Genomic DNA, 57,186 nt, shown 5'->3' with positions numbered 1-57,186 from the left:
TCTCATGCTGGTTTTCATCATCAAGCGCCTCGGGAATGCGATCCTGGTGATGCTTGCCGTCGCGCTGCTGGCCTTCCTGATCTTCCGGCTCGCCGGCGATCCGGTCGAATTGATGGTCGGCGAACAGACGTCCCAGCAAGATCGCGCGGCGCTGCGGGAGCGGCTGGGCCTCAACGACAGCCTGCCGACACAATACATCCGCTTCGTCGTCAATGCGGCCGAGGGCAATTTCGGCGTTTCCTATCGCAATGGCCAGAAGGTCTTGCCGCTGATCGCCGAGCGCTTCCCCGCCACGCTGGAGCTTGTCTTCGTCGCAACGCTGATTTCCCTGGTGCTCGGCATTCCGCTTGGTGTGCTGACGGCCATCAAGCGCGGCAAGTGGTACACGGAGGGACTGCAGTTTCTGTCCATCATCGGCGTATCCCTGCCGAGCTTCGTCGTCGGCATCTTGCTCATCCTCGCCTTCTCGGTCACCATGGGCTGGCTGCCCGCCTTCGGGCGTGGCGACGTGGTGCAGATCGGCTGGTGGTCCACAGGCTTCCTCACGCAGACGGGCCGTGCGGCGCTGATCCTGCCGTCGATCGCGCTTTCGCTCTATCAGATCACGCTGGTCATGCGTCTTGTACGCGCCGAAATGCTCGAAGTGCTGCGTTCCGACTATGTGAAGTTCGCCCGCGCCCGCGGCATTCCGCGCTGGCGCATCTATTTTCGTCATGCCCTGCGCAACTGTCTGATGCCCGTCGTCACCATGACGGCGATGAATGTCGGATCGCTGATCGCCTTTGCGCTGATTACCGAAACGGTGTTCCAGTGGCCGGGCATGGGTATGCTCTTCATCCAGGCCGTCACCTTCCTCGATATCCCGGTGATGGCGGCCTATCTCTGCATCATCTCCTTCATCTTTGTCGTTCTCAACACGTTGGTGGACATCGCCTATGCGGTGATCGATCCCCGCCTGCGCACCGCACGCTGATCGAAACCAGGAGCCGGTCGATGACCATGGAACTGTCGGAAATTTCGAAACAGGAAAAGCCCAAGCGTCCGCCGCTCTTCAAGCGGCTCCGCAACAGCGACCTCTGGTGGTCCTTCACGCACAGCAAGGCGGCAATCATCGGCGCGACGGTGCTCGCGATCCTGATTCTGACCGCGGTCCTCGCCTCCCTGATTGCGCCACAAAACCCCTATGACGGCGCGCAGCTCGACATGTGGAAGGCCGAACTGCCGCCGATCTGGCATGATGGAGGCGAGATGCCCTATCTGCTCGGCACCGATACCCAAGGTCGGGACATGCTGTCGGCCATTCTTTACGGCACACGCATTTCCATCGTCATCGGCCTTGCCTCGGTCGTGCTGTCGCTGGTGATCGGCATGGTCGCCGGCCTCGTCGCCGGCTTCTTCGGCGGCTTCATCGACAATATGCTGATGCGTATCGGCGATGTCATGCTCTCCATCCCGACCATTCTCGTCGCCATTCTGGTATCGACCGTCGTGCGGCAGATGCTGCCGGAGAGCCTGCGCGAGATCGGCGCGTCGGCCGTGCTCGTCTTCGCGATCGCGCTCTCGAGCTGGGTGCAGTATGCCCGCACGGTCCGCGCGCAGGCGATCGTCGAAAGCGGCAAGGACTATGTGCAGGCGGCAAGGCTGATCGGGGTGCCGGCGCGGCGCATCATGGCCAAGCACATCCTGCCCAATACGCTGACGCCGATCATGGTCGCGGCGACGCTCAACTTCGGCATGGCGATCCTCACCGAGGCAACACTGTCCTTCCTTGGCATCGGCATGCCGCCGAGCCAACCTTCACTCGGCACGCTCATCCGCATCGGCAACCAGTTCCTGTTTTCCGGCTCGTGGTGGATCGTGCTGTTCCCCGTCATTCAGCTCTGCCTGCTCGTCGTTGCCGTCAACCTGCTCGGCGACTGGCTGCGCGACGCGCTCAATCCGAAACTGAGGTAAGTTCATGAACAATCTTCTGCTGCGTAATGTCCGGCCCATGGCGGGCGAAACTTGCGATATTCTGATCCGCGACGGAAAGATTGCCGGTTTCGGCACCTTCGAAGCCGAGCCCGGCATGGCCGTCGAGGATGGCAGCAACGCCATCGTGGCGCCCGGTCTGATCGACGCGCATACCCATCTCGACAAGACGACCTGGGGTATGCCCTGGCATGTGAACAACCGCGCCGCCGTGCTGCGCGAACGCATCGATTTCGAGCGCGAGCATCGTCTGGAAATCGGTATCGACCCGCATCGCCAGTCCATGCGCCACGCCATCGGGCTGGCGGCGCACGGCGCCAGCCATATCCGCAGCCATGTCGACATCGACCCGACACATGGCCTGCGCCTGGTGGAAGGCGTCTGGGAAACGCGCGAGAAACTTGACGGCATCATCGACATCGAGATCGTCGCCTTCCCGCAATCCGGCGTCATGGTCATGCCGGGCACGGTGGAACTGCTCGACGAAGCCTTGCGTCAGGGCTGCGAAGTGCTGGGCGGGATCGATCCCTGCGGCATCGACCGCGATCCCAAGGGTCAGCTCGATATCCTGTTCGCCCTTGCCACCAAGCACGGTGTCCCGATCGACATTCACCTGCATGAGGCCGGTGAACTCGGCGCCTTCACGATGGAGATGATGTTCGAGCGCATCCGCGCCAACGGCATGCAGGGCAAGGTCGCCATCAGCCATGCCTTCGCGCTCGGCATGAACGACTACCTGCGCGTCGGCAAGCTGATCGACGAGATCGCGAAACTCGATGTCGCGATCCTCACGACCGGCGCACCTTCGGCAGCCGTGCCTTCGATCATGCGCCTCAAGGAAGCCGGCGTCCGCGTTGGCGGCGGTTGCGACGGCATCCGCGACACCTGGGGTCCGTGGGGTCATCCCGACATGCTGGACCGCGCCCAGGTCATCGGCATGAAGAACGGCCTGCGCTCGGATCGCGATCTGGAACATGTTCTGCACATCGTCTCGCAAGGCGGCGCCGACGTCATGGAGCTGAAGAATTATGGCCTGAAGGTTGGCAACGACGCCGATTTCACGCTGCTGGCCGGTCAGACGCTCGCCCACGCCGTGGTCGATATCGCCACGCGTCCGCTGGTCGTCAAGCGCGGCCGCGTCGTGGCCCGTCAGGGACAGGCTGTGGTGGAGATGCCATAATGACGCAACATTTTGCAGATCTCTCTCTCGGCCGTCGCCCGGACGGGCGCACCCTGATCACGGCAAGCTGGGTGGTCGGCCACAAGAATGGCAGCCACACGCTGCTGCGCGACGGCCAGGTCGTGTTCGAGGATGGAGCCATTCTGTTCGTCGGGCACAATTTTCCGGGCAAGGTGGCTCGCCGCATCGATTTCGGCAATGCGCTGATCAGCCCCGGCCTGATCGATCTCGATGCCTTGTCCGACCTCGACACGACGGCACTCGGCATCGACAATCATCCAGGCTGGGCCAAGGGCCGCGTCTGGCCACGTTCCTATGTGGAAGCCGGCCCTTATGAAATGTACAGCCAGGAGGAGCTGGCGTTCCAGAAGCGCTTCGCCTTCGGCCAGCTCCTGTTGAACGGCATTACGACTGCCGCGCCGATTGCGTCGCTGTTCTATCGCGAATGGGGCGAAACCGTCGCCGAGTTCGATGCGGCAGCCGATGCGGCCGGCGACCTTGGCCTGCGCGTCTATCTCAGCCCGGCCTATCGTTCCGGCGGCATGGTTCTGGAAGCTCCGGGCAAGATGGTGCCTGTCTTCGACGAAGAGCGTGGATTTCAGGGCCTGAACGATGCGATCGCCTATATCGAGCGGCAGAACGGCAGGCATGGGGACCTGGTGCGCGGCATGCTCGCGCCCGATCGGGTCGAGACCTCGACGCTCGCCCTTCTGCAGCGCACCGATGCCGCCGCGCGCGATCTCGACTGCAAGTTCCGCCTGCACATGGCGCAAGGCACGATGGAAGTCGACACCGTGCACATGCTGCATGGTTCGACGGCGCCTGTCTGGCTGGCAAGGAACAATCTGTTGAGCGAGCGGCTCATCGCGCCGCACGCCACGAACGCGACGTCAGACGATCTCCGCCTTTACGCCGAGCACGGCGTTTCCATCATCCATTGTCCCCTTGTTTCGGCGCGCAGCGGCTCGACGCTCCATTCCTTCTCCAGTTGCCGCGAACGTGGCATCAACATCGCCATGGGCACGGACACGACGCCGCCCGACATGCTGATGAACCTGCTGGTCGGGCTCATCACCTGCCGCATCAATGATCGCGCACCCGATCGGGTGCGCAGCGCCGATCTCTTCGATGCGGCAACGCTGGGCGGCGCTCGCGCGCTCGGCCGCTCCGATCTCGGGCATCTGTCGCCGGGTGCCCGCGCCGACATCGCCGTCTTCAGCCTCGACGATACGATCATGGCTCCGTCCGTCGATCCGATCACCACGCTGGTAACGGGCGGCTCCGGCAAGGTGACGCGTGCCGTCTTCGTCGATGGCCGCCTCTCGATGCTGGACCGCCAATTGGCGAATTTCGACATGGAAAAGGCGCGGGAGCAGGCACAGGCGCAGTATGACGGGCTTGTCGCCAAATATCCCGAGCGCAGCTGGAACCATCCGCCCGTTTCCGAAATCTTCCAGCCCAGCTATCCGATCGAGGCAGACAATGGTTGAGGCGCAGGAACCGGTCATCGACGTCCGAAACCTCAAGGTGGAGTTTCCGAACCGCCGCGGCACGGTCACGGCGCTTTCGGATGTCAGCCTGTCCATCCGCCCGGGCGAAATCCTCGGGGTCGTCGGCGAATCCGGCGCGGGCAAATCGATGACCGGGCTTGCCATCCAGGGTTTGCTGGAGCGTCCGGGGCGCATCGCCGGCGGCGAGATCTGGCTCGGCAAGAGGCGGATCGATACGCTGGACGACCGGTCCATGGAACATATTCGCGGCCGCGAAATCGGCGCGATCTTCCAGGATCCGCTGACGTCGCTGAACCCGCTCTTCACGGTGGGCGCGCAGCTGACGGAGACAATCCGTCAGCATCTGCCGCTCGGCAAGGCCGAGGCCCGGGCGCGCGCCATCCAGCTGCTGCGGGATGTCGGCATCCCTTCGGCGGACGAGCGGGCAAGCCACTATCCGCATCAGTTTTCCGGCGGCATGCGCCAGCGCGTCGTCATCGCGCTTGCGCTTGCGGCCTCACCCAAGCTGATTATCGCGGACGAGCCGACGACCGCGCTCGACGTCTCGATCCAGGCGCAGATCATTTCGCTGCTTCGGCGGCTCTGCAAGGAAAAACAGGCAGCCGTGATGCTGGTCACGCACGACATGGGCGTGATTGCCGAAGCCGCGGACCGCGTGGCCGTCATGTATGCGGGCCGGCTCATCGAGATCGGCCAGGTGCAGCAGGTGCTGCACGCGCCGCGCCATCCCTATACGCAGGGCCTCATGGCCTCGATCCCCTCGCTCGGCGCACGCGTCGAAAAGCTGAACCAGATCGATGGTTCGATGCCTCGACTGGACGCCATTCCCGATGGCTGCGCTTTCAATCCCCGGTGCAAATCCGCCGGGCCGCGCTGTCTGCGCGAGCGGCCGGAACTGATCATGGCCGCCGACGGCGCAAGCGCCTGCTGGCTCAACGCGGGAGGCACCGCATGACTGTATCTTCCGAAAAAACGCCCGCCCTGGCGGTCGATGGGCTGGTCAAGACCTTCGACGTCTCCGCCCCCTGGCTCAACCGCGTGGTGGAACGCAAACAGCGTCAGTTTCTTCAGGCGGTCAACGACATCAGCTTTGCGGTGCCGGCCGGCGGCTGTCTCAGCATCGTCGGGGAAAGCGGCTGCGGCAAATCCACCGTGGCGCGGCTCGTCACCGGCCTCTACAAGCCGACAAGCGGCGAAATCCGGTTTGCACTCGGGCGCAGCGGCGCACCGCTTTCCGCCCAGATGATCTTTCAGGACCCCTATGCGTCGCTCAATCCGCGCTGGCGGGTAAAGAACATCATCGCCGAGCCTCTGCGCGAGTTGAAGCTGCGTGACAGCGCCGCCAAAATCACGGAGCGCGTCGAGGAGTTGCTGCTGACGGTCGGGCTTTCAGTCTCCGACGGCGAGAAATTCCCGCATGAGTTTTCCGGCGGGCAGCGCCAGCGCATCTCCATTGCCCGGGCGCTTGCCAGCGAGCCGGAATTCCTCGTCTGCGACGAGCCCACCTCGGCGCTCGACGTCTCCGTGCAGGCGCAGGTGCTGAACCTCATGCGCCGCCTGCAGGACGAACTCGGCCTGACCTACCTCTTCATCAGCCACGACATGAGCGTGGTCCGCCACATGTCGGATCGTATCGCGGTGATGTATCTGGGCCGGATTGTCGAGGAGGGAGAGACCGAGGCGCTTTTCGCCCGACCGCGCCACCCCTATACGCAGTTGCTGCTGGCCACCATCCCGAACATCGATGCGCCGAAGCGCGATCACGAGCTGGCCGGCGGCGAAGTGCCGAGCCCGCTCAAGCCGCCTTCGGGTTGCACCTTCCATCCGCGATGCCCGCTGGCGACGATCAGATGCTCGGCGGAAGTGCCCGAGGTGCGGACTTTGTCGAACGGGACGCGCATAGCCTGCCATCTGGCGGCTACCGATTGATGTCCAAGGCGCGCGGCCGCTTCAGGCCAGTGCCGCGCGCAGGTCGTGGGAAAGGTCGCGAATCTCGGTGAGGTCGAGTTCGGATTCGACATGTTCGAGGTGATGCGCCATCAGTCGGGTTGCCTTGTCGACATCATTGGTGACAATCGCCTCGACGATCTCCGCATGCTCGTCGGGGCCGCAATTGAAGCGGTTCGTATTGCGGTAGACGGCCGTTATCAGGGAGGAACGAGCGATCAAATCGCGCATCGTCGCAAAGAGAAAATCCGAGCCGGTGGTCTCCGCCAGCAACAGATGGAAGCCGCCGGAAAGCTTGATGATATCGGTGGTAATATCGTCCGCGTTCGCGATCCGCTCCTTGGCGACATGCTCGCGAAGGCGTTTCGTATCCGCCTTGGAGATTCCCTTGCAGAGCCGCTCGACCACGCAGCGCTCAACGGTGCGCCGGACGAAGAAGACATCCCGGGCTTCCTCGACGGATGGCTTGGAGACAAAGGCGCCGCGATTGGGAATGATCATGACCAGGCCGTCGCGTTGCAATGTCGCCAAAGCCTGACGGATGCGCGCGCGGCTGACATTGAATATCGCCGCCATCTGCTCTTCCTTGAGCTGAACGCCGGGTCTGAGCCTGCGCTCGGCAATGGACAACCAGACTTTCTCGACAATCTGTTCCACGGAGACCGCCCCGTTTTGATCCGTCATGAGTTTCACTCCTCGTTAAGGCTAGAGAAGCGTGATGCGCGGGAAAAAGTCAATCACAACGATTGGATTTTGATTGCAGAATTGTCAACAATATGGAATGATATTGTCGATCACAAAATGACACATGGATAGTGCAATGGAATTCGACTTTGCCGAGCTTGAGCCCCAAAGCCGTTATCGGCTCCTGACGAACTTCGTCGGGCCTCGACCGATCGCCTTGGTGACCACGCGTTCGCCGGCCGGGCACAACAACGCTGCGCCGATGAGCTTCTTCAATGTCTTCTCGCACGATCCCCCAATTGTGATCCTGGGCATCCAGCCGCGCCTCAGCGGCGAGGAAAAGGACACTGTCGCCAATATCCGCCGGACCCAGGAATTCTCGATCAACATGGTCGATATGGCAATCGCGCAGCACATGCTGGTCTGCGGCCTGGGCTTCGACAGCGAGGTCGACGAATTGAACATGGCGGGCCTTACGGCCGCCCCCTGCCGCAAGATCGATGCAGCCTATGCCGAAGAGTCGCCATGCGTCTTCGAATGCCGGGTCGAACGCCTGATCGACTATCCGCGTCGCACGCTCGTCCTGGGCGAAGTCGTCCACATGCATGTGCGGCGCAACTGCCTCGACGCCGACGGGCATTACGTCGATCCGGAAAATTATCAGCCGATCGCCCGGCTGCATGCCGACAATTACATCGTCTCGGATCGCCAGTTTGTCCTCAAGGCACCGCCGATCGCCGACTTCCTCAAGCCGCAAGACAAGGATTGATGAAAGGTCCCGTCTCCATGCATATCCGTCTCATCAATCCGAATTCGACAGCGTCCATGACCGCGCAGGCCCTGGACAGCGCCTTGCGTGTGAAGCAGCACGAAACGCAGGTATCGGCCGTCAATCCGACGGACACGCCCGTCAGCATCGAAGGCGGCGCCGACGAGGCAGCCGCCGTGCCGGGAATGCTCGCTGAGATCCGCAGGGGAGAAGCTCTCGGCATCGACGCCTATGTCGTCGCCTGCTTCGACGATCCGGGCCTGCACGCCGCCCGCGAAGTCGCCCGCGGGCCCGTCATCGGCATCTGCCAGGCCGCCGTGCAGGTCGCCATGACCATCAGCCGCCGCTTTTCCATTATCACGACCCTGCCCCGCTCGATCCCGATCATCGAGGATCTCGTGACCGACTACGGTGCGGAGCGCCATTGCCGCAACGTGCGCGCCATCAATCTGCCGGTTCTCGGCCTGGAGGAAGATCCCGACGAAGCAGAGCGCCTGCTGGTCGAGGAAATCGAGAAAGCCAAGAAGGACGATCGCGCCGAAGCCATCATTCTCGGCTGTGCCGGCATGTCCTCCCTTTGCGACAGGCTGCAGGCGGCAACCGGCGTGCCGGTCATCGACGGTGTGACGGCCGCCATCAAGCTTGCCGAAGCGCTGGTCGGCGCAGGCTACACGACATCCAAGGTCAACGCCTACGACTATCCGCGCATCAAGGGAGCGGAATGCCAGGTCTGCGTCTGAGGCATTCCTGCGCGCCGATACGACGCACAGGAATCAGCCGTGGCCCATCCGACCAAGCTCGACAGCAAGCCGGCGAGAGCGAGGGCGGCAAATCTCTGATTTGCCAAGCGGAGCTCCGTGTCGAGTATCAGGCCTGACCTTCGCCGAAGCCGTCTGAATTTGCGCTGCAGGCGTGCCCGAGCCAATCGGCAAAGGCCCGCACCTTCTGGCGCGCTTCCGCCCGGGCTGGCCAAAGGGCATAGTAGCCGTAGCCGCTATCGATGATCCGCTCGAAGGGAGCGACCAGCTCGCCGCTTTCCAGATCCTGCCGCGAGAAGGCGAGATCGCCCATCGTTACGCCATAGCCGCTTGCCGCCGCGGTCATGGCGAAATCCTGTGTGTCGAAGACCTGATGACGGGACGCCTGGAAAGAGTAGGCGCCCTCGGCCTGCAGCCAGAGGGTCCAGTCGCTATGGCGCGGATTGGAGTGCAGCAGGACGCAGTTCTGCAGGTTCTTCAAGGCGGGCGGATCCCCGAGTCTGGACAGAAATTGCGGCGAACACATCGGCGTCAATCGTTCGCGCAGCAGCGGCAGCACATCCATGCCCGGCCAGTGTCCGTTGCCGTAGGTGATCAGCATATCGATATCGCCGACCGAGAAGGTCGGCCGCAGGAACCAGGCAGTGTCGATATTGATGTTCAGGTCTTCATGATGGCTATGGAGATCCGGCAGGCGCGGCAGAAACCATTTGCGCGCGAATGTCGGCGGCATGCGGATGGTCAGCGAGCGCACCGTCGTTCGCGTTGCCTCGAACGACGTCTTCAACGAGGCGAGCAGGCCGTCGACGATCGGGATCAGCGCCATGCCGCGCTCCGTCAGCGCCACCTTGCGCGTATGGCGCTCGAACAGGCTGCAGCCGAAATAATGTTCCAGCTGCTGCACCTGCCTGCTGATGGCGCTCTGGCTGAGATTGAGCTCGGCTGCCGCGGCCGTGAAGCTGCCCGTTTCCGCAACGACGGAAAAGGTCTGCAACGTCTGCAGCGGCGGCAACCTGTTATGATCGAACCTCGGCTCCATTGCCTATCCTGCTTCCTCACTGCTGCCGGAAGCAACAAGCATTAAAGCATGCGGATCGAATGGCAACCGATGCGCTCAGGCGATCGCCCGACGCACCGTCTCCACGGCCTCCCGCACGCGCCGCGGGGCGGTGCCGCCCTTGTGATCGCGGCTCGCGACCGAGCCTTCGACGGTCAGCACCTCGAAAACATCTTCGCCAATAGTCGGCGCGAAGGCCTGCATATCGGCGAGCGAGAGCTCGGAAAGCGTCGGCAGCGCCTTGTCGCGCGCTGTGCCGACGATCGCGGCGACGGCGTGGTGCGCGTCGCGAAACGGCAGGCCGGCGCGCACGAGATAGTCGGCAAGATCGGTCGCCGTCGAATAGCCCTGATTAGCAGCCGACAGCATCTTCTCACGCTTCACCTTTATGGTCGGCATCATCTGCGCCGTGACGCTGACGGCCGCGCGAACGGTTTCAAGCGTATCGGTCAACGGCGGCTTCGATTCCTGTTGATCCTTGTTGAAGGCCAGCGGCTGGCTTTTCATCAGGGCCGCGGAGAAAGCAAGGTTACCCATGACACGCGCCGCCTTGCCGCGCACCAGTTCCGCCAGGTCGGGATTGCGCTTCTGCGGCATGATCGACGAACCGGTGCAGAACTGATCGCCGACCTCGATGAAGTCGAACATCGGCGTGCACCAGAGGATCACCTCCTCGCTGAAGCGCGACAGGTGCCCCATGATGATCGAACCGGCGCTGCAGACGTCGACGACATAGTCGCGGTCGGAAACGGCATCGAGCGAGTTTGCAAAGGATCCCGCAAAGCCAAGCTGCGAGGCGCTGTATTCGGGATCGATGGGATAGCCGCTGCCGGCGAGCGCGGCGGCGCCGAGCGGCGAAACGTTGAGCCGCTCCCGCGCCGCGCCGACACGATCGAGATCGCGCAGGAACATTTCGACATAGGCCATGAGATGGTGGCCGAAGGTGACGGGCTGGGCCACTTGCATATGCGTGAAGCCGGGCATGATCGCATCGGCGTGCCGCTCGGCAAGATCGACGAAGGCGCCGATCAGCGTTTTCAGATCGTCGGCCAGAAGATCCAGCTGCTCGCGCGCATAGAGGCGGATGTCGGTCGCCACCTGATCGTTGCGCGATCTGGCGGTATGCAGCTTCTTGCCGGCATCGCCGATGAGCGCAATCAACCGGTTCTCGACGTTGGTGTGAACGTCCTCGAGTTCCGTCTTCCATTCGAAGGCGCCCGAACGCATCTCTTCGGCGACCTGGTCGAGACCGGTCTGGATCTGGCCGTTCTCCCCGGCGGTCAGAATGCCGGCGCGAGCCAGCATTTCGGCGTGAACCTTGGATCCGGCGACATCGTGCAGGGCAATGCGCTTGTCCTGGTCAAGGCACTCGTGAAAGCTTTCGAAGTCCCGGGAGACGGCCTCCTTGAAAAGCGGGGACCATGTGGCTTCTTTCTGGTTTCTCATCTCGGTCTTCCCTTTTGGATGGATGCCGCCCTCCTCCGGGCGCATCCTCTATTGAAGCAGCGCCAGCAGGTTGCGGGCGTCGGCCTGATTTTCGAGGCCGAGGACGAAATCACGCAAGGCATCGACCCTGGCGGCAGGCAGCACCATGCCGGCGAGCGCGGCATACTTGCCGATCAGCCGGTCATCGCTCAGCGGGTTCTGCGGGCCTCCGAGCGGATGCTCGACCACGAGCCGATGCCGTTCACCGGCAGCCGTCACGATGGTGATCGCCGGTTCGTCCTCGTCCTTCATCGCTGGATCGATGCGCACGGTGATGCGGTCCATCAACAGGCCGATCTCCGCTGCCGACCAGGCCGCCTTTTCCAGCTCGGCCAGAAAGACCTTGCCGTAGCGCAGCCGGGCAGCCAGCGCATAGGGCAGGCTCATCTGCGCCTGCGCCCGGGATTCGATGAACTTGCCGCCGCACATGCCATACTGGAAACCGCTGATATCGACCTCGATGGCGGCGATATCGGCAGGCGAAAGGCCATGGCGCTCAAGCATCAGGTCCAGCGCATCGATCCCCGCATGCGTGCCGCGGCAGGTGGCGTGCGGCTTGATGGAGCAACGGTTCAGCCGCCAGTATTGTCCGAAATCGCGAACGAGGGCTTGCGGATCGCCCTTGCCGGCGCCGAAGGTTGCGAAAAAGCTGCCCCAGCGCTCCGCCTCGAAGACACTGTCGGGACCTTCGAAATCCTGCCTTGCAAGATAGGCGGCCATGAGCCCGCCTTCGGCAGCACGGCCGGCATGAAGCTTCTTGGTCGAGCTGCCGTTATGGATGAACGCCCAGGTTCCGCCGGCAAAGGAGCAGGCCGAGCCAAGCGCGGAGGCCATGGCAGTCACATCGAGGTTCACCATGCTGCCGACGGCGGCGGCAGCGCCGAATGCCCCGCATGTGCCTGTGGAATGCCAGCCAAGGCCGTTATGCTCTTCGTAACCGCCGACGGCTTCCAGCACGCGGCGGCCGACCTCGTAGCCAAGCAGCACGCCGCGCAAAAGTTCGCGGCCACCGAATGGCCGGTCACGATCGCCAAGTGCGGCCAGCACGGCGGGCAGAACGACCGCGCCGGAATGATCGCAGCCGCCGCTATCGTCAAGCTCATAGGCATGAGCTGAAACGCCGTTGACGAAGGCTGCTGTCCTAGCGTCCGAGGAGACAGGCCGGCCCCAAATGGGCGAGCTCCCTCTTCCGGCCGCAATGCCAAGCATCTCAACGACGGCATCCGTCTCGCGAGATGCCGAACCGGCGATCGCCGCGCCGAGCGTGTCGAGAATATGAAGCTTCGCCTTGTGGATCGTCTCGGGAGGAAAGGCCTCGAAGCTCGTTGAACATACGAGGTCAGCAAGGGCGCGTGTCAGGTTATCGCTCACCGGCCTGCTCCTCGTCGACATAGGCTTCATAGACATTGATCGGGTGATCGGCGGGCGCGGCAGCCCCTTTGCCGCCGTGCCAGCGAGCAACCTCGGCGGCGGTCGTCAGCCACACGTCGTCGAAGCTGCCAATGTGAGCAAGCAAGGCCTCGACGAGCGCGATCCTGCCGGGCGTTCCGGTCCATTCCGGGCGAAGCTGAATGACGTAGCAGAGGCCGTATTTGCGGTAGGCATCGAATTCGGCGATCCAGTTTCCGAGAACCGCCTCATAGGACGGGATACGCCCCTGCCCTTTCGGAAAGGCCGGCGTGAAATTGAACTGGAAATAGGGCCGGTCCTCGAGCTCGTTATGAACCGGGATTTCAACGAGCGACGACGCATGGCTGTAGGGAACATCGTCGCCGTTCAAAGACGCGGACCAGGTGTAGCCGGCGTCGACAAGCAGACGATCGAAGTGACGGGGCCAGTTGCCCGTTGGCAGCCGGAAGCCGGAAACCTCGTTCGATGCGATCGCGTTCAGCGTCTCGCGACTGCGCTTAAGGAGATCGACGGATTCGGCTGCGGACATGGCGTCGTAACGCTCGAAAGCCCAGCCATGGCTCTCGATCTCGTGGTGGGCGGATACGACTTCGCGCAGCAGTTGTTCATGCTTCTCGGCCACGATGCCCGGCACGAACCAACTCGTGGAGATGCGGGCGTCGGCGAAGGCATTGCAAAGACGCTCGACACCGCGTGTCGCGCCATATTGCCAGACAGAAAAGCTCTTGCTGCGCCCCTTGAGATCGGGCGCCTGCGCAATCGCATCAAGGCCGTCGTCGAAAATCACCGAGACGATTGCGGCGCTTGTCTTGCCATGAGGCCAGAAGCCTTCGGAAACGGTGCTGCTCATGCCGCAATCTCCGGATGTTGCGCGATCCACCATTTTGCGATTTCGGCGCAATGCGTCGCCCAGACGCTATCGCCATGGGCGGTGATCGCCTTGAAAAGCCCTTCGAGGATGGCAAGCCGGCCAGGCCGGGCGCAGACCTTCGGATGCAGGATCGTCGTCCAGCAGAGCCCCTCCCGGTGGTAACCCTCGAATTCGGCGCACCAGTTTCTCTGAACATCGGCATAGCCCGATATCCGGTCGAGACCGATGGGGAAATCCGGTTCCTCGCTATAGGCAAGGGCGGTGTAGTCATCGATGTCCCAGCGGCCCGGAATCTCGACCAGACCCCGGCCGCGCGAGGAGGTGTGAAAATAGGGTCGATCGTCGCCGCGCATCGAACTGGAATAGATCACGCCGAAATCATGCAGCAGTTCGGCCGTCTCGTCGCTCCAGTCACCGGACGGCGTGCGGAAGCCGACCGGCGTCACACCCATGCGGCGGCGAAAGATCTCGCGGGAGCGCCCCATGATATCGAGCTGCTGTTGCCGGCTGCAGTCGATGAAGACCTCGTGATAATGGCCGTGATAGGCGATTTCGTGGGCATCTCGAAGGATGCGCTCGCACTGCGACGGCCAATGTTCGACCACCCAGGTGGGCACGAAGAACGTTGCCTTGAGGCCGTATTCACGAAGAAGATCGAGAAGCCGTGGCAGCGCGCGCCAGGGACCATAGGCGCCCTGGGTGAAATAGCGGGGATTGGACAGCAGCGAGCCGTCGAGCATCGCATCGCCCGTCGGGCCATCGACGTCAAAGGCAAGCGCCACAGCCGACTGCCGGCCTTCCGGCCACAGGCTTGGTTTTGCCGATCTGGTTGCACTCTTCGCAGTCATGGAACTCAGCATGCTTTTCGAGGTGTTCAGGGCGCAGGCATCCTCCCGTGGGCGCTAGGGCACCCCGGCTGATGGCTGCATGCGTGGGATGGGAAGCGCCGCGGTGGCGGCGGCGCTTCTTCTGGGCGTTACTTGACGCCGTTGATCACGGCCTTCGGAACGGCGTTGTGGATCAGGCCCCACTTCTTGAGGATCTCATCGTAGGTGCCGTCCTTGATCAGTCCGTCGAGAGCGCCGGCAACTGCATCGCGAAGAGCGGTATGGTCCTTCTTGAAGCCAATTCCGAACGTGTCGTTGCTGAGCAGCGGCTCGCCGACGAGCGTATAGGTGTTGGGCTCGATGCGCATCTGGTAGGCGATCGTTTCGATGCCCTGGACGACCGCGTCGTAACGGCCCTGCTTCATGCCGAGACGGGCAGCGTTCGAATCCGCCGTTCCCTCGAACTTGATGGCGGGCTTGCCCTTGCCTTCGCAATTGTCCGCGCTCCAGGCCTTGACGTTATCGCCGAAGGAGGTGCTTCGGCTTCCCGCGACCGTCTTGCCGCAGAGATCACTCGCCTGCTTGTAGGTTGCGGCATTGGCGTTGACGGTGAAAAGGATCGGGCCGCTGGTGATGTAGTCGACGAAGTCCATGGCGGCCTGGCGCTTCACGTTGTCGCTCATGCCGGAGATGATCATGTCGGCGCGGCCGGTCTGAAGGCCGCTCTGCAGCTCCTGGAAGGCGGACGTCACGAAAACGGTGGTGAGATTAAGCTTCTTGGCGATGGCATTGGCCAGATCGACGTCGAAGCCATCGATCGTGCCGGTATCCGGATTGACGAATTCCATCGGCGGATAGATCGGGTTGGTCATGATGCGGAGTTCGCCGTCCTTCAGCAGGTTCAGGCTCGAATCCGCGGAGGCGGCAGTCGCGGCGAGGGACAGAAGCGCGGCCGAAACGGCGAGACGAATGAGTTTCATGAAATTCTCCTCTGATGTTCTTTCTTCAGGTTTTTGTTGTCAAAGCACCGCAGAGATGAAGTTCTTCACTCTGGGATTCTTGGGGCTCTCCAGGATCTCGCCGGGCGTGCCGGTCTCGACGATCATGCCGGCGTCCATGAAGACGACTCGGTCGGCGACCTCGCGGCAGAAGCCGATCTCATGCGTAACGACGATCATCGTCGTGCCGGAAGCGGCAAGCTCCTTCATGACGCCGAGGACTTCGCCGACGAGTTCGGGATCGAGGGCCGAGGTCGGCTCGTCGAACAGCATGGCCTTCGGCTTCATGGCCAGCGCGCGGGCAATCGCGATGCGCTGCTGCTGGCCGCCGGAAAGCTCGCCCGGATAGGCGCCTGCCTTGTCGGCCAGGCCGACACGCTGGAGAAGAACGCGCGCCTCGGCGATGCATTCCGGCTTCGGCCGCTTCTGCACGCCGACCGGGCCTTCGATGATGTTCTGCAGAACGGTGCGATGCGGGAACAGATGGAACTTCTGGAAGACCATGCCGACCGCCTGACGCTGGCGGGCGATCTCGCGATCCGGCAGCGGAAACAGCCGGTTGCCCTCGCGGCGATAGCCGGCGATTTCGTCCTCGACCATGACGTAGCCGGCATCGATCTGTTCGAGCTGGTTGATGCAGCGCAGGAAGGTGCTCTTTCCGGAGCCGGAAGGTCCGATGATGCAGACCACCTCGCCCTTCCTGATCTCGAAATCGATGTCCTTCAGGACGTGAAAGGTGCCGAAATATTTCTGCAGGCCGTGTGCCTTGATGATCGCGTCCATCAGCCAGCCTCCCCGACCAGAGCCTGGTTGGCTGCCTGCTGGGCGCTGGCATCGCGCCTGCCCCAGCCCTTGGAGAAATGCCGCTCGATGTAGATCTGCCCGACGCTCAGAATGGTGACGACGACCATGTACCAGATGGCGGCAACGATCAGCAGTTCGATGACGCGCGAGTTGACATAGTAGATGTCCTCGACGTTTTTCAGCACTTCGGAATATTGAATGACGCTGGCAAGCGAGGTCAGCTTCACCATACCGATCGTCTCGTTGCCGATCGGCGGAACGATGACGCGCATGGCCTGCGGCAACACGACTTTCAGCGTCGCCCGCAGTTTCGTCATGCCGATCGACTGCGCGGCTTCCATCTGCCCCTTGTCGATCGACAGAAGGCCGGCGCGCACGACTTCGGCCGTATAGGCGCCCTGCTGGATGCCAAGGCCGAGAAGGGCGGCGACGAACGGCGTCATGATGTCGACCGTTCGAACGGAAAGAACACCCGGAATGCCGATCGTCGGGAAGATCAGGGCGAGATTGAACCAAAGGAGAAGCTGCAGGAGCGCCGGCGTGCCGCGGAAGAGCCAGACATAGCCGACGGAAATACTGCGCAGGACCGGATTGTCGGACATGCGCATGATGGCCGCGGCGACGCCGAGAACGATCCCGACGATCATGGCGCAGAAGGTCATGACGATCGTATTGCCGACCCCTGTCATGACGGACCGGGAGAAGAAGTTTTCTCCGACATATTCCCAGGCAATATCGCCCTTCCAGAAGGCTCTCGCCAACAGGAGAAGGAGGAGGATGCAGATCGCCGCCATGATCTTGGTGCCGATTTTTCGCTGCGGCACGATCACGAGCGCATTCACGTCGAGTGGCGCTGAATTGGTCAAGTTTCGATCCCCTGAGCTCGTTGGTGAGCTTCCGTTTTCTGGTGGGGAAAATTTACGTTGCTTTTGAATTCATCCGCAAACGAGATTTGAACATGCGATTTATGCGCTTCACGCATAAATCTTCAATGCCGACGGCAATATTTGCCGGTCACCGGGGATGGATCGGGATGCTGGTGGACTTGCGAGGGCTGGCCTTTCCCTCACTTCTCCTGCGCAAGCGCTGTCTCGACCGTGCGCAAAAGGCCTTTCAGTTCCGGCTCGCGGACGTTGGCTGCCGCCTCGTTTGGCGAGAACCATCGAAGCTGGCGCTGGCCGCGTTCCGGAAAGCGCTCGTCCAATCCGGAAACCTCGAGAAGATGGACCTGAACGACCGAGGGAACGGTCTCGCCGGTATCGAGAGACTTCAGGTAGGTGTAGTAGCCGAAGCTTTTCTTCTTGGCCTTTCCCTTGACCCCGGCCTCCTCCCAGGCCTCGCGTTCGGCGACCTGATGCGGAAGCTTCTTGTCCATCGGCCATCCTTTGGGGATCACCCACCGGCCGCTTTCGCGCGATGTGATCAACAGGATTTCGACGTCCTTCCGCCCCGGCGGGCGCCTGTAGCAGATCGCGGCGTATTGCTCGATCGAGCGGCCGGCGAAGAGCTTTTCCGCCTCGCCTGCCAGGCGGCTGAGATAGGTCTTTTTATTCATTCGCTGTCACGGCTGCCTGTGGGAGCGGGCTTGGCGTCCGGCTCTGCAAGAGTTCGCCGCGCTCTTCCAGGACAGGATAGGCGGCAGCGGCGACGAAGTGGGAATTGATCTGCTTGAGATCGCGCAGCAGGTCAAGGTGAAGCGAGCTGGTCTCGGCGGTCTCGATGCCACCCTGGCGCAAGCGCTGGAAATGAGCCTCCGTGCCCTCGCGCTCCGCCTTGCGGAAGATGACCTTTTCCTGCGCCAGCATACGGGCGGCACTCTCGTTTTGCGTCATGAACAAGGCTGCCGTCGTCTGCAGGTTCGATTGCAATCGGTCGAACAGCCTTGCCAGCTCGAGCTGGCCTTCCTTCGAGAAACTCAAGCCCCGGCGCAGGCGCTTGGCCAGGTGCGGCAGAAGGTTCTGGTCGAGCACATCGCCGGCATGCTCCATGTTCATCGAGAACAGCAATATCTCGTTCAGGCGCCGCCTGTCGGCTTCGCCGAGTTCATCGGGATCGATCGAGGTCAGATAGGTTTTTACCGCCGTATTGAGGCTGTCGAGGATATTGTCCAGCGAACGCAGGCGTGTGAGGGCTTTTCGATCGGTGTCGGAGAGCGCCAGTTTTGCGCCGGCGAGCATTTCCGACAGCACATCGACCAGTCTCAACGCCTCCCGCGCCGCGGCACCGAGAGCGACGACAGGCGTCTCCTTGGCGGCCGGATCGAGATATCTCGGCCGTGTCGGATCGGCCTCGTCGATCTTCTGCGGCAGCAATCTCGTCAGCAGATCGGCATAGGGCCGCAGGAGCGGCATGAACACCACGGCCAGAACGATATTGAAGGCGCTATGGAAATTGGCGACGGCACGGGCACTGTCGCTGTCTATCATGGCCGAAAGGCGCGTCGCCGGCTCGAGCAGGCCGATCATCGCAGCCACGCCGACAATGCGCGTCAGCATGTTGCCGATGGGCAGCCGCTTGACGGACAGATCGGCGCCCGATTGCCCTTCGATCAACGGATTGATCGCCGTTCCGAGATTGGCGCCGAGAACGAGGGCAAAGGCCTGATCGACGTTGACGAGACCCTTGCTGGCCAGAGACATGATGAGCAGCACCACGGCAACGCTGGAATGCGCCGCCCAGGTCAGGATCGCGGCCAGAAGCAGGCTGAGAACCGGGGTCGACGCGATGGCATCCAGCACATAGGCCAGCGCCGTCGATCCTTCATACTGCGTCATCAGGTCGAGCAGCTGGTGCAGCGCTAGAAGCATGAAGCCGAGCCCGATCATGACGCGCCCGAGATCGTGCACGCGCGAATTTCCGGTGCGGCGGAACATCAGGACGCCGATCAGGATGAGGGCGGGCGACGCGGCGGCGACATCGAAGGACAGAACCTGGACGATCAGGGTCGTCCCGACGTTGGCGCCCAGCATCACGGCAAGCGCCGGCACCAGATCCACCAGCCCGCCCGCGGCAAAACCCGACGCCATCAGGCCGGTGGCCGTGCTGCTCTGCAGAATGGCGGTGACGCCGATCCCGGCAAAAAACGCCTTCATGCGATTGCTGAGCGCGCGGCCGAGAAAGGAGCGAAGATCGGGGCCGAAAGCGCGCTGGATGCCGGTCTGGACCATGCGCGTGCCCCAAAGCAGAAGGGCGATGTGGCCTGCCAGAGCGACAAGGCCGAGTATAAGCGCCATAGCGGTCCTCCGTATGCTTGCGATGCCCGGAGAATGCCGGACGACAATATCACGATAAGCTAAACTTTCGTTAGCCGACTATGTTTCTCCCTCTTTGCATCTTTTTCAAGACGCATTGTCACAAAACTGTCATAAAATTTATTTTCTCATTTATAAACAGAAGGATAGAGTATAAAATCTTCTGTTATAAACTCGTGGTCATCCGCCTCTGACCGAATCACGCCAGACAAGATCGGAGTGCAGCCGCAACGATTTGCCCTGCACGACGCCATTCTCCGAAAGCCAGGTCACCGCCTCGCGCGCAATTGCCGCAACCGGCTGCGAGAATGTGGTCAACCGGTAGGAAGACCAGGAGGCCTGCTCGATGTCGTCGAAGCCGACGACGCAGAGCTGCTGCGGAATGGAAAGCGAAAACTGATGGCGGGCGGCATCCATGAAGCCGCAGGCCAGCAGATCCGTTGCGCAGAAGACCGCATCGGGCCGCTCCTTGCGGGTCAGCAGACGCTGCGCCAGGACGCGGCCGGCCTCGTATCCGGTCCAGCCGTGCCGCTCGACGACGACCTCCAGGCCATGATCCCGGGCCGCGGCGATGAAACCCTCTTCCCTTGCCATGAGGCTCGGCGTACCGGCTTCCGAGTTGGCAAAGGCGAGCCGGCTGCAGCCCGCTCTCACAAAGGCCGTTACGACGCGCGCTGCCGCCTCGCGGTCGTCGAGATTGATGTGCAGCGGGCCTGACTGATCCTCGTCGCGATTGATCAGCACGAGCCTTTGCCCGCTGCGCAGACAGAGCTGCGTGATCGATTTGTCCGGCAGGCCCGACAGGATGACGGACGCGTCAGCGCGATATCGGATCGCCTGCTGCAGCGCCGTGTTGACGCTGCCGTCCGAGCGGTCCGTATTGATCAGCATCGCCACCTTCCCGGCAAGCTGCAGCTGCAAGGTCAGTTCCCGCAACAGGGCGGAGCGGTAGGGCGTCGCGACATCGGAAACGATCAGGCAGACGATGCCGCTCTCATTGCGCATCAGCCCGCGGGCGAGATGATTGACCTGATAGCCGAGCTCTTCCGCCGCCTGCAGAACCTTTTGCCGCGTGGCCTCGGATACGCTGGCGCCGGGGGTGAATGCGCGAGACACAGCCGAGCGCGAAACACCCGCCCGCTGCGCCACTTCTTCAGCGCTGACAAAATCTCGTTGCGACACGGTGCCTCCCTATTCGCCGATGAACTTCAGCATAGTTTGCAATCGCGTGCAATACAGCAATCATGTCAGTATTGTGAAACTTTTATGACAGCGCTGGTTGACATGGCAAGCCAACCAATGCAGCATTTGCACACGCTTGCAATAAGCGCTCGGCGTGGAGGCGCCGCAAAAGCAGGAGGACATCATGCGATTGGTCAATTTGGCCGCGGCAGCCCTTGCCGCGGGAGTATCTTTTGTTGCCTGGTCGGCGCATGCCGCGGGCGATCTGAACGTAATCTGCTCGGCAGATCCGGAAGTCTGCGACCTGATGAAGGGGCTGTTCGAGAAACAGAGCGACATCAAGGTCAACATGGTCCGGCTTTCCGCCGGGGAAACCTATGCCAAGATCCGCGCCGAGGCGCGCAATCCGAAGACGGATATCTGGTGGGCCGGAACCGGCGATCCGCATCTGCAGGCGGCGGCCGAAGGCCTGACCCTCGAATACAAATCACCATTGTTCGATCAATTGCAGGACTGGGCAAAGAAGCAGGCCGAAAGCGCCAACTTCCGCACGGTCGGCGTCTACGCCGGCGCGCTCGGCTGGGGATACAACAGCGAGATCCTGAAGAAAAAGGGCCTGAAGGAGCCAAAGTGCTGGGCTGACCTGACCGACCCTTCCTACAAGGGCGAGATCCAGATCGCCAATCCGAATTCGTCCGGAACGTCCTACAATACGCTTGCGACGCTCGTGCAGATCATGGGCGAGGACAAGGCTTTCGACTATCTCTCGAAGCTCAATGCCAATATCTCGCAATATACGAAATCAGGCTCGGCGCCGGTAAAGGCGGCGGCCCGAGGAGAGGCCACCATCGGCATCGTCTTCATGCATGACGCCGTCGCCCAGACCGTCGAAGGCTTCCCCATCAAGGCGGTCGCTCCCTGCGAGGGCACCGGCTACGAGATCGGCTCCATGTCCATCATCAAGGGCGCCAGAAACCTCGAGAACGCCAAGAAATGGTACGACTGGGCGCTGAGCGCCGAGGCGCAATCGCATATGAAGGACGCCAAATCCTATCAGCTTCCCTCCAACAAATCGGCCGAGGTTCCGAAGGAGGCCCCGAAGTTCGAGGAGATCAAGCTGATCGACTACGACTTCAAGAAGTACGGCGATCCCACGATCCGCAAGGCCCTGCTTGCCCGATGGGACAAGGAAATCGGCGCCAAGGCCAACTGATCGGCCCTTGACCGTCGTGCCGGCCGGATACGCACGCATCCGGCCGGCATAGTCTCCAAATTCTGCTGAATGGGATGCGAATCCGACCATGACCAATAGCAAACGCCGGCTGGATATTGCGCTTATTCTCGGCATCGCCGCCCTGATACTACTCCCATGGTATCGCATCGAGGACGGCTTCTTCGGCTTTGGCTGGTTGAGCAGCTTTCCTCGCGACCCCTCCACAGCGCCTGGAATCCTGCAAATCTCCAGCTATGGTCGATGGTGGCTCGCGATTGCCGCCGGGCTTTTCGTGCTTGGCGGCATCGCGCGCTTCGTTTCCAGTCCGATGCGGCGCGGCGCGCTCATGGCCTTTGCCGGGGCGTTGGGTTTTGTCTTTCTGGCCCTGCAAGGGCTTGCCATCACCTCCGCGGGCTGGGCCTGGGCGATTAGCGAAACCATGTTCGGAGCCCTGGCGGACGGCCAGCCGGCCATGGGCGCCGGCGCGATCACGCTTGGCATCGTCTTTGTCCTGCTCTTTTCCTTCGGCCTTGCGGAGCGCGGCGTGATGAAGGGCGACGCCTTCGTCGTCAGTTCCATCACGATGCTGATCGTGCTGGTCGCGATCTTCGTATTCTATCCCGTCGGCAGCATGTTCGTCGGCGCCTTCCAGTCATTCGACGGCTCGTTCGATCCCAGCGGCTTCACGACGAACATCCAGGACCCATCGATCTGGAGCCTCAGCTGCATCGTCGGCGGCGACCGTTGCGGCGTTGCCTGGCGCACGCTCTGGCTCGCCATCCTGACGGCGGGAGGATCGACGCTGCTCGGTCTCTGCTTCGCGCTGGTCGCGACCCGCACCCGCTTTCCCTTCAAGAAGGGGTTGAGGCTCCTGACGATCCTGCCGATCATCACGCCCCCCTTCGTGGTCGGGCTTGCCCTCACCCTCCTATTCGGGCGGGCGGGCGTCGTCACCCAGCTGGCCTCGTCGCTCTTCGGAACGGAGCCAAGCCGCTGGCTTTACGGCCTGACCGGCATATGGATCGCGCAAGTCCTTTCCTTCACGCCGATTTCCTTTCTCGTTCTCATCGGGGTGGTCGAAGGCGTCAGCCCGTCGATGGAAGAGGCGTCGCAGACCCTGCGTGCCAATCGCTGGCGCACCTTCTGGCGGGTATCGCTGCCGTTGATGAAGCCGGGTCTCGCAAATGCCTTCCTGATCGGCTTCATCGAGAGCATGGCCGACTTCGGCAATCCGATGGTGCTCGGCGGCAGCCATGGCGTCCTGTCGACCGAGATCTTCTTCAGCGTCGTCGGGGCGCAGAACGACCCGTCTCGCGCCGCGGTCCTCGCCATGATCCTGCTCGTCTTTACGCTGAGCGCATTCCTTGCCCAGCGCCTCTGGCTGCAAGGCAAAAGCTTCGCGACGGTGACAGGCAAGGGCGATTCAGGTGCGCACGCCGCGCTGCCCCGCGGCCTCTCGATCGCGGTCCACGCGCTTGTCATTCCCTGGATGCTCTTTACCGTCGTCGTCTATGTCATGATCCTCTTCGGCGGCTTCGTGCGGACCTGGGGCCTCGACAACACGCTGACGGTCGAGCATTACGTCAAGGCTTTCTCGATCGGCCTGCGCGACGATGGCGGCCTTGCCTGGAGCGGCGTCGCCTGGAACTCCTTCTGGACGACGATGGAAATCGCGCTGATCTCCGCGCCGCTGACGGCCGCCGTCGGCCTGCTCACCGCCTACCTGATCGTGCGCCAGAAGTTCGTCGGTCGCGGCCTGTTCGAGTTCGCACTGATGATGAGCTTCGCCATCCCCGGCACGGTCATCGGCATCAGCTACATCATGGCCTTCAACCTGCCGCCGCTGGAAATGACCGGAACCGCCCTGATCCTCGTCGCCTGCTTCGTGTTTCGCAACATGCCGGTCGGCGTTCGCGGCGGCGTGGCCGCCATGAGCCAGCTCGACAAGAGCCTCGACGAGGCATCGCTGACGCTGCGGGCCAACAGCCTGCGCACCATACGGAAAGTGATCCTGCCGTTGCTCCGGCCGGCGATCAACGCAGCGCTCGTCTATTCCTTCGTGCGCGCCATCACTTCGATCAGCGCGGTCATCTTCCTCGTCAGCGCCCAGTACAACATGTCCACGGCCTATATCGTCGGCCTGGTCGAAAACGGCGAATACGGCGTCGCGATCGCTTATTCCTCCGCTCTCATCGTCGTCATGATTACCATCATCGCCGGCTTCCAGCTGCTCGTCGGCGAAAGGCGGTTGCGGCGCGTGAACCGTGTCGCCATGACGCCATCGCCGACAACCTCCGCATCCCTCGCTCAGGAGAAAACCGCATGAACCCGAAGGCTCCCGGTTCCGTCGTCTTCGAGAATGTCCGCAAGACCTTTGGCGCGTTCACCGCCATCCCCGATCTGTCGCTCACCATCGAGCCGGGGACGCTCGTGACCCTGCTCGGCCCTTCCGGCTGCGGCAAGACGACGACGCTTCGCATGCTGGCGGGGCTCGAGCATCCCTCCTCCGGCCGTATCCTGATCGGCGGCAAGGATGTCACCATGCTCCCGGCCAACGAGCGCGACGTCTCGATGGTCTTCCAGAGCTATGCTTTGTTTCCGCACATGACGGCGCTCGACAATGTCGCCTACGGGCTCGAATCCTCCGGCATGAGACGCAAGGAGGCGCGCGAGAAGGCGGAAGGCGCCCTCAGCCTCGTCGGCCTGGCCGGCATGGGCGCACGCCTTCCCGCCGAACTCTCCGGCGGCCAGCAGCAGCGTGTCGCCGTCGCCCGCGCCCTCGTCGTCGAACCCCAGGTGCTGCTTCTCGACGAACCGCTCTCCAATCTCGATGCCCGCCTGCGCCGGCGCGTCAGGACGGACATCCGCGAATTGCAGCAGCGTCTCGGCTTTACCGCCGTTTACGTCACCCATGACCAGGACGAGGCGCTTGCCGTCTCCGACCGCATCATCGTCATGAAGGAGGGCGGGATCGCCCAGCAAGGCGCACCGCGCGAGCTTTACGATGCGCCGGCCTCCGCCTTCATCGCCGATTTCATGGGCGAGGCCAACGTCATGCCCTGCGACATCGTCGAAACCGACGGCAACAGCGCAACGATTGCGATCGAGGGGCTACGCCACCAGGTGAACGGCCGCGCAGTCAGGCCGGGGCCGGCCCAGCTTGCCGTCAGACCGAACGCCATCATGCTGACACCAAGAACCGGTGACGGCCCGTTCAACGGCCAGATCGTCCATTCCGCCTATCTCGGCGATCATGTCGAATATGAGGTGCAGACCGATCGCGGCTCCCTCTTCGTCGTCGACGCGACCGTCGATGCAGCCCTCCCTCCCCGCACGGACGTCACGATCAGCTTCAAGGATCGCGGCATCGCAGTCATCGGCGGCTAAACGCCGTCAAACATCAGACGATCAAGGACCTATTGAATGACATCCGCATCTCCCGCCGATCTCGAAACACGTCTTGCGCTGGCCGAAGCGATTGGCCACGAAGCAGGAAAACTCGCTCTCGACTATTTCAAACGCCGCGAGACGCTGGTCATCGAAACCAAGCGCGACCTGCAGGATGTCGTCTCGATCGCCGACCGGGACGTCGAAAATCTCATCCGCGGCCGCATCCACGAGGCTTACCCTCATGACAGTATTCTCGGCGAAGAGTATGGGCTTGAAACGGGCACGTCCGGCTACACTTGGGTCGTCGACCCGATCGACGGGACAAGCCCCTTCGTCAACGGCATGCCCAACTGGTGCGTTTCCATCGCCGTGCTGCACGACGGCATTCCCGTGATCGGCGTCATCTCGGCGCCGTGCCACGACGAGCTCTACGTCGCCGCGCTCGGCAAGGGCGCCACCCTCAACGGCAAGAGCCTCAAGCTCGATGACACCCGCAACATCCGCAATGCCGTGACCGGGATCGGCGCCAACAATCACGTCACCCCGGCCTTCGTCGCGAAAATGGTCGAGCAGGTCCTGGAGGCCGGTGGCAACTTCATCCGCAACGGCTCGGGTGCGCTGATGCTCGCCTATGTCGCGGCCGGACGCCTCGTCGGCTACTACGAACCCTATATGCACGCCTGGGATTGCCTTGCCGGCTATTGCCTCGTGAAGGAGGCCGGCGGCTGGTACCATCCTTTCCCGACCGAAGGCGAACGCCTGACCAAGGGATCGGTGGTTCTCGGCGCAGCGCCCGGCGCGATCGACGATTTGCGAAAGATCGCCGGCGTTTAAAGCCGACGCCGATATCCCGACAGAGCTGCGACCGTCCGAAATGGCAAGTCGCAGTTCACCCCAGCCTGGAACTCGGCACGATTGCGCCAATATAGCGGATGGCCCGTGGGTAGCGGCGCTGCGAGCATTTCCGGCTTGATCCGGGAGAGCGGATTGGCGAGGACCTGATGATGACCTGTTTTATCTGTGCCGCTTGCGGCACGCAGTTCGATGAAAACATCGAGCCTCCACGAACCTGCCCCATCTGCGAGGACGATCGCCAGTTCGTACCGCAATCGGGGCAGCAATGGACCGACATGACAACCCTCCGCGCGACGCATTGTATCGTCTGGAAAGAGGAGGCCAAGGGCATTCACAGCCTGCAGATTTCACCCGATTTCGGCATCGGCCAGCGCGCCTTCCTGATCGAGACACCGGAGGGCAACATCCTCTGGGACTGCCTCAGCCTCATCGACGAGGCCAGCAAAGCCCGGATTGTCGCCATGGGCGGCCTGAGTGCGGTCGCAATCTCCCACCCGCATTTCTATGCATCGATGATCGAATGGAGTGCGGCCTTCGGCAACGCGCCGATCCATATTCACGCCGACGATGGTCGATGGGTGCAGAGAACCTCTGCTGCGCTTCGCCCCTTAACGGGAGAGTCGCTGGAGATAGGCCCGGCCACCATGATCCGCTGCGGCGGACATTTCGAGGGCAGCGCGGTGTTGCATTGCCCATGGCTCGAAGATAGGCGCGGCGCCCTCTTCGTCGGCGACACCATGCAGGTGACCATGGATCGCCGATATGTCAGCTTCATGCGCAGCTACCCCAACCTCGTTCCCCTCAATGCCAAAGCCGTGAAGGCGATTGCGCAGGCGGTGCGGCCATACCGGTTTGAAGCGATCTACGGCGCATTCCCGGGTCGAACGATCGAGAACGACGGCAATCGCATCGTGGAGCGCTCCGCGGAGAGATATCTGGAAGCGATCGCCAGCTAGGGTTTCAATCCGCTTCGAATGCCATCTTCGATATGGATCCCGCCGGCCGATCGTTCATAAATCGCACCGCGGTTTCCATCGCGAGGCCTGCGATCCATCGTGATTAAAGACACCTTAACGCTTCTGCATCATATCTGACCGCATGTCTCATTAAGGCATGCGCGGCGCCATGACGGCATTTGCTGGGAATGACCATGTCGTTTGGCGCGTCCGGCTTCTTGATGTCCGCGATCATCAACCTGCCGGACAACTTATAGGGACCGATCCCGTGCAGACCCGTTTCAATTTGATGACGAAGATACTGGTGGTGGCATCACTGGTTGTCATTGCCGCCCTCTGCGGCTTTTCAATCTATATCGACAGTCTCCAGCGCGGCGTCGCCCACGACGCGGTCAAGGGAGAAATCGAATCCTCCGGCCTGCAGGCGTCCCAGAGCATTTCGAACTGGTTGAATGCGCGCGTCATGCTGACCGAGCTCGCAGCCAACGCCGCCGCCAAGGCCGGAAATCCGGCTGGCATCGCCAGCGCCTTCGACAATCCCGTTCTGTTGCGGGAGTTCATGTCGACCTACGTGGGCGATGAGCAAGGCGCTTTCACCAGCGTTCCCAACCAGGAGCTTCCGGCAGGCTACGATCCGCGCAAGCGCCCCTGGTACAAGGATGCGGTGCAGGCCGACAAGCTGGTCCTGACCGATCCCTACAACGACGCCTCGACGGGCAATCTGATCATCAGCGCCGCCATGCCGGTCAAGCGCGACGGCAAGCTGTTCGGCGTTGCCGCCAGCGATTTCTCCCTTGGCTCGCTGGTTTCCATGATCAAGGCGGTCACGATGGGCGGGAAAGGATCGGCCTTCCTGATCAAGAACGACGGAACCATTCTCGTCCACCAGGACCAGCAGCTGGTCACCAAGAAGCTCACGGACGCGTTTCCGCAAGCGACGCCGACGATCGGTTCCGGCATTTCCGAGACGACCTTCAACGGCAAGCCCGTTCTCGTCAGCTTCCTGCCCATCGAAGGCCTGCCGCGCTCCGATTGGTATCTGGGAGTTCAGATAGACCGCGACATGGCATTCGCCAGCATCGCCAAGTTCCGTATCGCCGCCACGGTCGCGACCGTCATCGGCGTCGTCACGCTGATCATTGTATTGGCTGCGCTGCTGTCGAGCCTCGTCGTGCGCCCTGTGCTGCAGATGACGAGCGCCATGGGCCGGCTTGCAGGCGGTGACGTCTCCGCCGAAATACCGGGGACCGACAGGAAGGACGAGCTTGGACGCATGGCAGCAGCCGTTGCCGTCTTCCGGGACAATATGATCCAGCGAGGCCGCCTGACGAAGGAGGCCGAGGAAACACGCATGCTCAGCGAGCAGGAGCGCCGGGAGCGCGAAGCGCTGAAGGCCAGCGAGGAAGAGCAGATCGCCTCCGCCGTGCATTCGCTTGCCGATGGACTTGGTCGTTTGGCAAACGGCGATCTGGTGCATCGCATCACGACTCCTTTCGTCGGCGATCTCGACCGCCTGCGGACCGATTTCAATACATCGGTCGCACGACTGCACGACGCCATGGCTACCGTTGGCCGCAATGCACGGGCAATCGACACCGGCGCGACGGAAATCCGCTCGGCTGCCGACAACCTTGCGCGGCGTACCGAACAGCAGGCAGCTTCCGTCGAAGAGACTGCCGCAGCGCTTGAGGAAATCACGACCACGGTCAAGGACAGCGCCCGCCGGGCCGAGGAAGTCGGTCAGCTCGTCACACGCGCCCGCAGCGGTGCGGAGAAATCCGGCGAGATCGTCGAAAAGGCCGTCGGCGCGATGAACATGATCGAAAAGTCGTCGGGCGAAATCTCCAATATCATCGGCGTCATCGACGATATCGCCTTCCAGACGAACCTGCTCGCCCTCAATGCCGGCGTCGAAGCGGCCCGCGCGGGCGAAGCCGGCAAGGGCTTTGCCGTGGTTGCGCAGGAAGTTCGCGAACTGGCGCAGCGCTCCGCTCAGGCCGCCAAGGAAATCAAATCCTTGATCACCGCCTCCGGCGAGCAGGTCAAGAACGGCGTCACCCTCGTCAACCAGACGGGCGAGGCGCTTGACGTGATCGTGCGCGATGTCCAGGAGATCAACCAGAACATCGAAGCGATCGTCCGGTCTTCCCGCGAACAGTCGACCGGCCTGCAGGAGATCAACGTCGCGGTCAACACCATGGACCAGGGCACTCAGCAGAACGCCGCAATGGTCGAGGAACAGACGGCGGCAAGCCATGGCCTTGCTTCCGAGGCGGCCACGCTGAACGAATTGCTCGCTCAGTTTCGCATTGCCGAACAGGCCGTCCGTGAGGCGCGCACGCGCCGCGCCGCCTGACGAATACAGTCTGAAACCAGTTCCGCCCGCCTGAATGCGAAAGCAGGAAGGCGGGCGGCAAAACTCGACATTCGCACGACGAGGGGTGAGCCGTTGCTCGCATCCTCTCCGAACCACCCCCATGGCTCATGTGGCGCGTAGTATCAGCCCTGCTGCGCCTGCCTGTAGTGCGCCGGGTCCGGGATGGGGACCGCGGCCATCAGGTTTCGCGTGTAGTCGTCGCCCGGATTCTCGAAAACCTGCCGGCGCGTGCCGATCTCGACGATGCGGCCGCCGCGCATGACCGCGACGTGATGCGACATTTTCTCGATGACGGCCATGTCGTGCGAGATGAAGAGATAGGCAAGGCCCATCTGCTCCTGCAGCTCAAGCATCAGGTCGAGAACGCGCGCACGCACCGAAACATCGAGCGCAGCCACGCTTTCGTCCGCAACGATGAGTTTTGGCTCCAGCGCAAGCGCCCGCGCAATACAGATACGCTGGCGCTGCCCGCCGGAAAACTCGTGCGGATAGCGGGTCGCGGCATCCGGCGTGAGCCCGACGCGCTTCAGCAATGCGGCGACACGATCCCTGCGTTCGGAGGCATTGCCGACATCATGGATCACCAGCGGCTCGGCGACCGCTGCGCCGACATTCATGCGCGGATCGAGCGAGGCGTAGGGGTCCTGGAAAATCATCTGAGCGGCACGACGCGTCGGCTGCATTTTTGCCGGCGATAGTCCCTGGACCTCGCGCCCTTCGATCTTCACGCTGCCATCGAAAGCGATGAGATTGAGCACCGCCTTGCCCGTCGTCGACTTGCCGGAGCCGCTTTCTCCCACCAATCCGAGCGTCTGCCCGGCCTTGATCGCGAAGGAAACCTCGTTGACGGTCGGCGCGCTGCTTACCCCCTTGCCGAAGAAACCTCGCTTCGCGCCATAGGTCACGCTCAGCTTTTGAACATCGAGAATGGGCGTATCGGATACGGCCCGCCCCGGCGCATCCGATACGCGCGGCGGCTCGTCCGTTCCGGCATGCGCCCCAAGCCGGGGCACGGCGGCCAACAGCTCGCGCGTATAGGGCTGGGTCGGCTCGCCGAAGACGGTGAGCGCATCGCCCTCCTCCACGATACGGCCATGCTGCATGATGGCGACGCGATCGGCCATTTCCGCCACGACGCCCATGTCATGGGTGATCAGGAGGATCGAGGTATTGAACTCGCTGCGAAGCTCGCGCATCAGCGTCAGGATCTGCGCCTGAACGGTGACGTCGAGCGCCGTCGTCGGCTCGTCGGCAATCAGCACCTTGGGGCGGCAGGACAGCGCCATGGCGATCATCACGCGCTGGCGCATGCCGCCCGAAAGCTCATGCGGATATTGCTTCAGGCGCCTGGCGGCATCGTTGATATGAACAGCGTCGAGCATCGACTTGGCAATCTGCGCGGCATTGTCGGCTGTGTTGGCCTGATGCTCGCGAATTGCCTCGACAAGCTGCTCGCCGATGGTCATCACAGGATTGAGCGACGTCATCGGCTCCTGAAAGATCATCGCCACCTCGCCGCCGCGGATCCGGCGAAGCGCGCGATGCGGAATGCCCACGATATTGCGGCCCTCCAGTAGGATCTGGCCGGAGGCAACCTTGAGCGAGGTCTTGGGAAGCAACCCCATGATGGACAGCGAGGTTACCGATTTTCCCGAGCCGGATTCGCCGGCAAGACAAAGCGTCTTGCCTGGCTCTAGGTCGAAGCTCACGTCGTCGAGAATGCGCTTCAGCCCTTCCGGCGTTCTTGCATCGACGCTCAGATTGCGGACGGAGAGAACCGCTGGACGGCCGCTTTGACTGGTCACGCGAAGACGATCCTTGGAAAGTAGAAGGACACGACCCAGTTGGGCATATCGACGATCTCGCTGATCCGGAGATCGCCGCATACCGAGCAGAGCATGTAGGCATCGACAGGCTTGAGGCCATGTTCGGCGACAAGAAGATCGATCATGCGCATGACCGCTTCGCGCGCGCCGGTCATCAGATCCGGGCCGATGCCGGTCGTTACCTCATAGCCGGCACCGTCGAGATGCCTGGTTACCGGCTCCGTCGTGGTGAAGCGCGGCGTCTGCAGGTTCGCACCCTTGACGAGGTCGAGGGTGAGCTCGACGTTCATCTGGCTTTCGATGGCCGTGCCGCAGACCTCGCCATCCCCTTGGGCTGCATGCGTATCGCCGACCGAGAAAAGAGCACCTTCCGTTTCGACGGGCAGATAGAGCGTGACGCCGGCGGTCAGGTCACGGATATCCAAGTTGCCGCCGACGCGCCGCGGCGGCACGACGGAATGCAGTCCGGGTTCGGCAGGCGCCACGCCGATCGTTCCGGTAAAAGGCTTGAGCGGCACACGACCGCCGGGGCCGAAAGCGGATGGCGCCATGGTGACGCTGTCATAGGTCCAGACGTGCAGCGCCGGCTCCTTGAACTGGTCCGCCAGCAGGCCGAAACCCGGAATATTCGCCGTCCAGCCGTGGCCGATCGGATGAAACTTGCGGATGGTCACCTTGAGCGCATCGCCAGGCTCAGCGCCTTCCACATAGACCGGACCGGAGACGGGATTGATCTTGCCAAAGTCCAGATTGACGAGCGTTTCCAACGTCGCGTCGGCACCCAGCTGTCCGCCCGAGGAATCAAGGCATTCGAATAGTATGGTCTCGCCGGCCTTGGCCGTCAGCGCCGGCGGAAAATCCTTGTTCCAGCCAAAGTTATGTTGTGCGCGATGAATGGTGTGGGTGCAGGCGATGCACATGAGGGTCTCCGGGGTCAAATCCGCTGATTGCCATCCCGCCCCCTCGGAGTTCGAGGGAGCGGGTTCGTTGATCGAGTTTACTGCTTCACGAAGATCGCGTCGTAGTTGATGACGCGGGTAGGATCGACGTAGATGCTGTCAGCGCCGCCCATGCGCGGCGATTTTGCGACGACGCGCCGCTCGTTGATGACAGGCACCCATGGCGCATCCGCCATGATGTCGGTGAAGATCTTGCCCCAGGCCGCCTGACGCTCGGCCACCTTGGCCGGATCGGACATGGAGTCGGCTGCGACGGCGCGCTCGTCCAGCGCCTTGTTGCAGTACCACGACCAGTTCCAGCCGCCGGGAACCGCGCCGGAGCAACCCAGGATCGGACCATAGAAGTTGGACGGATCCGGGAAGTCGGCGATCCAGGCCATGCCGCCCGACCAGATCATCGGCGCTTCGCCTTCGGTGCCGCCGGCAGCGATGACGTTGGCCTGTGCAAGAGCACGAACCTCGGCCTTGATGCCGATTGCCGCCAGATCCTGCTGGATCGACTGGGCGATGCGCGGCTGCGGATCGGTGTTGGTCGAGTAGAGCACGGTCGAGAAGCCGTCGGCATAGCCGGCCTCGGCCAGCAGCGCCTTCGCCTTCTTCACATCATAGGCAAAACCCGGGAAAGACTTGTCGTATCCCGGCATCAGCGGCGGCAGGATCTGGTTTGCGGGCGTTGCCCGGCCATTCAGGATACGCGTGATGCGGTCCTTGTTGACAGCCATGTTGACCGCTTCGCGGACCTTCAGATTGTCGAACGGCTTCACCTTGGTATTGAGCGTGATGTAGCCGGTGTGAAGCTGCTCTCCATCGACGATCATCTTCGCGCCATCAGGCGAATTCTTGATTTCCAGGAACTTCGCCGGCGGAATGCCATCGCCGACGATATCGACCTCGCCCTTCTGCAGGCGCAGCAACGCAACCAGCGGCTCCTGGCCCACTTCTACGGTGAAGTTGTCGATATGCGGGACGTCCTTGACGAAATAGTCCTTGTTGCGTTCGAAGACGAGCTTCTGGCCGATGGTCCAGTCCTTGAGGATGAAGGTGCCCGAGCCAACCGGATGCTTGCCGAAATCGCCGTTCGCAGCGTCCACGGCTTCCTTCGGCACGACCGAGGCAAAGTTGATCGCCAGCACATGCAGGAACGTCGCATCCGGGCGGCTCAGATGAAAGACGACGGTGCTCTCGTCCGGCGCTTCGATGCCGGGAAGATTGTCGGCCTTGCCGGCCGACATGTCGTCATAGCCCTTGATCGCGCCGAAGAAGCCGGCGCCGGGCCCCTGCGTCTTCGGATTGACCGCACGCTCGATCGAATACTTGACGTCGGAGGCGACAACCTCGCGGCCGTTCGAGAACTTCACGCCCTTGCGCAACTTGAAGGTGTAGGTCTGGCCGTCCGGCGAGACGGTGAAGCTCTCGGCAAGCGACGGAACCAGCTTCGCCGTGCCCGGCTCATAATCCATCAACCGGGAAAACAGGCTCTTGATCATCGACCAGTTCACCCAGTCGTAGCCGATCGCCGGATCGAGCGTCGTGATGTCGTCCTTGTAGGTGACGATGATGTCGCCGCCTTGCGTCGGCTGATCGGCGGCATGGGCTGCCAGCGGCATGAAGGCCAGCATGGCAGCTGTCGTCGTTCTGAGTAACCAGCTTTTGAACATAGGTCAGTTCCCCTTTTTCGTGTGGTTCAGTGCGAGCGGATACGTGGATCGATCAGCGGCGTGATGAGATCGGCCGCGAGATTGCCGAGGATGATGGCGAGGGCGGAGGTCAGCGTGACCCCCATGATGATCGGGATGTCGACCTGCTGGATCGCCTGCCAGGCCAGCTGCCCGATGCCGGGCCAGCCGTAGACTGCCTCCACCACCACCACGCCGCCCATGAACTGCCCGATGTCGATGCCGATCATGGCGATGATCGGCAGGATGGCGTTGGGCAGGGCATGGCGCAGGATGATACGCCGCCCGGACAGACCCTTGGCGCGCGCCGTGCGGATGAAATCCTGGTTCAGCACGTCGATCATGGCGGAGCGGACCATGCGGGCATACCAGCCGGCGCCGAGAAGGCCGAGCGTGGCGGCGGGCAGAACGATATTCGAGAAACTGCCGTAGCCGCTCATCGGAAACCAGCCGAGTGTCGCCGCGAACAGATAAAGCAGGAGAAGAGCCACGACGAACTGCGGCGCCGATACGCCAACGAAAGCGGACGCCATCACCAGACGATCGGTCGGGCCGCCGCGATCGAGCGCCGCGATGATGCCGAGCGTCAGGCCGAGCAGCACTTCGACGAAGATGCCAGCTGCCATCAAGGTGATCGTGGCAGGCAACCGCGCCAGGATCAGCGTCATCACCTGCGTCTTCTGTGCGTAGGACCGGCCGAGATCGCCATGCAGCAAGCCGTTGAGATAGTGCAGGAACTGCGTCGGCAACGATTGGTCCAGGCCGAGTTCGCGGCGGATATTGTCCACCGTCTGCGCCGTGGCGCTGCGGCCGGCGATCATGCGGGCCGGGTCGGCCGGCAGGGCATACAGCAGGATGAAGGTGATGGCGGCGACGCCGAGCAGGATGAGCGCCGACTGGACGAGACGCCTGATGAGAACGTTCAGCATCAGCCCCTGCCTCTCTGGGTCGGATCGAGGATGTCACGCAGCGCATCGCCGACGAGGTTGAACGCAAGGGCGGTCAGCAGGATGATGGCGCCGGGGAAGAAGACCAGCCAGGGGGCCGCCTGGAAGTAGCTCTGGCTTTCGAAAATGATGTTGCCCCAGGATGGCTGCGGCGGCTGGACGCCGACCCCCAGAAAGGAAAGCGTCGCCTCGAGCAGAACGGTGGTTGCAATGCCGAGCGTTCCCCAGACGATGGCCGTCGGCAGCAGATGCGGCAGGATGTGGAGGACGACGATGCGGGCATGGCCGGCGCCAAGCGCGCGTTCGGCCATGATGAAATCCCGCTCCACCAGCGCGCGCGTCTCGGTATAGACGATCCGCGCCACCTGCACCCAGTTCACCAGCGCGATGACCATGGCGACGATCCACAGGCTGGGCTTCAGGATTGCCGCAAGCACGATGGCGAGCAGCAGCGCCGGAAACGCCATCATGAGATCGGTGAAGCGCATCAGCAGACTGCCTGCCCAGCCGCGCAGATAGCCGGCCATGACGCCGACGAAGAGGCCGATCGTGACGGCGACGCCATTGGCGACCAGGCCGATCACCAGCGATGTCCTTGCACCGAACAGCAGTCGCGAAAACAGGTCGCGCCCGAGCGTATCCGTCCCGAGCAGAAACTGGCCGCCCGGCGGCATGGGCGCACCCTCGAGGGTCAGGCCGTCGAACATCTGGTTGTCAGGGTCGAAGGGCGCGAGCCACGGCGCGGCAATCGCCATGGCCACGACAGCCACGACGATGACGAGGCCGAACAACCCCGCAGGTTGCCGGCAAAGTTCCTTGAGTACCCGCATCAGCCGACCTCGGACAGTGTTTCTGAGCCGACCAGGAAGAAGGCGGCGATTTGTTCCACCGGAAGACGCCGGCGCATGGCGCAGTTTCTGAGGATGGCATAGGCGCATTCATCGTCGATCTGGCGCTCGGCCTTCAGCCTCTCGACTGCCGAAAAGACGACAGGCCTGAGCTTCAACCGCTCCTCCAGATGCGCGATCCGCCCCGCCGCCTTGATCCGCTCCTCGTGAATGGACACCGCCAGCACCAGCGCGGGGAAAACGGCGGACGCCACCACGGGCTTTGGAATGATTGCGCCCGCCCCCTGGCGCAAGGCCCAGGCGATACGGCCCGGGGCTTCCGAGCCGAGAATGGCGACGACGGGCCTGAGCGGCTTGTCGCCGCTCCACGGGATCAGCTCGTCCCATCCGCGATCGACGTCGACCATGACGAGATCGGGCAGCTCGCTCACGATTATCGGCTTCCATTGGCGGGTCACCCGCATGCCGAGGACGATGAGCTGGCGGTTCAGTCTCTCGGTATTGGTGTCGTCCTCCGCAAGGATCGTGACGCGCCATCCGGCGAAATTGGGCGTGCCGTTCATGATTGCACCACGCGAAGGTGCCGAGCGGGCTTCTGCCTGCTCGTGATCAGATAGGGGTCGGCGGGGATGGCCGGTTCCGCCGCGATGAGATCGAACCCAAGCTGCGAATTGATGCGGCCGAGATAGAAGGGCAAGGCGGCATGGTTGGTCGTCGGATCGACAACGAGATCGCCAAGCACCGACGGCCAGGAGCGCGAGACGATTTCCTGCCTGACCATGACGGGATCGTCGTTGCCGCAGGCTTCGATCGCCGCGATGCAAAGGGCGACCGCCGTATAGGAGCTGGCAAACATGGTGGAGACCTTGCCGGTCTGCGGGCGCCATGCTTTCAGGCGGGATTTGAAGGCAAGGTTCTCGCTGGTGTTCAAGCCATCGAAATAGGAGAGCGCCGAAAGCTGGCCGACGGCCCCGCCGGCAATATCCGCCAGTTCGCATTCCGTAAGATCGCAGCTGGCAACCGGGCAGTTTTCCGGCAGGAATGCCGGGTCACGCTTGGCAAGCTCGCTGATCGCCGCCAGGAACGCGTAGCTCGACGGACCGATCAGATTGTTGAGGATGAAGCTTGGCCGCTTTTCCGCAATGTCGGCGACGATGCGTTCGACGGCCGTCTCTTCGAGCGGCAGGTAGCGCTCGCCCAGGATGGTTCCGCCGGCATTGACGATCAGCTCGCGGGCGAGCCGGTTCATCTCCCAGCCCCAGACGTAGTTCGCCCCGACGAGATAGGGCCTCGACCCGTGGCGCGGGATCAGATGCTCGAACAGCGGGATCAGATGCTGGTTGGGACAAGCGCCGATATAGATGACGTTTTCGTTGGCCTCGAAACCCTCGTAGGGACACATGTACCAGAGCAGGCCATCGTGCTTCTCGACAAGCGGAATGACTTCCTTGCGCGCCGCCGAGGTGATCGTGCCGACGATGTGCCGGCAGCCGCTGTCACGCATGAGGCTTCGTGCGCCCTCGAGATAGGCGGAGAGGTCCGCGTGCGGATTGAAGAAGACGAGTTCCGCCTTGTCGCCGCCATTCCGCTGGTAGTCGTGGAGTGCGAATTCGGCGCCCAGCCGGGCCTCGCGTCCCAACGAACCATATGGCCCGGTGGTCGAGTAGAGAATGCCGATTTTCACGACGTCTTGCATCGAAACCCCAAAAATAAAAAATCCCACAACGCGGATCCCGGAAACCGGGGCGTTGTGGGGCGCTATTGCCCTTCGACAAGCGAAGTCATGTCAAGACCGAGCAAATCTGCTCATATCTTGAGCGTGATTAAAATACGGTCATTTTAGGTTTGTCAAGTCGGAAGCCGCTCTTAAGTTCAGGCCCCTGTCGGACGGCGCGAGATTTGATCAAACGTCGATGAGGGCTCTCGCACGAGATTGGCGTGCAACACAAGAGGGTATGGGTTATGCACACAAGCGGGCGTGGAGTCGTTGCCTTTGACCGCGCCGCAGACGTCCGCATTTGTATCAAGCCATGCCAGCAGAAAGCGAGATCCCTGTGTCCTACGCCGCTTCCAACCTCCTGCTCGATCTCGATGGTACGTTGGTCGATTCGCAACCAGGCATCCTTTCAAGCTGCCGCGCGGCGCTGCGGGCGCTCGGCCATGAAACGGACCCGGAAATGGATATCACCGCGATCATCGGCCCTCCGATCGAGGATGTGATGCGATACCTTCTGCGCTCTTTTGGCGATGATCGCGTCGCCGAAGCCGTCGATGCCTATCGATCCGACTACGGAACTCGCGGCCTCCTGCTGAGCGAACTTTACCATGGTATTCGGGAAGCACTCGTCGAGCTGCATTCCCGGGGCACTCGCCTTTTGCTGGCGACATCCAAACGGCAGAGTTTCGCGCAGCGCATTCTCGACAATCACGGATTGTCGGGCCTTTTCCAGGGCGTATATGGCTCAGTGCCCGGAGCCGGTCTGGACCATAAGCCCGAACTGCTGGCCCATATTCTCAAGGATGCCGGCTTGGACGCGGAAGCCTGCCTGATGATCGGCGATCGAAAATTCGACATCGTCGGAGCGCATGCGAACCGGATGCGGGCCGTCGGCGTTCTTTGGGGCTATGGCAGCCGACAGGAACTCGAACTTGCCGGCGCAGACCTCCTCATCGATGCGCCATCGGAATTGAAATCGCTGGCGGCGTGACGCGCGCACCTATTCCTTCACGCCGCACCAAAACTTTCAGCTTTTGGGCGGTCTTCGCGAGTTGATTCTCACAGGAGACCGTCGGCGAGGCTGAACACTATGGGAACTCAGGAAGCTTTGTGACGAGAAAGCGCGTCTTTGGCGTTTTGCTGGAGGAATGCGACTTGCCGCAGCCAATGCTACACGGTTTTCTCGATTTGGCCTGGCGCATCGTGTTCGCGAGGAGAATGCTGTCGCGGATTGCCGACTGGTTCCTGACCAACTTCGGCCCCGGGCTTGAACGCAACAACAAACTCGATGACCTTGGACGAAGACATCTCGCAAGGCTTGAGAGCATTGCTCCCTTGATGCGGGGAATACCAGTTGAAGCTGACGATGTCGCTTCCTCCGAGCTCCTCGGCAAACAGCCAAGCGCGGCGGCCGTCCGCGGACCGCTTGACGGTGACACCCCAGCGCCGCCCGTTAAAATGGCCTTCGGAGTAGCCGTCGGGCAGCCGCGCGAGCGCATGCCGAAACTCGCGGAAATCCTGTGGCAATGTCATCAGGGGAGAAGGCATTCGTCGCAAATCCCGCAACCGTCTTCGTCCATCGCCGACCGGGATCGGCTGCGTCGACAGCACAGGCATGTCATCCCCGGTCCGGAAGGCTTGTCATCGCGCTCTGGCGGAAGGATTTCAATCAAGGGGTTGGAAAACAGGTCGGTCGTTACGTCGTTCATCGGGGAGCTCCAGCAGCAAGACTGAGATAGGAATTCATGGGACGAATCCTAGGTCTTGAAATTGGGGCGGGTGATCCACGAGTCCCGATTATCCTATCCAAATGCGGAGGCTGAAGGCTGGAAAAGGCCGGGAGATCGCCTTGCTCTCCGCGCAACTGGGGAAATGTTGGCGGGTTGCAGAATGCCTCCTCGATCGAGTTCGCCGCGACAGCGCCGATTTTGGGCCAGATTGTACAACGTGCGTCCGGATCGTGCAGGCAAAGCTGCGCGGGTTTCCTTATCATCCGTCAGGTCGGACAGACGAGCTTTCGCTGGGTACTGCCATCGCTGATATCCTGGAACGACACCGGACTGTTCGCCGGCAATACGGCTCGCATTCCGAGGTCGCTTGAAATGGCGTGCCGCGTCGGACGTTTGGGAGGAGCCCGGTTGCCCATCGAGTGGTGTAGCCAAAAGGATACCAAGACATCTCGGCACGCTTCACCCGAAGTCGTGCGGCTGGAGGGTTAGGATGCGGAGCCAGGGTGTCTACGGGAAGAGGCTGGGGGATCATTTTCAACTCGAGCGAGCCCCCGCGATCGTCACGAGAAGCCTGAAGCGCTCGGAGATGGGCGTCACGCACATCCGTTGTCAGAAACCCAGTCTCACCTCTCCCATTCCAAGCGAGGACGCGTATCTGGTGGCCTTTCAGGTCGAGGATTGCATAGAGCATGAACTATGGATCAATGGCCGCGGCAGCGGCGCGCTACCCCTGTTTTCCGGCCAAACATCCATCTACGATCTGCGAACGAACCCGATCGCCTTTGTTCGCGAGACGTCGAACTGCGTCATGTATTACATGCCGAAAGCCGCGTTCGATACGCTTGCCGAAGAGATCCCGGCCGCAAGCTTCAGCGAGCTGGACGCACACGAGGGCCGTCCCAACGACGATCCGGTCATCGCGGGTCTGACGGCCGCGCTCCTTCCCGCGTTCGAAAACCCCGAATACGCCAGCCAGCTCTTTTTGGATCACATCACGCTCGCCGTGGCGACGCATGTCGCGGGTCGCTACGGCGACCTCCGCCTTCGGGATGGCAGCAACTCGGGAGGCCTTTCGAAGAGCATGGAACGGCGAGCCAAGGAGATGATCGACTCCAATCTTGCCGGGCAGATTCCATTGGCGCAGCTCGCGCGTGAATGTGGCTTGTCCACCCGTCATTTCACCCGTGCGTTCAAGCAGTCGGTCGGAGTGGCGCCGCACCATTGGATGGTATTGCGGCGATGCGAGCTGGCCAAAGACCTGCTGAGGTCCACGACGCTGACCCTCGCCGAAATAGCGATCGGTTGCGGTTTTGCGGATCAAAGTCACTTCACGCGCGTATTCACCCGTGTCGTGCGGACGACGCCGGGCGCATGGCGCAGATCGCTCTGAGAGGTATAAAAATGAAAGAAGAAGGCGCCTACGGCGAGACACTCAGAAAAACGTTCAAGACCGACGTCGCGCCCTCATTCGTGGCAAGGACGCTGAAGAACGCCAAGGTCGCGGTGACGGAAATTCGATGCGACAGGGAAGACACCGGCCTCACCGAGCCTATCCCGATCGAAGACGCGTTCCTGCTGACGGTTCAATTGCGAGATGTCCACGCCCACGGCCTCTTCCTCGACGGCCGACAAGTTCGCACCGGCTTCCTCCCTGCGGGAACGGCGAACATCTATGATCTTCGCTCTTCGCCGGTCGCAGATAGCATAAGCGCTTTCCATCATCTGAGCTTCTACCTGCCCCGTGCCGCCCTCCTCGAGGTAGCGGAACGGGAGGACCTTCCGGATGTCGATGGTTTCGACCACAATCCCGGCCTGGGCATCAAGGATGACGTGTTGCACAATCTGGCCCGAGCCATCCTGCCCTGTTTCAGATCACCCCTCGCCTCGAACCGGTTGCTGGTCGATCATGTCAGCATCGCTGCCACCGCGCATGCGATCAAGACCTACGCACGACGAGGCAAGTCAGCGGCGGCCAGTGTTCGCCGTCTCTCCCGCAATGAAGGGATGCGAGCCAAGGAGCACGTTGCCGAACATCTCGACGGTGACATTTCCCTGGGCGAGCTGTCGGCAGACAACCAGATGTCGCCGCTGGATTTTGCGGCATCCTTCGAATTCAGCGAGGGGATGTCCATTCATCGGTGGCGGGTAAACCTGAGAACCGAGCGCATGCGGCGGCTTCTCGCGCGCGGCTATGATACGCCCACCATCGCAAGAATGCTCGGCGTCTCGGAAGCCGAGCTTACCCGCGCCTTGAAAAGTTCTTCGTAAGCGCCCGTATTGGGTCGTCACGGATCATCTTAAAGAAAACACGAGCAAGATGGCGGGCGTCGAAACAATCGTTCTCGAACGCGATTTTGCCAAGTGCTGCTTCCGTCGATCGGTCGCGTTGCCTAGAAACGCGGATGCCAGGGCGGGCCAACCTCGCCGGAATTCGTTCGCCGCCAACACTCGTCCTCCGCACGCAATGACCAGCCGACAGTTGCGCGGTCCCGGCGCGCTTGCTTGAAGAATCAGGGCATCTCTGGAAACATCCAGACAAGCACTGCCGAAGAGGCGGCGGATCTCGTCGAAATCCACTCAAATCGTGATAAATTGGCGGCTTCGGGAAATCTGCGCGGCCGGGTGCAAGGAGGCTAATGGCAGCGAGTACGAGTTACGGCAAGGCGTTTGGCAAAAGGCTCGGCGCCAGGTCATCAGGATATGCGAGCCGTGCGTTGTCCAAGGCGATGCTTGCTGTCACGGAGCTTCGATACGACGATCCGCAGCACGTATTGTCGACACCGCCGGTCGAGGAGGACGCGTTCGTCGTTGCCCTCCATCTAAAGTTTTTTCCGCGCTATCGATATTGGGAGAACGATCGTCCGGCGCGCGAATCCTCGCTCCTTCCCGGCCAGATCATCATCTACGATATCAAACGGAAGCCGATCTTTCATCTCAACGATTCGTTTCACTCGGTGCATTACTACTTTCCGCGCGCGGCCCTTGACGCCGTCGCGGAGGAAGCCGGGGTCCCCTCTGTCACGGATCTGCACTATAATCCGGGTGTCTGCATGGACGATCCCGTCGTGCGCGACCTGACATTCACCCTCCTGCCGCTCTTCGCCGACCCGCAGAACGTGCCGAGACTGTTCATGGACAGCGTGCTCGTCGGGGTCGCCCATCATGTCGCCTGCCGCTACGGCGGCATGAGGGTGCGCCCCGTTACCGCCGCCTCCGGCCTTACCCGATGGCAGCAGGTTCGGGCAAAGGAGCTGATTTCGGCAAACCTCGACGGGAACCTTCCGCTTGCAGCTCTGGCGGCGGAATGCGGAATGTCGATGCGGCAGTTTCTGAAAGCGTTCAAGCTGTCGGTCGGAGCGACACCCCACCAATGGCTGTTGCGTCGCCGGATCGAATTGGCCCAGATGCTGCTTCGCGATCCGGATCTTCCGATCCCGGCCGTTGCGAGCTCATGCGGTTTTTCCGATCAGAGCCACCTTACGCGCGTGTTCACGGCGAAGGTCGGCATGACCCCGGCGGTCTGGCGCCGCGAATGCCGGAAATAAATGGGGCGCTGCGCTTGCGATATTAGAACGATCGCTCTATATGAATTGGAGCAATCGTTCTAATATGGAGAGTGACTTGGCGCGTTCACGGCAATTCGACAATGAGAAAGTCCTCGAAGCCGCGGAAAGCGTTTTCTGGGAGAAAGGTTATCATCCCACCTCGACGCGTGACCTCACCGCCGCGATGGGCATGACGACCGCCAGCGTCTACAATGCTTTCGGCGACAAACGCGGCCTCTTCCTGGCGGCGCTCGGCCACTATCTCGACCACTCTCTCCACGAACGCATGGCGCGGCTGGAATCCACGCTTGCGCCGGCGGATGCGATCTCCGGCTTCTTTGCCGATACCATCGCCCGCTCCCTCGGCGATCCCCTCCAGCGCGGCTGCATGCTCGTCAACACCGCGTTGGAAGCACGAGGCGACGACCCCGAAATTCGGGAGAGGGTCGCGGCGGAAACGCTGGAGATGGAGGCCTTCTTCACGCGCTGCGCACGGGCCGCGCAGGACGCCGGCACCACGATCTCGACCCTTCCGGCCGCCGACATCGGCAAGATGCTGCTCTCCGTGGCGCTCGGGCTGCGTGTTCTTGCGAGGGTTCGCCCTGATCCCGACGTTCTTTTCGGTCTCGCCAGGCCCACTCTCGCTCTGCTCGGGCTGCCGCCGCTGAAGGAGCCTCCGAGCTGATAAGCAGCATAGCCCTGACGGGCTGCTGATCACCCCAGCCCAATTATCCGCAAAACCTGCAGGCCGCTCGCGTCGCGATCCGGCGATGGTTCCCTGCACCCATTCGACACACGAAAGGCACTCCCATGAGCACGCATCACGCTGCGGCTTCAGACGATTATTCCCTCACCAGATCCCAGTGGTTCGCCACGATAGCGGGCCTCTCCGGCAGCTTCGTGGCGATAGGACTGGCGCGCTTTGCCTACACGCCCCTGCTGCCGTCACTCATCGGGCAGCACTGGTTCACGGCATCCGAGGCCGTAACGCTGGGCGCAGCAAACTTCGCGGGCTACCTGGCCGGTGCCGTGCTCGGGCGGCCCGTCGCCGCCTCGATCTCGAACAGATCGTCGCTGCGCCTGTTCATGGCCGTTGCCACACTCGCCTTTTTCGCCTGCGCCTTCCCCCTCTCGACAACGTGGTTCTTCGTCTGGCGCTTCCTCTCCGGCCTCGCCGGCGGCGCGATCATGGTGCTCGTCGCAACGACGATCCTTCCCCACATCCCCACGAAACGGAGGGGCTTCGTGAGCGGCATGATATTCCTCGGGTTAGGCCTCGGTATCGCCGCGTCCGGTACAGTGGTGCCCGAACTCCTCCTCATCGGCCTGAAAGAAACCTGGATCGGTCTCGGCGTGCTTTCGCTGCTGCTGACGGCGGTGAGCTGGTTCGGCTGGCCCAACACCGAGCCGCAGGCCGCAGGTGCGCCAAAACAGGTCCACTCGCATAAATCCGCCCGTGGACCGCTGCTGATCCTTTACAGTCAGTATGCAGCCAACGCGCTCGGCCTCGTGCCCGCAATGATCCTGCTGGTCGACTATATCGTGCGCGGCCTGAACGGCAGCGCGCAGCTCGGCGCGGCCTACTGGATCCTGTATGGCATTGCCGCGATTACCGGACCGGTTCTGTGCGGCTTTGCCGCCGACCGCATCGGGTTCCGGTCGTCCTACCGCATCGCGCTGCTGCTGCAGGGCGTCGCCGGTCTTCTTCTGGCCACCAGTTCCAGTGCCGTCGCGCTCATCGTCGCCACCGTTATTCTCGGTATTTTCACACCGGGCATCGTTCCGCTGGTGTTGGGCAGAACCCAGGATATCGTACGCCACGACCATGCCGCCCAGCGGCAGGCCTGGGGGCATGCGACGACCGCGTTCGCGCTCTTCCAGGCGTTGGGCGGCTATGGCTACTCCTATCTTTTCGCTCATTCGGGACAGAACTACGCGCTCGTCTTTGCGATAGGGGCAATTGCCGTCGCATTGGCTCTTCTCCTCGACCTTATCGTTCCGGACCGGACGTCGAGACAAGGTGGCGAACGCCTGCAAACACCGGATCGCCTGCTTCCCGCGAACCGAAACGAGCAGACACCGCACCCGGAAGCCGGGGCACGTCCCTCCCACACCGGGGCCAGGAAATAGCATCCATCCGCCCACCGGCACCCCAACCGGGATCGAGTCCCTATTCCACAAAACAGGGCGCCCTCACAAAATACAAACCGGGTGCAGTTTCCGAGAATGGCCCGCAGCAAAGGGGATGGATGACGAGCATTCCCTTCCGGAAACGACACACCTTGTTGCTTGTCGGCGGGTCATCCGCTCGGTCGGCGCAACAGATGCGCGCATCGCTTCCGGAACCGGGTTCCGGCCGGTCGACGAGAACGACGGCCGGACAACCTGACGGGCATCCATCCTGAAATCCGGTGATACTTTTGAATGGAGAAAACCATGAATTCCATGCCTGAGCCTTCGACGATGACGTCCTACCGTGTCCACGAGTTCGGCGGTCCTGAAGTCATCAAGCGCGAAGAACTTCCGCTCGTATCGCCGGGGCCTGGCGATCTGCGTGTAAGGGTCAAGGCGGTCGGCGTCGGGCCATGGGACGGCTGGATCCGATCGGGGAACAGCGCCCTGCCCCAGCCACTGCCACTCACGCTCGGATCGGACTATTCCGGCATCGTCGACGCGGTCGGCCCTGAGGTGAGGGGATTCAAGCGGGGCGATGCGGTGTACGGCGTCACGAACGAACGTTTCATCGGCGCCTATTCGGACTACGCCATTGCCAAGGCGTCGATGAGCGCCCTCAAGCCCATCACGATCGGCGATGTCGAGGCCGCCTCGGTTCCGGTAATCGCGGTGACGGCCAAGCAGGCTTTGTTCCAGCATGCGCATCTGACAGCCGGCCAGACCGTGCTCATTCACGGAGCGGCGGGAAGCGTCGGCGTCTTCGCAGTCCAACTCGCCCGCAAGGCAAAGCTGAAGGTGATCGCGACATGCGCCGCGAACGACGTCGAATTCGTCCGGCGTCTCGGGGCAACGGTCGTTATCGACTACAACAGCCAGAAATTCGATACGGAAGTCAGTCAGGTCGACGCCGTCATAGATCTGGTCGGCTGCGAGACTCAGGTTCGCTCCTTCGGCGTCATCAAGCGCGGCGGCTATCTGATTTCGGCCGTCTCGAAACCGAACGAGGAGGTGGCGAAGGAGCTAGCTATCCAGGCCAAATTCTTCCTTGTCGCCGTAACCACCGCCGAATTGGTCGACATCGCCGCCGCCATCGACAATGGCGAGTTTGAAACCAAGGTCGGGACGGTGCTGCCGCTCTCGAAGGCGGTCGAGGCCCATGAGATGCTCGAGGGACGCCGGCCCCGAGGAAAAGGCAAGATCGTAATGACCGTCGACTAGCCCCAAACGCTGAGCCCGAACGGATGGCTCAGTCGCCGGCGAACAGTTTCCCAAGGAGATCCAAGATGAACGTCTACAAGCCTCTCATGGCGTGTGCCCTCGTGCTCGCGCTTTCCATCCCGGCCGTGGCGCACGATGCCGTCGGCGAAAAGGTGTCGCAGGTATTTCTGGAGAAGATACCGAATATCCCCGGCAAGAGCCTTCGGGCCTTCGTCGTCGATTACGCGCCGGGCGGAACATCGCCCTCCCACACGCACGACAAGTCCGCCTTCATCTTCGCCTACGTCCTTGATGGCGAAATTCGCAGCCAGGTCGACGACGGAGCGGTCAAAATCTACAAGGCGGGAGAGAGCTGGTTCGAGGTGCCGGGCGCCCACCATCGCATCAGCGAGAATGCCAGCAAAACCAAACCGGCAAAGCTGCTGGCGGTGTTCGTGCTGAATAGCGACGCGGGCCAGCCCACCATCCCCGACAAGAATTGAGGCCATCGCAGGTGGAGATCGAGCACATGAGATCGCCCAAAGGCCCGGTCGATGTTCTTCGGCGTTTCCTGGAAAATCCCGCCCATCCGGAGACCGTGCATGAAATTGAAAACAAAGATCGACACCGAATGGATCTACTCGCTCGCCGCCGACTGTAGGTGGCATCGGATGCCGCAAATGCGAGCGACATCGTGGTTGCCCGATATCATGACCGAACCTTAAGGCGAGCGATCCCGCACACGGACCAGATCTTTCAAGATGGAACCGGCCGGCGCCAAAGATCGTAACGTTGCGAACCCGCGCCGGCTTTCCGCCTAAAGGCCAACCATTACGGTCGCTCCGCCACAAGCGAAAAGAGCAGTACGAACCACCTGCCGCAAGAGAAACGGGTTGCTGCCGGCCGACTCGGTTTGAAAGGTCACGATCATTTTTGAACGATGTGGACGCAAATGTATGACCGCGCTCGAATGGACGTTGCCTGACGAATTGGCCAGCTTAATATCGAGGCGTTAGGGAGCTCACGTCATGACAGACACCGGTGCATACGGTGAAAACCTCGGCTCACGTTTCGAACTGCAAAACGTCCCGACGATTCTGTCCCGGAACGTGAAGCGGGGGAGCCTTGCCCTGACCGAGATCAGGGGCAACGATCCCATACCGTTTTGCAGCAAGCCCATACCTATCGAGAATGCATATCTGGTCGCCATACAGAAGCGCGACTATCCAAACCATCTCTATTGGGAGGACGGCAAGCAATATCCGGTCCAGAACCTGCGGGCCGGACAGACCTTGCTCTACGATCTCCGGCGCGATCCGGTCGTGCTGATGGACAAGCCGTTCCATTCGATCCATTTCTATCTGCCGTCGGACGTGCTCGACAAAGTCGCGGAAGAAGCCAGCGCCCCCAAAATCAGTGAGCTCGCCTACAAGCCCGGCTGCGGATACGACGATCCGACGATGGTCAATCTTATGAGCGCAGCGGCAACGGCTTTCACCAATCCGGAGGAGGTGCCGCAGCTTTTCGTCGATCACATCGCCCTTGCCATGGCGTCGCATATTGCCTCCACCTATGGAGGGCTGGTGCCCGGCAGCCATGTTGCGAAAGGCGGCCTCGCCCCCTGGCAAAAGAAACGCGCCAAGGAGCTCATCGAGTCACGGCTCGACGGCGACCTGGAGCTTGAGGACCTCGCAAGAGAATGCGGATTGTCGAAAAGACATTTCTGTCGTGCCTTCCGTCAGTCCACCGGGCAATCGCCCCACGAGTGGTTCCAGCTCAGACGTATCGATCGCGCCAAGGATCTTCTCCTTGATCGCGACAAGTCGCTTGCCGAGGTCGGAATTTTGAGCGGCTTCTCCGATCAGAGCCATTTCACGCGCGTCTTCATGCAATATGTCGGGACAACGCCGGGCGTCTGGCGGCGCAACCGCTGCGAATGATCCAAGCATCCTCCCTGGATGTGATACCCGGCTGACACCCGACCGAGCGATGAAGCTGCCCGCGAAGTGCCGCAGGCAGCTTCGGCAAAAGTCCGAGCAGCCCAGCTCCACAGGCGACAACCACCTCCCCGAGCGACATTTACGGCGGCCCGCACATTCCGAAAGCGGCGGGGTCGGCGCTGCCCATCCGAGCCCATATCAGGTTCGTGTGATCGTCGCTCCGCCGTCGACGAGCATCGCGGTTCCGGTGACGAAGGTGGAATCGTCGGATGCCAGAAAAAGCGCGGCGGCGGCGAGTTCCTCCGGCCGGCCCAGGCGTTTGAGGGCGCTCATGTTGATCATGAATGCTTCCTTGTCCGCGGTGTCGTTCATCGCGTGATACATGGACGTCTCGATCGCGCCTGGAAGAATGGCGTTCACGCGGACATTCCTCGGCCCGTACTCGGTGGCGAGAGTCTGCACCAGACCGATGATCCCGGACTTGCTGGCGGCATAAGCCGCCGTGCCGGGAAAGCCGAAGCTTGAGCCGACGATCGTGCTGGTGAAGATCATCGATCCGCCGCCGCCGGCGATCATGCGCGGGATCTGGGCTCGCGCCGCCAGGAACGATGCCGTGAGGTTCACGGCAATCGCCTGCTCGAATCCATGCTGCGAGACCGTCTCGGAAGGTCCGGCTTCGCCGAGCGTGCCGGCGTTGTTGAATGCGATGTCGAGGGCGCCGAACTTCGAGTAGGCGGTCTCGACCAGGCTATGGGCGTAGTCCTCGTTCGAGACATCGCCCGCAAGCATCGCGGCAACGCCTCCGAGGGCTTCGATTTCCGCAAGAAGTGACTGAAGTTCCGACTGTCGCCGCGCGCTGGCCACGACCATGGCTCCTTCGGAAGCAAATCTCTTCGCCGTCGCCCGGCCGATGCCCGCGCTGGCTCCGGTGACGATGGCAACCTTCCCAGAAAGCCGTCTCATATCAATTCCTCTCCTGACAGGTGAAATGTCGATGAGGAATAGAACCGTGCCGACGCCTCGCCTTCTATCATCATCGGCGCATTCATTGGACGGAAGGGCCACAACACCCGCCATTGTCGCCGCAAGCGCCTTCCGCGGCACTCTTGACGGTCAGCGCATTCAAAACATGTCTCGCCGGTACAATTCGCCATGCGCCGACTATGGCAATTTCCTCTCGTTCCCCCCCCGCCGTGCTGCCCAAGGCACGGCAGCAGACGCACCCGCCGCTAGTGCCGTCTGCGAACTGGTCTGCCGAGACTTCAGCCTTCTCGGCAGACCACCTTTGCGACGGAACGCCGGATCACGAACGATGGAGAAAATCATGCCGAAATTCCGCACGACCGAGGCCCCGGAGCAAAGCTCGAGCGGCTTTGTGGGATTGGCGATCGTCGCCGCGTTGCTGGCGCTCATGGCGCTCCTCCTGCTGCGTGGAGACCTGAAGGAAGGCCGTCAGCAGCAGGTCAGGGTCTTCGTACCGGAAGCCGATCAGCCTCCTGGCCGGTAAAGGGCGCGACTCTCATCGTGAACGCGGCCGACAGCACGTCCCGGCTTCGCTCTGCGACAGAACGGCGCAACTGCGATTACGTCATTAAAGATACATTGTAGATATATCTTTAATGACGTAGATGTTGGTCACCGACCAACACAGCCAGAACGGAGATCACATGTCGGAAACATTGAGCGAAAAAACCAAGTCGATCGTACGGGCCACCGTGCCGGCGCTTGCGGCACATGGCACGACGATCACGGCGGCGATGTACAAGCGGCTTTTCCAGGATCCCGCCGTCCGCGAACTGTTCAACCAGTCCAACCAGGGCGAAGGTGGACGCCAGACGAAGGCGCTCGCACAGGCGATCCTCGCCTACGCCCAGAATATCGACAATCTCGCGGTCCTAGGCCCCGCCGTCGAGCGCATTGCGCAGAAGCACGTCGGGCTGCATATCCTGCCCGAACACTATCCTCACGTCGCCACGGCACTGCTCGGCGCGATCAAGGACGTACTGGGCGACGCCGCCACGGACGAAATCCTCGCTGCCTGGGGAGAAGCCTACTGGTTCCTCGCCGACATCCTCATCGGTCGCGAGAAGCAGATCTATGACCATCTGAAGTCCTCGGTCGGCGGCTGGAATGGATGGCGCAAGTTCGTCGTCGCGGCCAAGCGGCCGGAGAGCGACATCATCACCTCGTTCGTCCTGCAGCCGGTTGACGGCGGTCCGGTGGTCGGACACCGGCCCGGCCAGTACCTGACGTTCAAGATCAACGTTCCCGGCCTGCCTCCACAGCGCCGCAACTACAGCATCTCCTCGGCTCCGAACGGCATAACATACAGGATTTCGGTCAAGCGCGAGGTGAACGGCACCGTCTCCAGACATCTGCACGACCGCGTCGACGAGGGAGACGTCATCGAGGTCGCGCCGCCGACCGGTGATTTCCACTTGCCGGAACGCCCGGAACGTCCCGTCGTCCTTCTCAGCGGCGGCGTCGGACTGACGCCGATGGTCAGCATGCTCGAGACGATCGTCGACAGCGGTGTTCAGCTGCCGGTTCACTACGTCCACGGCGCGCAGGACGGCCGCATGCACGCGATGGGCAGTCACGTCAAGGGGCTCGCCGACGGGCGCCCTCACTTGAAGACCGCGATCTTCTACGACACGCCCCATGAGCGCGACGAACGCGGCATCCATTTCGATCACGACGGTCAGATCACGATCGACTGGCTTGCGGAGAACACCCCGATCCATGAGGCCGACTTCTATCTGTGCGGGCCAAGACCGTTCCTCGCCGCCTTCGTCAACGGTCTTGCGAAGGCCGGGGTGCCACCGGAGCGCATTCATTTCGAATTCTTCGGCCCGGCGGACGATCTGGCCGCCGCATGAATTCGAAGGTGGGGACAGGTCTTAGCCCGTCCCCACAATTGATTCATCCCGGAGATATTTTTATAAGGAATGAGTTGCCCCAGGGATCGAACACCGCCATGCGCCTCACCGTCTATTCCGACTATGCACTGCGCCTGATGATGTATCTCGCTTTGAATGGCGAGAAGCTTTCGACGATTTCCGAGATCGCGGACGCTTACGACATATCGAAGGCGCATCTGATGAAGATCACACACGAACTCGGCTTGAAAGGATTCATCGAGACCGTGCGCGGCCGGCAGGGCGGAATGCGGCTGGCGCGCGACGCCGGCAAGATCGGCGTCGGCGATATCGTGCGCGCGTCGGAACCTGATTTCGCCATTGTCCCCTGCATGGAGGAAGGCGCCGGAAAGATCTGCGCGATCCAGCCGGCCTGCGTTCTCAAGCGCGCGCTCGCCTCCGCCGCCGCCGCGTTCCTCGACGTGCTGGACGGATACACGCTGGCGGATCTTACGCGGCCGTCAGTGCCGCTTCGAAACCTCCTCGCGCTCCCGGATCTTCCGATAACGACCGCCTGACCCACCTCCCGGAAATGCAATGCGACAATAGCCGCCTGCCTCCTATTGCAGGGAGGCATAGTAGCGCGAGGCGGCCCTGATCTCTTCATCGGTCATCGCCCGCGCCACATTGCGCATCTGCTCGCTGGTATCGTTGCGGCGATTTCCGGAGACGAACGCCCGCAGCTGGGATTCGATATAGACAGCCGACTGGCCGTTGAGCCAGGGGCTCCCCCGTTTGTTCTCGATGCCGCCGTGGCACGATCCGCAGGGTGCGATCCCCCGCATCGGCGCACCGACCTGTACGATGGCGGGCTCGGCCACCGCCGTTCCGGCAGGGGTTTCCGGAAGTCTCGGAAGATATGCGTAGTAGGCCGCAAGATCGCGCATGTCTTGCTCCGTCATGGTCAGCGCGAACGGGCTCATGACCGCGTTTACGCGGGCGCCGCTTTTGAAATCCCGAAGCTGCTTGTAGATCACCGCCGCATACTGCCCGGCCAGGTTGGGCGAATCCGCACGGCTCACGCCGGTCGGCCCATGGCAGATGGCGCATTTCTGGGCGAGCGTCGCGCCTCTGCCGATAGAATCAGCGGGCGCTTCGCGCAGGTCCTCGGCGCCGAGCGTTACAGACGAAACCTGAAAGTCCGGAGCGACGAAGGCGACGGCAGAGTTGCGAACGGGAAATCCTGCCGCGTTGCAAATGGAATCCCATAGTCCCGCCAGGCGGCCGTCCGGCTCCGCGTACGGCATGAGCACGAAGCCGGTGACGACTGCCGAGAGAAAGATCAGCACGGCGATACCGACGCTTGTCGTGAACCATCTGTTCGCGATGCTGAAGATTTTCTCGCCGCTCATTTCCGGACTCCGACATAAACGGCGGGCACCGACGTATCTCCCCGGAAGGCGAGCTGCAGGATCGGATAGCCGTAGTTGGTGACGGTCAGGCCGATCATGAGGGCGATCCAGAGGCCGTGGCCATTCAGCGCGGCCGGCACCCGGGCAGGCGGATGGACCGCAATGCTGAACCGGTAGCTGCCCGGCTCCTGCCGCCCCGACATGTGTCCTCTGATGAGGATGGCGAAGAAGAGGATTGCCGAGACGACAAGAATGAAGCCGCCGACCACGGACAGGGCAACGGGTATCGCCTGGCCGGCAATCGCAGGATCGGCGTAGTCGTAGTAGGCCATTCGTCGAGGCATGCCGAGAATGCCGACATAATGCCAGGGAAAGGTCGTGACGATCATTCCGACGAACCAGAGCCAGAGCTGCGTTCGCATCAGACCGATGTCGAGCAGCGGCCTGCCGGTCAGATGGGGCCAGAGATCGTAGGCGATGACGAAATACATGATGACGATCGCGCCGCCGAAGATCAGATGGAAATGTCCCGTGGTCCATTGCGTGTTATGGATCGAGGCGTCGAGCTGGTAGCTCATGTTGATGAGGCCGCCCGCACCGCCAAAGCCGAGCATCAAGAAGGAGAATGCCACGGCGAGCATCGTCGGATTTTTCCATGGAAGCGCTGCAAGCCACCCGAACGGTCCCCGTCCGCCTCTCAGCCGCCCGGCGATCTCGACCGAGGCGCAGATCGTGAAGACCGTCAGGAGCGTCGGCAGCGCGACGATCGCCGTGAACGCGGAATGGACGAACTTGAAGCCGGCGCCGACCTGAGGGTCGGCAAAGGCGTGGTGGATGCCGATCGGCATCGCGACGACCAGAAACAGCACGAAGGAAATGCGGGCCATCGGGTCACTGTAGAGCTTGCCGCCGATCGCTCTCGGGACAATCGTGTAGTAGGCGATGTAGCTCGGCATCAGCCAGAAATAGACGATGGCATGCAGGGTCCAGGAGAAGAAGATACGCGCGAGCCCGGCATCGATCGTCGAACGAAATCCAAGCGCTACGGGTATGATCTGAAGCAGGAGTTCAAGCGCGGCACCGACCGCCGTCCACCCCCACAGATAAGAGCCCGCGACATTCGCGTACATCGCCAGGGGAACCGGAGCGCCCGGATTGGCTCGCTTCCAGCGGTAGAGGTTGACCGACATCAGGGCGACCCAGATCCAGGAGCCGACGACAACGAGGACCACGCCGATGTAGTAGAACGGGTTGCCGATCATCGGCGGATAGAAAGTGTAGAGAACGGAGGCCAGACCCATCGAGACGGGGATCATGGCGGTGACGGCGCCGACGACGATCAGCCAGAAGCCCGCCCACGCCCAGCGTCGCCCGACCAGCGGCGTCTTCAACGAGCTCTCGGTGATCGCGTAACCGAACCCCATCGCGACGAGCGTGGGAAACACATAGCCCATGATGGTTCCATGGGCGGTGACGGAGCGATAGTACAGCTCGGGATTTCCGATCCAAGCCGCCAGGGGGCTGCGGATGAACATCTGCCAGGCGCCGAGCAGGATCGCCAGGCCGAAGACGCCGAAGGCGAGCCAGAAATGCGCGAGGATCAGGCGTCGGCTACTTAACACAGGACAGCCTCCTCTTGTCGGCGGCGAGCGCCATGAAGGCCTGCCGGTCGATGACCTTCACTTTCGCCCACATGCCTTCATGTCCGACGCTGCAAAACTCCTGGCACGGCATCAGGTGCTCGCCCGGTTCCGGAAAGCGCGCGGTTTGCTCAGACACGTATCCCGGCACCAGCATCGTGTTCACGTTCGTCCCCTGGATCAGGAGGCCGTGTACGACATCCGCGCTGGTCGCCCGAATGACGACCTTCGTCTCCGCCGGCACAAGGATGCAGGATGGCGTGAACGAATATTGCTGACCAACGGCCCGGACGGTGACCGACCCGTCGGGCTCGACCGCGGTTCCGAGGTTGGTCTCCACGAACTCTCCGGTAACGTGGAGCGTGACCGGGTTTATCGTCTCGACCTGCGTCTGGGGCATCGTCGCCTGGTACAGGCCGGCATAGGCCGCCATCCCCACAAGAAAGGCGATGATGAGGATCGAAATCGCCGCCCATCGGCGCTCGATCTTCTCGGCGACCTGGGCACTGGCCGGCTGACTGTTCTCCACGCTCATGGAAATCCCGTCCGAGGCAAAAAGACGAACAGATAGAAGAGCAGCCACATCGCCACCACGCAGGCGGTCGCGATACCGGCGACCACGATTGCGCCGCGCGGTCCGCTCGCGACGATATGGTCGACCTTCGCGTCGTGGACATCCGGATCGCGATCGGGGGATTCGGTGTTGATCATATCGTGTTCCTCATTGAAGCGGGGCGGCGCGCAATTGGTTCGCCTCGGCCGCGCTGACCGGCGCCCCGGTATTGCCCCAGGACGTCCTGATGTAGCTGACTACCGCGGCGACCTCGTCGTCCGAAAGACTGACCGAGAATGGCGGCATTCCGTGAGGCATCGGATTTCCCGAGGTTCCCGGCGGATAGCCGCCGTTGAGAACCATCCGGATGGCGTTCACGGCCGAATCCATCTGAATGGACTGGTTTCCGGCGAGCGGAGGATAGTGAGGCGGCTTCCCCTCTCCCCTCAAGCCGTGGCAGCTTGCACAGTCGCTCTCGTAGACAGATTTTCCGAGGCTGACGAGAAGGCTGCTCTCGGCGTGAGGCAGCCGCGACACGACCGGCTTCGGGCTATCCTGGGCTATGCTCTTCAGATAGACGGCCATCGCGCGGATATCCGCATCCGAAAGATACTGCAGGCTGTTGTAAACGACGTCCGCCATGGGTCCGTAGACAACGCCTCGGGCCGACACGCCTTTCTGCAGAAGATCGGTGATGTCCTGGATGCTCCAGGTTCCGAGACCAGCTTCCTTGTTCGAAGTGAGAGAGGGCGCATACCAGTCCTGCATCGGGATCAATCCGCCCTTGAACGCGTCGGCCTCGGAATTGCCTCCGAGCGCGTTGATCGGCGTGTGGCACATGCCGCAATGGCCAAGCCCCTCGACCAGATAGGCGCCACGGTTCCACTCATCGGATTTCTGCGTGTCCGGCTTGAATGCCCCTTCGGTGAAGAAGAGCGTCCGCCAACCGAGCACGAGCGAGCGGTTGTTGTAGGGAAACTGGAGCTCGTGCTCGCGGTTCTTCTGCGAGACGGGCTCGATCCGCAGCAGATACGCGTAGATCGCGTCGCTGTCCTGGCGCGAAACCTTCGTATAGGACGCGAACGGCATGGCCGGGTAAAGCAATCCGCCATCGGGAAAGCGTCCCTCATGCATCGTCCGATAGAAGTCGTCCGCGCTCCATCGTCCGATTCCGGTGTCGCGGTCGGGCGTTATGTTGGAGGTGTACAAGGTTCCGAACGGCGTCGGCATGGCCCTGCCTCCCGCGAAAACCTTGCCCTCCGGCGCCGTGTGACAAGCAATGCAGTCTCCCGCCCGCGCCAGATACTCGCCCCTTGCGATGAGGGCCGGATCGTTTGCAGCGACGCTCTCGCTTGCGCGAATTGCCGTTTCGCCGCAAAGAAAGGACGTGACCGCCAAGATCCCCACCACGGCAATAAAACTGGAAGGCCTCATTTGAGCGTTCCTTCCTCCGGCTGGCTTCCGCATTGGAACGGCAACGCAAACGCATCGTTCTTCGCCGGAGACGGGTCGGCCGGGACCGGCTGGGCGGAAAGCCATGCAGCCACGGCCCGAACGTCGTCCTCGGTGAGATGTCCCGCGACGATCTGCATGCAATCCGGAGCGATGGCCGTTCGCGTCCCGTAGCGCCAACCGCCGAGCTGCGCGCTGAGATAACTTGCTCGAAGGCCGAGAAGCCCCGGAATGCCGGGCTCCTGGCCCGTCAGAAGAGAACCATGGCAGCTTACGCAGGCAGGCACTCCGCGAGATGCGTCGCCACCGGTGACGAGAGCTTTGCCGTGGTCAAGGACGGCCTCGCTGACATCGGCCGGCCCGGGTTGCGGAAGCGGAGGCCGCTGCGCCGCGAAATAATCCGCGATTTGCTTCAAATAGGCTTCCGGCAAGAACTGAAGTAGATAGTTCATCGGCGGGTATTTCCGGCGGCCGTTCCGGAACGCAAGGAGCTGATTGTAGAGATATCCGGAGGGCTTTCCCGCAAGGCGCGGGAAGTAGGGATCGCTCGTTCCCCGGCCCTGAATGCCGTGGCATGGCGTACACGCCTGAACGCGTTCGGCCATGCCCTCCGCCGTCATATCCTCTGCGGCCGCGCAGCCGGCTGCAGCGAGATACGCCGCGAGAAGAAGGACACGCATGGACAGCCGCATTGTCGTCGTTCCTCGCTCCAATCCAACATGGTCATCTGCGCTTATGGGTGGGGCATCGGGCGGCCTGTGTCTGGCAACAACGGGACGAGTTTTGTGGGAACGGGCCGGAAGGATGCCGCAGCTGCCGGAAGCAACAATTGTCTCGATGGCAATCAAGCCCGCTGAAGCCTCGGCGAGCACCCGCACGGCATGGCCGACGGGAACGGCGCCGGGCCAAATGACAGGCCGAAGATCGCGCATGGCCGGCCCGGCTATGCGAGCCGCGCTCCTTGTGCGCTGTTCATTGCGGCGCTTCAATGAGCACCCGCGCCGGAAGTCTGGCCCGGCTTCGGTTTTTTGAGGATCAGGCTTGAGGAGAGCGCGATGATGAGGGCGATGCCGATGAGGAAGAAGGTGTCGCTGAATGCCATGATGTTTGCCTGTTTGCGCAGGCTTGCCGCGACGGCGACGATGGCCTTGTGGGAGGCGAGGGCCTGGTCGCTGACGCCATGGCTCATGAAGTAGCCGGTGAGGCTTGCGATGC

53 protein-coding genes and 1 pseudogene are annotated in these 57,186 nt (G+C 62.1%); 26 read left to right on the top strand and 28 right to left on the bottom strand.

From position 1 onward, the window contains the following. The first annotated feature begins 4 nt into the window (after window positions 1-4). From GR212_RS24995 to GR212_RS24970, 6 genes are read left to right on the top strand one after another with little or no spacing between them, the layout of a single operon-like run. Entirely contained in the window at window positions 5-973 is a 969-nt protein-coding gene (locus GR212_RS24995; protein ID WP_163990616.1) for an ABC transporter permease, read from the top strand. Window positions 974-999: 26 nt separating this feature from the next. After that, on the top strand, window positions 1,000-1,953 hold the full coding sequence (locus GR212_RS24990) for an ABC transporter permease (protein WP_432444407.1): 954 nt from the start codon (window positions 1,000-1,002) through the stop codon (window positions 1,951-1,953). A gap of 4 nt (window positions 1,954-1,957) precedes the next feature. Beyond that, on the top strand, window positions 1,958-3,151 hold the full coding sequence (locus tag GR212_RS24985) for an amidohydrolase family protein (RefSeq protein ID WP_163990614.1): 1,194 nt from the start codon (window positions 1,958-1,960) through the stop codon (window positions 3,149-3,151). Next, window positions 3,151-4,641: an amidohydrolase family protein gene (locus GR212_RS24980; RefSeq protein ID WP_163990613.1), complete on the top strand. Its 1,491-nt coding sequence runs from the start codon at window positions 3,151-3,153 to the stop codon at window positions 4,639-4,641. Before GR212_RS24985 ends, GR212_RS24980 begins: the two co-directional genes overlap by 1 nt. After that, window positions 4,634-5,617 (top strand): ABC transporter ATP-binding protein, encoded by a 984-nt coding sequence (locus tag GR212_RS24975; RefSeq protein ID WP_163990612.1) that lies wholly within the window; start codon window positions 4,634-4,636, stop codon window positions 5,615-5,617. Before GR212_RS24980 ends, GR212_RS24975 begins: the two co-directional genes overlap by 8 nt. After that, complete coding sequence (locus GR212_RS24970) at window positions 5,614-6,591, top strand: ABC transporter ATP-binding protein (RefSeq protein WP_163990611.1); 978 nt, start codon at window positions 5,614-5,616, stop codon at window positions 6,589-6,591. The genes GR212_RS24975 and GR212_RS24970 overlap by 4 nt, the downstream gene beginning before the upstream one ends. Before the next feature lie 21 nt (window positions 6,592-6,612). On the opposite strand, the gene GR212_RS24965 is transcribed toward GR212_RS24970, so the two are convergent. Beyond that, a complete protein-coding gene (locus GR212_RS24965; RefSeq protein WP_163990609.1) occupies window positions 6,613-7,293 on the bottom strand; it encodes a GntR family transcriptional regulator in 681 nt (226 codons plus the stop codon). 136 nt (window positions 7,294-7,429) lie between these two features. On the opposite strand from GR212_RS24965, the gene GR212_RS24960 reads away from it, so the two are divergent. Continuing rightward, window positions 7,430-8,062 carry a flavin reductase family protein gene (locus GR212_RS24960; protein WP_163990607.1) on the top strand — a complete coding sequence of 211 codons (633 nt, stop codon included), beginning with the start codon at window positions 7,430-7,432 and terminating at the stop codon, window positions 8,060-8,062. Between the two features lie 17 nt (window positions 8,063-8,079). Next, complete coding sequence (locus GR212_RS24955) at window positions 8,080-8,802, top strand: aspartate/glutamate racemase family protein (protein WP_163990827.1); 723 nt, start codon at window positions 8,080-8,082, stop codon at window positions 8,800-8,802. A gap of 127 nt (window positions 8,803-8,929) precedes the next feature. On the opposite strand, the gene GR212_RS24950 is transcribed toward GR212_RS24955, so the two are convergent. The 11 genes from GR212_RS24950 to GR212_RS24900 form a co-directional block, all read right to left on the bottom strand. Beyond that, entirely contained in the window at window positions 8,930-9,859 is a 930-nt protein-coding gene (locus GR212_RS24950) for a LysR substrate-binding domain-containing protein (RefSeq protein WP_163990605.1), read from the bottom strand. Window positions 9,860-9,934: 75 nt separating this feature from the next. Then, a complete protein-coding gene (argH, locus tag GR212_RS24945) occupies window positions 9,935-11,323 on the bottom strand; it encodes an argininosuccinate lyase (RefSeq protein WP_163990603.1) in 1,389 nt (462 codons plus the stop codon). A gap of 48 nt (window positions 11,324-11,371) precedes the next feature. Then, window positions 11,372-12,733: an MmgE/PrpD family protein gene (locus GR212_RS24940; protein WP_163990601.1), complete on the bottom strand. Its 1,362-nt coding sequence runs from the start codon at window positions 12,731-12,733 to the stop codon at window positions 11,372-11,374. Further along, the gene (locus GR212_RS24935; protein WP_163990599.1) at window positions 12,723-13,622 is read right to left on the bottom strand and encodes a polysaccharide deacetylase family protein; all 900 of its coding nucleotides are present in this window, start codon (window positions 13,620-13,622) and stop codon (window positions 12,723-12,725) included. Before GR212_RS24935 ends, GR212_RS24940 begins: the two co-directional genes overlap by 11 nt. After that, the gene (locus tag GR212_RS24930) at window positions 13,619-14,491 is read right to left on the bottom strand and encodes a polysaccharide deacetylase family protein (RefSeq protein ID WP_246725944.1); all 873 of its coding nucleotides are present in this window, start codon (window positions 14,489-14,491) and stop codon (window positions 13,619-13,621) included. The genes GR212_RS24935 and GR212_RS24930 overlap by 4 nt, the downstream gene beginning before the upstream one ends. A 128-nt stretch (window positions 14,492-14,619) precedes the next feature. Further along, on the bottom strand, window positions 14,620-15,450 hold the full coding sequence (locus GR212_RS24925) for an ABC transporter substrate-binding protein (RefSeq protein WP_163990594.1): 831 nt from the start codon (window positions 15,448-15,450) through the stop codon (window positions 14,620-14,622). 39 nt (window positions 15,451-15,489) lie between these two features. Continuing rightward, complete coding sequence (locus tag GR212_RS24920) at window positions 15,490-16,251, bottom strand: amino acid ABC transporter ATP-binding protein (protein ID WP_163990593.1); 762 nt, start codon at window positions 16,249-16,251, stop codon at window positions 15,490-15,492. Then, on the bottom strand, window positions 16,251-17,138 hold the full coding sequence (locus GR212_RS24915; RefSeq protein ID WP_246725943.1) for an amino acid ABC transporter permease: 888 nt from the start codon (window positions 17,136-17,138) through the stop codon (window positions 16,251-16,253). The genes GR212_RS24920 and GR212_RS24915 overlap by 1 nt, the downstream gene beginning before the upstream one ends. Before the next feature lie 200 nt (window positions 17,139-17,338). Next, window positions 17,339-17,827 carry an NUDIX hydrolase gene (locus tag GR212_RS24910; protein ID WP_163990591.1) on the bottom strand — a complete coding sequence of 163 codons (489 nt, stop codon included), beginning with the start codon at window positions 17,825-17,827 and terminating at the stop codon, window positions 17,339-17,341. Further along, window positions 17,820-19,505 carry a Na/Pi cotransporter family protein gene (locus tag GR212_RS24905; protein ID WP_163990589.1) on the bottom strand — a complete coding sequence of 562 codons (1,686 nt, stop codon included), beginning with the start codon at window positions 19,503-19,505 and terminating at the stop codon, window positions 17,820-17,822. Before GR212_RS24905 ends, GR212_RS24910 begins: the two co-directional genes overlap by 8 nt. A 198-nt stretch (window positions 19,506-19,703) precedes the next feature. Next, a complete protein-coding gene (locus GR212_RS24900) occupies window positions 19,704-20,705 on the bottom strand; it encodes a substrate-binding domain-containing protein (RefSeq protein WP_163990587.1) in 1,002 nt (333 codons plus the stop codon). A 184-nt stretch (window positions 20,706-20,889) separates the two neighbouring features. Here GR212_RS24900 and GR212_RS24895 point away from each other — a divergent pair, with 184 nt between their 5' ends. From GR212_RS24895 to GR212_RS24870, 6 genes are all read left to right on the top strand, one after another. After that, entirely contained in the window at window positions 20,890-21,918 is a 1,029-nt protein-coding gene (locus tag GR212_RS24895; protein ID WP_163990585.1) for an ABC transporter substrate-binding protein, read from the top strand. Between the two features lie 88 nt (window positions 21,919-22,006). Then, entirely contained in the window at window positions 22,007-24,244 is a 2,238-nt protein-coding gene (locus tag GR212_RS24890; protein ID WP_163990583.1) for an ABC transporter permease, read from the top strand. Continuing rightward, entirely contained in the window at window positions 24,241-25,305 is a 1,065-nt protein-coding gene (locus tag GR212_RS24885; RefSeq protein WP_163990581.1) for an ABC transporter ATP-binding protein, read from the top strand. The genes GR212_RS24890 and GR212_RS24885 overlap by 4 nt, the downstream gene beginning before the upstream one ends. Before the next feature lie 36 nt (window positions 25,306-25,341). Continuing rightward, a complete protein-coding gene (locus GR212_RS24880) occupies window positions 25,342-26,142 on the top strand; it encodes an inositol monophosphatase family protein (RefSeq protein ID WP_163990579.1) in 801 nt (266 codons plus the stop codon). Window positions 26,143-26,312: 170 nt separating this feature from the next. After that, the gene (locus tag GR212_RS24875) at window positions 26,313-27,119 is read left to right on the top strand and encodes an MBL fold metallo-hydrolase (RefSeq protein WP_163990823.1); all 807 of its coding nucleotides are present in this window, start codon (window positions 26,313-26,315) and stop codon (window positions 27,117-27,119) included. Window positions 27,120-27,408: 289 nt separating this feature from the next. Further along, window positions 27,409-29,475: a methyl-accepting chemotaxis protein gene (locus GR212_RS24870; protein WP_163990822.1), complete on the top strand. Its 2,067-nt coding sequence runs from the start codon at window positions 27,409-27,411 to the stop codon at window positions 29,473-29,475. A 143-nt stretch (window positions 29,476-29,618) separates the two neighbouring features. Here GR212_RS24870 and GR212_RS24865 read toward each other — a convergent pair whose 3' ends face one another. The 7 genes from GR212_RS24865 to GR212_RS24835 all read right to left on the bottom strand — a co-directional run bounded on the left by GR212_RS24865 (window position 29,619) and on the right by GR212_RS24835 (window position 37,448). Next, window positions 29,619-31,301, bottom strand: coding sequence for an ABC transporter ATP-binding protein (locus GR212_RS24865; RefSeq protein WP_348643527.1), 1,683 nt, complete (start codon window positions 31,299-31,301; stop codon window positions 29,619-29,621). Then, on the bottom strand, window positions 31,298-32,242 hold the full coding sequence (locus tag GR212_RS24860) for an acetamidase/formamidase family protein (RefSeq protein WP_163990575.1): 945 nt from the start codon (window positions 32,240-32,242) through the stop codon (window positions 31,298-31,300). The genes GR212_RS24865 and GR212_RS24860 overlap by 4 nt, the downstream gene beginning before the upstream one ends. 77 nt (window positions 32,243-32,319) lie before the next feature. Beyond that, window positions 32,320-33,939, bottom strand: coding sequence for an ABC transporter substrate-binding protein (locus GR212_RS24855; protein ID WP_163990573.1), 1,620 nt, complete (start codon window positions 33,937-33,939; stop codon window positions 32,320-32,322). A 26-nt stretch (window positions 33,940-33,965) separates the two neighbouring features. Continuing rightward, window positions 33,966-34,886, bottom strand: coding sequence for an ABC transporter permease (locus GR212_RS24850; RefSeq protein ID WP_163990571.1), 921 nt, complete (start codon window positions 34,884-34,886; stop codon window positions 33,966-33,968). Next, window positions 34,886-35,734: an ABC transporter permease gene (locus GR212_RS24845; RefSeq protein WP_163990569.1), complete on the bottom strand. Its 849-nt coding sequence runs from the start codon at window positions 35,732-35,734 to the stop codon at window positions 34,886-34,888. Before GR212_RS24845 ends, GR212_RS24850 begins: the two co-directional genes overlap by 1 nt. Next, window positions 35,734-36,315, bottom strand: coding sequence for an ANTAR domain-containing response regulator (locus GR212_RS24840; RefSeq protein ID WP_163990567.1), 582 nt, complete (start codon window positions 36,313-36,315; stop codon window positions 35,734-35,736). The genes GR212_RS24845 and GR212_RS24840 overlap by 1 nt, the downstream gene beginning before the upstream one ends. Next, entirely contained in the window at window positions 36,312-37,448 is a 1,137-nt protein-coding gene (locus GR212_RS24835) for a transporter substrate-binding protein (protein WP_163990565.1), read from the bottom strand. The genes GR212_RS24840 and GR212_RS24835 overlap by 4 nt, the downstream gene beginning before the upstream one ends. Window positions 37,449-37,806: 358 nt before the next feature. Between GR212_RS24835 and GR212_RS24830 the strand changes: the two genes are divergently transcribed. Continuing rightward, a complete protein-coding gene (locus tag GR212_RS24830; protein WP_348643525.1) occupies window positions 37,807-38,460 on the top strand; it encodes an HAD hydrolase-like protein in 654 nt (217 codons plus the stop codon). A gap of 179 nt (window positions 38,461-38,639) precedes the next feature. Here GR212_RS24830 and GR212_RS24825 read toward each other — a convergent pair whose 3' ends face one another. Continuing rightward, complete coding sequence (locus tag GR212_RS24825; protein ID WP_348643524.1) at window positions 38,640-39,086, bottom strand: hypothetical protein; 447 nt, start codon at window positions 39,084-39,086, stop codon at window positions 38,640-38,642. 603 nt (window positions 39,087-39,689) lie between these two features. On the opposite strand from GR212_RS24825, the gene GR212_RS24820 reads away from it, so the two are divergent. The 8 genes from GR212_RS24820 to GR212_RS24785 all read left to right on the top strand — a co-directional run bounded on the left by GR212_RS24820 (window position 39,690) and on the right by GR212_RS24785 (window position 48,056). Further along, on the top strand, window positions 39,690-40,589 hold the full coding sequence (locus GR212_RS24820) for a helix-turn-helix domain-containing protein (RefSeq protein ID WP_163990561.1): 900 nt from the start codon (window positions 39,690-39,692) through the stop codon (window positions 40,587-40,589). 11 nt (window positions 40,590-40,600) lie between these two features. After that, entirely contained in the window at window positions 40,601-41,467 is an 867-nt protein-coding gene (locus GR212_RS24815) for a helix-turn-helix domain-containing protein (RefSeq protein ID WP_163990559.1), read from the top strand. Between the two features lie 368 nt (window positions 41,468-41,835). After that, a complete protein-coding gene (locus tag GR212_RS24810; RefSeq protein WP_163990557.1) occupies window positions 41,836-42,744 on the top strand; it encodes an AraC family transcriptional regulator in 909 nt (302 codons plus the stop codon). Between the two features lie 76 nt (window positions 42,745-42,820). Beyond that, entirely contained in the window at window positions 42,821-43,429 is a 609-nt protein-coding gene (locus GR212_RS24805) for a TetR/AcrR family transcriptional regulator (protein WP_163990555.1), read from the top strand. Between the two features lie 125 nt (window positions 43,430-43,554). Beyond that, complete coding sequence (locus tag GR212_RS24800; RefSeq protein WP_163990553.1) at window positions 43,555-44,874, top strand: YbfB/YjiJ family MFS transporter; 1,320 nt, start codon at window positions 43,555-43,557, stop codon at window positions 44,872-44,874. Between the two features lie 315 nt (window positions 44,875-45,189). After that, window positions 45,190-46,137, top strand: a complete 948-nt coding sequence (locus GR212_RS24795; protein ID WP_432444406.1) for an NADP-dependent oxidoreductase — start codon at window positions 45,190-45,192, stop codon at window positions 46,135-46,137. Window positions 46,138-46,202: 65 nt separating this feature from the next. Then, window positions 46,203-46,619, top strand: coding sequence for a cupin domain-containing protein (locus tag GR212_RS24790; RefSeq protein ID WP_163990551.1), 417 nt, complete (start codon window positions 46,203-46,205; stop codon window positions 46,617-46,619). A 525-nt stretch (window positions 46,620-47,144) separates the two neighbouring features. Beyond that, window positions 47,145-48,056 (top strand): helix-turn-helix domain-containing protein, encoded by a 912-nt coding sequence (locus tag GR212_RS24785; protein ID WP_163990549.1) that lies wholly within the window; start codon window positions 47,145-47,147, stop codon window positions 48,054-48,056. Between the two features lie 198 nt (window positions 48,057-48,254). On the opposite strand, the gene GR212_RS24780 is transcribed toward GR212_RS24785, so the two are convergent. Beyond that, the gene (locus GR212_RS24780) at window positions 48,255-49,019 is read right to left on the bottom strand and encodes an SDR family oxidoreductase (protein WP_163990547.1); all 765 of its coding nucleotides are present in this window, start codon (window positions 49,017-49,019) and stop codon (window positions 48,255-48,257) included. 361 nt (window positions 49,020-49,380) lie between these two features. On the opposite strand from GR212_RS24780, the gene GR212_RS24775 reads away from it, so the two are divergent. The 3 genes from GR212_RS24775 (at window position 49,381) to GR212_RS24765 (ending at window position 51,492) form a co-directional block, all read left to right on the top strand. Next, the gene (locus GR212_RS24775; protein ID WP_163990545.1) at window positions 49,381-49,563 is read left to right on the top strand and encodes a hypothetical protein; all 183 of its coding nucleotides are present in this window, start codon (window positions 49,381-49,383) and stop codon (window positions 49,561-49,563) included. 160 nt (window positions 49,564-49,723) lie between these two features. After that, window positions 49,724-50,935 (top strand): NO-inducible flavohemoprotein, encoded by a 1,212-nt coding sequence (gene hmpA, locus GR212_RS24770; protein WP_163990543.1) that lies wholly within the window; start codon window positions 49,724-49,726, stop codon window positions 50,933-50,935. Window positions 50,936-51,033: 98 nt separating this feature from the next. Next, window positions 51,034-51,492, top strand: coding sequence for an RrF2 family transcriptional regulator (locus tag GR212_RS24765; protein WP_163990818.1), 459 nt, complete (start codon window positions 51,034-51,036; stop codon window positions 51,490-51,492). Between the two features lie 42 nt (window positions 51,493-51,534). On the opposite strand, the gene GR212_RS24760 is transcribed toward GR212_RS24765, so the two are convergent. From GR212_RS24760 to GR212_RS24730, 7 genes and pseudogenes are all read right to left on the bottom strand, one after another. Next, window positions 51,535-52,326, bottom strand: a complete 792-nt coding sequence (locus GR212_RS24760; protein ID WP_163990541.1) for a c-type cytochrome — start codon at window positions 52,324-52,326, stop codon at window positions 51,535-51,537. Continuing rightward, entirely contained in the window at window positions 52,323-53,948 is a 1,626-nt protein-coding gene (locus tag GR212_RS24755; protein ID WP_163990539.1) for a cbb3-type cytochrome c oxidase subunit I, read from the bottom strand. Before GR212_RS24755 ends, GR212_RS24760 begins: the two co-directional genes overlap by 4 nt. Next, window positions 53,938-54,501, bottom strand: a complete 564-nt coding sequence (locus GR212_RS24750) for a cytochrome C oxidase subunit II (protein WP_163990537.1) — start codon at window positions 54,499-54,501, stop codon at window positions 53,938-53,940. The genes GR212_RS24755 and GR212_RS24750 overlap by 11 nt, the downstream gene beginning before the upstream one ends. Next, the gene (locus GR212_RS24745; protein WP_163990535.1) at window positions 54,498-54,677 is read right to left on the bottom strand and encodes a hypothetical protein; all 180 of its coding nucleotides are present in this window, start codon (window positions 54,675-54,677) and stop codon (window positions 54,498-54,500) included. Before GR212_RS24745 ends, GR212_RS24750 begins: the two co-directional genes overlap by 4 nt. Before the next feature lie 10 nt (window positions 54,678-54,687). Beyond that, entirely contained in the window at window positions 54,688-55,953 is a 1,266-nt protein-coding gene (locus GR212_RS24740; protein ID WP_163990533.1) for a c-type cytochrome, read from the bottom strand. Then, window positions 55,950-56,663 (bottom strand): c-type cytochrome, encoded by a 714-nt coding sequence (locus GR212_RS24735; protein WP_432444403.1) that lies wholly within the window; start codon window positions 56,661-56,663, stop codon window positions 55,950-55,952. Before GR212_RS24735 ends, GR212_RS24740 begins: the two co-directional genes overlap by 4 nt. A 293-nt stretch (window positions 56,664-56,956) precedes the next feature. Beyond that, window positions 56,957-57,186 (bottom strand): annotated as a pseudogene (locus tag GR212_RS24730) (EmrB/QacA family drug resistance transporter); the annotation flags it as partial.

It is taken from the genome of Martinezella lusitana (genome assembly GCF_010668395.1).
Taxonomy (GTDB): Bacteria; Pseudomonadota; Alphaproteobacteria; order Rhizobiales; family Rhizobiaceae; genus Rhizobium; species Rhizobium lusitanum_A.
This window is presented reverse-complemented; position numbering and strand designations above follow the sequence as displayed.

What these genes read in the sequence shown, in the direction of transcription:
- GR212_RS24965 (WP_163990609.1), bottom strand. Translation starts at nt 7,293, where the DNA reads ATGACGGATCAAAACGGGGCGGTCTCCGTGGAACAGATTGTCGAGAAA.
- GR212_RS24765 (WP_163990818.1), top strand. Translation starts at nt 51,034, where the DNA reads ATGCGCCTCACCGTCTATTCCGACTATGCACTGCGCCTGATGATGTAT.
- GR212_RS24930 (WP_246725944.1), bottom strand. Translation starts at nt 14,491, where the DNA reads ATGACTGCGAAGAGTGCAACCAGATCGGCAAAACCAAGCCTGTGGCCG.
- GR212_RS24905 (WP_163990589.1), bottom strand. Translation starts at nt 19,505, where the DNA reads ATGGCGCTTATACTCGGCCTTGTCGCTCTGGCAGGCCACATCGCCCTT.
- GR212_RS24745 (WP_163990535.1), bottom strand. Translation starts at nt 54,677, where the DNA reads ATGATCAACACCGAATCCCCCGATCGCGATCCGGATGTCCACGACGCG.
- GR212_RS24780 (WP_163990547.1), bottom strand. Translation starts at nt 49,019, where the DNA reads ATGAGACGGCTTTCTGGGAAGGTTGCCATCGTCACCGGAGCCAGCGCG.
- GR212_RS24800 (WP_163990553.1), top strand. Translation starts at nt 43,555, where the DNA reads ATGAGCACGCATCACGCTGCGGCTTCAGACGATTATTCCCTCACCAGA.
- GR212_RS24840 (WP_163990567.1), bottom strand. Translation starts at nt 36,315, where the DNA reads ATGAACGGCACGCCCAATTTCGCCGGATGGCGCGTCACGATCCTTGCG.
- GR212_RS24950 (WP_163990605.1), bottom strand. Translation starts at nt 9,859, where the DNA reads ATGGAGCCGAGGTTCGATCATAACAGGTTGCCGCCGCTGCAGACGTTG.
- GR212_RS24990 (WP_432444407.1), top strand. Translation starts at nt 1,000, where the DNA reads ATGGAACTGTCGGAAATTTCGAAACAGGAAAAGCCCAAGCGTCCGCCG.
- GR212_RS24925 (WP_163990594.1), bottom strand. Translation starts at nt 15,450, where the DNA reads ATGAAACTCATTCGTCTCGCCGTTTCGGCCGCGCTTCTGTCCCTCGCC.
- GR212_RS24975 (WP_163990612.1), top strand. Translation starts at nt 4,634, where the DNA reads ATGGTTGAGGCGCAGGAACCGGTCATCGACGTCCGAAACCTCAAGGTG.
- GR212_RS24750 (WP_163990537.1), bottom strand. Translation starts at nt 54,501, where the DNA reads ATGAGCGTGGAGAACAGTCAGCCGGCCAGTGCCCAGGTCGCCGAGAAG.
- hmpA (WP_163990543.1), top strand. Translation starts at nt 49,724, where the DNA reads ATGTCGGAAACATTGAGCGAAAAAACCAAGTCGATCGTACGGGCCACC.
- GR212_RS24970 (WP_163990611.1), top strand. Translation starts at nt 5,614, where the DNA reads ATGACTGTATCTTCCGAAAAAACGCCCGCCCTGGCGGTCGATGGGCTG.
- GR212_RS24895 (WP_163990585.1), top strand. Translation starts at nt 20,890, where the DNA reads ATGCGATTGGTCAATTTGGCCGCGGCAGCCCTTGCCGCGGGAGTATCT.
- GR212_RS24795 (WP_432444406.1), top strand. Translation starts at nt 45,190, where the DNA reads ATGCCTGAGCCTTCGACGATGACGTCCTACCGTGTCCACGAGTTCGGC.
- GR212_RS24790 (WP_163990551.1), top strand. Translation starts at nt 46,203, where the DNA reads ATGAACGTCTACAAGCCTCTCATGGCGTGTGCCCTCGTGCTCGCGCTT.
- GR212_RS24825 (WP_348643524.1), bottom strand. Translation starts at nt 39,086, where the DNA reads ATGCCTGTGCTGTCGACGCAGCCGATCCCGGTCGGCGATGGACGAAGA.
- GR212_RS24960 (WP_163990607.1), top strand. Translation starts at nt 7,430, where the DNA reads ATGGAATTCGACTTTGCCGAGCTTGAGCCCCAAAGCCGTTATCGGCTC.
- GR212_RS24935 (WP_163990599.1), bottom strand. Translation starts at nt 13,622, where the DNA reads ATGAGCAGCACCGTTTCCGAAGGCTTCTGGCCTCATGGCAAGACAAGC.
- GR212_RS24870 (WP_163990822.1), top strand. Translation starts at nt 27,409, where the DNA reads ATGACGAAGATACTGGTGGTGGCATCACTGGTTGTCATTGCCGCCCTC.
- GR212_RS24880 (WP_163990579.1), top strand. Translation starts at nt 25,342, where the DNA reads ATGACATCCGCATCTCCCGCCGATCTCGAAACACGTCTTGCGCTGGCC.
- GR212_RS24810 (WP_163990557.1), top strand. Translation starts at nt 41,836, where the DNA reads ATGGCAGCGAGTACGAGTTACGGCAAGGCGTTTGGCAAAAGGCTCGGC.
- GR212_RS24815 (WP_163990559.1), top strand. Translation starts at nt 40,601, where the DNA reads ATGAAAGAAGAAGGCGCCTACGGCGAGACACTCAGAAAAACGTTCAAG.
- GR212_RS24920 (WP_163990593.1), bottom strand. Translation starts at nt 16,251, where the DNA reads ATGGACGCGATCATCAAGGCACACGGCCTGCAGAAATATTTCGGCACC.
- GR212_RS24875 (WP_163990823.1), top strand. Translation starts at nt 26,313, where the DNA reads ATGACCTGTTTTATCTGTGCCGCTTGCGGCACGCAGTTCGATGAAAAC.
- GR212_RS24985 (WP_163990614.1), top strand. Translation starts at nt 1,958, where the DNA reads ATGAACAATCTTCTGCTGCGTAATGTCCGGCCCATGGCGGGCGAAACT.
- GR212_RS24775 (WP_163990545.1), top strand. Translation starts at nt 49,381, where the DNA reads ATGCCGAAATTCCGCACGACCGAGGCCCCGGAGCAAAGCTCGAGCGGC.
- argH (WP_163990603.1), bottom strand. Translation starts at nt 11,323, where the DNA reads ATGAGAAACCAGAAAGAAGCCACATGGTCCCCGCTTTTCAAGGAGGCC.
- GR212_RS24760 (WP_163990541.1), bottom strand. Translation starts at nt 52,326, where the DNA reads ATGAGCGGCGAGAAAATCTTCAGCATCGCGAACAGATGGTTCACGACA.
- GR212_RS24860 (WP_163990575.1), bottom strand. Translation starts at nt 32,242, where the DNA reads ATGTGCATCGCCTGCACCCACACCATTCATCGCGCACAACATAACTTT.
- GR212_RS24955 (WP_163990827.1), top strand. Translation starts at nt 8,080, where the DNA reads ATGCATATCCGTCTCATCAATCCGAATTCGACAGCGTCCATGACCGCG.
- GR212_RS24820 (WP_163990561.1), top strand. Translation starts at nt 39,690, where the DNA reads ATGCGGAGCCAGGGTGTCTACGGGAAGAGGCTGGGGGATCATTTTCAA.
- GR212_RS24835 (WP_163990565.1), bottom strand. Translation starts at nt 37,448, where the DNA reads ATGCAAGACGTCGTGAAAATCGGCATTCTCTACTCGACCACCGGGCCA.
- GR212_RS24785 (WP_163990549.1), top strand. Translation starts at nt 47,145, where the DNA reads ATGACAGACACCGGTGCATACGGTGAAAACCTCGGCTCACGTTTCGAA.
- GR212_RS24735 (WP_432444403.1), bottom strand. Translation starts at nt 56,663, where the DNA reads ATGCGGCTGTCCATGCGTGTCCTTCTTCTCGCGGCGTATCTCGCTGCA.
- GR212_RS24740 (WP_163990533.1), bottom strand. Translation starts at nt 55,953, where the DNA reads ATGAGGCCTTCCAGTTTTATTGCCGTGGTGGGGATCTTGGCGGTCACG.
- GR212_RS24845 (WP_163990569.1), bottom strand. Translation starts at nt 35,734, where the DNA reads ATGCGGGTACTCAAGGAACTTTGCCGGCAACCTGCGGGGTTGTTCGGC.
- GR212_RS24980 (WP_163990613.1), top strand. Translation starts at nt 3,151, where the DNA reads ATGACGCAACATTTTGCAGATCTCTCTCTCGGCCGTCGCCCGGACGGG.
- GR212_RS24885 (WP_163990581.1), top strand. Translation starts at nt 24,241, where the DNA reads ATGAACCCGAAGGCTCCCGGTTCCGTCGTCTTCGAGAATGTCCGCAAG.
- GR212_RS24855 (WP_163990573.1), bottom strand. Translation starts at nt 33,939, where the DNA reads ATGTTCAAAAGCTGGTTACTCAGAACGACGACAGCTGCCATGCTGGCC.
- GR212_RS24890 (WP_163990583.1), top strand. Translation starts at nt 22,007, where the DNA reads ATGACCAATAGCAAACGCCGGCTGGATATTGCGCTTATTCTCGGCATC.
- GR212_RS24850 (WP_163990571.1), bottom strand. Translation starts at nt 34,886, where the DNA reads ATGCTGAACGTTCTCATCAGGCGTCTCGTCCAGTCGGCGCTCATCCTG.
- GR212_RS24910 (WP_163990591.1), bottom strand. Translation starts at nt 17,827, where the DNA reads ATGAATAAAAAGACCTATCTCAGCCGCCTGGCAGGCGAGGCGGAAAAG.
- GR212_RS24995 (WP_163990616.1), top strand. Translation starts at nt 5, where the DNA reads ATGCTGGTTTTCATCATCAAGCGCCTCGGGAATGCGATCCTGGTGATG.